50 protein-coding genes and 4 tRNA genes (1 of these 54 running past the window's edge) are annotated in these 57,671 nt (G+C 35.7%); 27 read left to right on the top strand and 27 right to left on the bottom strand.

The window, feature by feature from the left end:
• Both DRF65_RS00265 and DRF65_RS00260 read left to right on the top strand, forming a co-directional pair.
• Window positions 1-406 carry the 3' portion of a hypothetical protein gene (locus DRF65_RS00265; RefSeq protein WP_115967898.1) on the top strand. The gene continues 107 nt to the left of window position 1, outside the view, so 406 of the gene's 513 nt are visible here — the last part of the coding sequence; its start codon lies off the left edge, out of view; its stop codon occupies window positions 404-406.
• A 320-nt stretch (window positions 407-726) separates the two neighbouring features.
• Window positions 727-2,127: a hypothetical protein gene (locus DRF65_RS00260; RefSeq protein ID WP_115967896.1), complete on the top strand. Its 1,401-nt coding sequence runs from the start codon at window positions 727-729 to the stop codon at window positions 2,125-2,127.
• A gap of 228 nt (window positions 2,128-2,355) precedes the next feature.
• On the opposite strand, the gene DRF65_RS29210 is transcribed toward DRF65_RS00260, so the two are convergent.
• The 10 genes from DRF65_RS29210 to DRF65_RS00210 all read right to left on the bottom strand — a co-directional run bounded on the left by DRF65_RS29210 (window position 2,356) and on the right by DRF65_RS00210 (window position 7,841).
• Entirely contained in the window at window positions 2,356-2,496 is a 141-nt protein-coding gene (locus DRF65_RS29210; RefSeq protein WP_394337809.1) for a T9SS type A sorting domain-containing protein, read from the bottom strand.
• Window positions 2,457-3,122 carry a hypothetical protein gene (locus tag DRF65_RS00250; RefSeq protein WP_115967894.1) on the bottom strand — a complete coding sequence of 222 codons (666 nt, stop codon included), beginning with the start codon at window positions 3,120-3,122 and terminating at the stop codon, window positions 2,457-2,459. The genes DRF65_RS29210 and DRF65_RS00250 overlap by 40 nt, the downstream gene beginning before the upstream one ends.
• Before the next feature lie 169 nt (window positions 3,123-3,291).
• Window positions 3,292-4,062 carry a T9SS type A sorting domain-containing protein gene (locus DRF65_RS00245; protein ID WP_115967892.1) on the bottom strand — a complete coding sequence of 257 codons (771 nt, stop codon included), beginning with the start codon at window positions 4,060-4,062 and terminating at the stop codon, window positions 3,292-3,294.
• Between the two features lie 760 nt (window positions 4,063-4,822).
• Window positions 4,823-4,897 (bottom strand) — tRNA-Glu (locus DRF65_RS00240).
• A 66-nt stretch (window positions 4,898-4,963) separates the two neighbouring features.
• Window positions 4,964-5,035, bottom strand: a tRNA-Glu gene (locus tag DRF65_RS00235).
• 78 nt (window positions 5,036-5,113) lie between these two features.
• Window positions 5,114-5,185 (bottom strand) — tRNA-Glu (locus DRF65_RS00230).
• Between the two features lie 11 nt (window positions 5,186-5,196).
• Window positions 5,197-5,451 carry a 30S ribosomal protein S20 gene (gene rpsT / locus DRF65_RS00225; RefSeq protein WP_002983073.1) on the bottom strand — a complete coding sequence of 85 codons (255 nt, stop codon included), beginning with the start codon at window positions 5,449-5,451 and terminating at the stop codon, window positions 5,197-5,199.
• Window positions 5,452-5,517: 66 nt separating this feature from the next.
• The gene (locus DRF65_RS00220) at window positions 5,518-5,838 is read right to left on the bottom strand and encodes a hypothetical protein (RefSeq protein WP_115967890.1); all 321 of its coding nucleotides are present in this window, start codon (window positions 5,836-5,838) and stop codon (window positions 5,518-5,520) included.
• A 586-nt stretch (window positions 5,839-6,424) separates the two neighbouring features.
• Window positions 6,425-6,496, bottom strand: a tRNA-Glu gene (locus DRF65_RS00215).
• A 58-nt stretch (window positions 6,497-6,554) separates the two neighbouring features.
• Window positions 6,555-7,841 carry an N-acetylmuramoyl-L-alanine amidase family protein gene (locus DRF65_RS00210; protein ID WP_115967888.1) on the bottom strand — a complete coding sequence of 429 codons (1,287 nt, stop codon included), beginning with the start codon at window positions 7,839-7,841 and terminating at the stop codon, window positions 6,555-6,557.
• Window positions 7,842-7,894: 53 nt separating this feature from the next.
• Between DRF65_RS00210 and DRF65_RS00205 the strand changes: the two genes are divergently transcribed.
• The 3 genes from DRF65_RS00205 to DRF65_RS00195 all read left to right on the top strand — a co-directional run bounded on the left by DRF65_RS00205 (window position 7,895) and on the right by DRF65_RS00195 (window position 11,454).
• Window positions 7,895-10,486, top strand: coding sequence for a putative LPS assembly protein LptD (locus tag DRF65_RS00205; RefSeq protein ID WP_115967886.1), 2,592 nt, complete (start codon window positions 7,895-7,897; stop codon window positions 10,484-10,486).
• A 129-nt stretch (window positions 10,487-10,615) separates the two neighbouring features.
• The gene (locus DRF65_RS00200) at window positions 10,616-10,996 is read left to right on the top strand and encodes a RidA family protein (RefSeq protein WP_062700765.1); all 381 of its coding nucleotides are present in this window, start codon (window positions 10,616-10,618) and stop codon (window positions 10,994-10,996) included.
• On the top strand, window positions 10,996-11,454 hold the full coding sequence (locus DRF65_RS00195; protein ID WP_115967884.1) for a hypothetical protein: 459 nt from the start codon (window positions 10,996-10,998) through the stop codon (window positions 11,452-11,454). The genes DRF65_RS00200 and DRF65_RS00195 overlap by 1 nt, the downstream gene beginning before the upstream one ends.
• A 70-nt stretch (window positions 11,455-11,524) precedes the next feature.
• Here the strand turns inward: DRF65_RS00195 and DRF65_RS00190 are convergent, their stop codons facing one another.
• The gene (locus DRF65_RS00190) at window positions 11,525-13,054 is read right to left on the bottom strand and encodes a trypsin-like peptidase domain-containing protein (protein ID WP_115968620.1); all 1,530 of its coding nucleotides are present in this window, start codon (window positions 13,052-13,054) and stop codon (window positions 11,525-11,527) included.
• Window positions 13,055-13,383: 329 nt separating this feature from the next.
• On the opposite strand from DRF65_RS00190, the gene trhO reads away from it, so the two are divergent.
• Complete coding sequence (gene trhO / locus DRF65_RS00185; RefSeq protein ID WP_115967882.1) at window positions 13,384-14,754, top strand: oxygen-dependent tRNA uridine(34) hydroxylase TrhO; 1,371 nt, start codon at window positions 13,384-13,386, stop codon at window positions 14,752-14,754.
• Between the two features lie 69 nt (window positions 14,755-14,823).
• Window positions 14,824-15,369: a 5-formyltetrahydrofolate cyclo-ligase gene (locus DRF65_RS00180; protein WP_262511430.1), complete on the top strand. Its 546-nt coding sequence runs from the start codon at window positions 14,824-14,826 to the stop codon at window positions 15,367-15,369.
• Here the strand turns inward: DRF65_RS00180 and DRF65_RS00175 are convergent.
• Window positions 15,318-15,896 carry a hypothetical protein gene (locus DRF65_RS00175; RefSeq protein WP_115967878.1) on the bottom strand — a complete coding sequence of 193 codons (579 nt, stop codon included), beginning with the start codon at window positions 15,894-15,896 and terminating at the stop codon, window positions 15,318-15,320. The two genes, DRF65_RS00180 and DRF65_RS00175, sit on opposite strands and share 52 nt — an antisense overlap.
• Complete coding sequence (locus DRF65_RS00170; RefSeq protein ID WP_115967876.1) at window positions 15,880-17,055, bottom strand: hypothetical protein; 1,176 nt, start codon at window positions 17,053-17,055, stop codon at window positions 15,880-15,882. The genes DRF65_RS00175 and DRF65_RS00170 overlap by 17 nt, the downstream gene beginning before the upstream one ends.
• Window positions 17,056-17,238: 183 nt before the next feature.
• Between DRF65_RS00170 and DRF65_RS00165 the strand changes: the two genes are divergently transcribed.
• Window positions 17,239-17,556: a hypothetical protein gene (locus DRF65_RS00165; protein WP_115967874.1), complete on the top strand. Its 318-nt coding sequence runs from the start codon at window positions 17,239-17,241 to the stop codon at window positions 17,554-17,556.
• 179 nt (window positions 17,557-17,735) lie between these two features.
• Here DRF65_RS00165 and DRF65_RS00160 read toward each other — a convergent pair whose 3' ends face one another.
• The 5 genes from DRF65_RS00160 to rmuC form a co-directional block, all read right to left on the bottom strand.
• The gene (locus DRF65_RS00160; RefSeq protein ID WP_115967872.1) at window positions 17,736-18,503 is read right to left on the bottom strand and encodes a TrmH family RNA methyltransferase; all 768 of its coding nucleotides are present in this window, start codon (window positions 18,501-18,503) and stop codon (window positions 17,736-17,738) included.
• A gap of 20 nt (window positions 18,504-18,523) precedes the next feature.
• Entirely contained in the window at window positions 18,524-19,315 is a 792-nt protein-coding gene (locus DRF65_RS00155; RefSeq protein ID WP_115967870.1) for a CPBP family intramembrane glutamic endopeptidase, read from the bottom strand.
• A 97-nt stretch (window positions 19,316-19,412) separates the two neighbouring features.
• Window positions 19,413-20,273: a LytTR family DNA-binding domain-containing protein gene (locus DRF65_RS00150; RefSeq protein ID WP_115967868.1), complete on the bottom strand. Its 861-nt coding sequence runs from the start codon at window positions 20,271-20,273 to the stop codon at window positions 19,413-19,415.
• A 32-nt stretch (window positions 20,274-20,305) separates the two neighbouring features.
• A complete protein-coding gene (locus DRF65_RS00145) occupies window positions 20,306-20,728 on the bottom strand; it encodes a hypothetical protein (protein WP_115967866.1) in 423 nt (140 codons plus the stop codon).
• A 13-nt stretch (window positions 20,729-20,741) separates the two neighbouring features.
• The gene (rmuC, locus tag DRF65_RS00140; protein ID WP_115968618.1) at window positions 20,742-22,229 is read right to left on the bottom strand and encodes a DNA recombination protein RmuC; all 1,488 of its coding nucleotides are present in this window, start codon (window positions 22,227-22,229) and stop codon (window positions 20,742-20,744) included.
• A gap of 179 nt (window positions 22,230-22,408) precedes the next feature.
• Here rmuC and DRF65_RS00135 point away from each other — a divergent pair, with 179 nt between their 5' ends.
• The 5 genes from DRF65_RS00135 (at window position 22,409) to DRF65_RS00115 (ending at window position 30,416) form a co-directional block, all read left to right on the top strand.
• On the top strand, window positions 22,409-23,083 hold the full coding sequence (locus tag DRF65_RS00135; protein WP_115968617.1) for a response regulator transcription factor: 675 nt from the start codon (window positions 22,409-22,411) through the stop codon (window positions 23,081-23,083).
• A gap of 1 nt (window position 23,084) precedes the next feature.
• Window positions 23,085-24,446: a HAMP domain-containing sensor histidine kinase gene (locus tag DRF65_RS00130; RefSeq protein ID WP_115967864.1), complete on the top strand. Its 1,362-nt coding sequence runs from the start codon at window positions 23,085-23,087 to the stop codon at window positions 24,444-24,446.
• Between the two features lie 439 nt (window positions 24,447-24,885).
• On the top strand, window positions 24,886-26,160 hold the full coding sequence (locus tag DRF65_RS00125) for a TolC family protein (RefSeq protein ID WP_115967862.1): 1,275 nt from the start codon (window positions 24,886-24,888) through the stop codon (window positions 26,158-26,160).
• Between the two features lie 48 nt (window positions 26,161-26,208).
• Entirely contained in the window at window positions 26,209-27,318 is a 1,110-nt protein-coding gene (locus tag DRF65_RS00120) for an efflux RND transporter periplasmic adaptor subunit (protein ID WP_228438418.1), read from the top strand.
• A complete protein-coding gene (locus DRF65_RS00115; RefSeq protein WP_115967860.1) occupies window positions 27,318-30,416 on the top strand; it encodes an efflux RND transporter permease subunit in 3,099 nt (1,032 codons plus the stop codon). The genes DRF65_RS00120 and DRF65_RS00115 overlap by 1 nt, the downstream gene beginning before the upstream one ends.
• A 68-nt stretch (window positions 30,417-30,484) precedes the next feature.
• On the opposite strand, the gene DRF65_RS00110 is transcribed toward DRF65_RS00115, so the two are convergent.
• Both DRF65_RS00110 and DRF65_RS00105 read right to left on the bottom strand, forming a co-directional pair.
• Complete coding sequence (locus DRF65_RS00110; RefSeq protein ID WP_115967858.1) at window positions 30,485-31,240, bottom strand: DUF5995 family protein; 756 nt, start codon at window positions 31,238-31,240, stop codon at window positions 30,485-30,487.
• A 129-nt stretch (window positions 31,241-31,369) separates the two neighbouring features.
• Window positions 31,370-31,606: a hypothetical protein gene (locus DRF65_RS00105; RefSeq protein WP_115967856.1), complete on the bottom strand. Its 237-nt coding sequence runs from the start codon at window positions 31,604-31,606 to the stop codon at window positions 31,370-31,372.
• Window positions 31,607-31,856: 250 nt separating this feature from the next.
• Here DRF65_RS00105 and DRF65_RS28340 point away from each other — a divergent pair, with 250 nt between their 5' ends.
• A complete protein-coding gene (locus tag DRF65_RS28340) occupies window positions 31,857-32,027 on the top strand; it encodes a bacteriocin-like protein (protein WP_165852149.1) in 171 nt (56 codons plus the stop codon).
• 35 nt (window positions 32,028-32,062) lie between these two features.
• Here the strand turns inward: DRF65_RS28340 and DRF65_RS00100 are convergent, their stop codons facing one another.
• From DRF65_RS00100 to DRF65_RS00085, 4 genes are all read right to left on the bottom strand, one after another.
• Complete coding sequence (locus tag DRF65_RS00100) at window positions 32,063-32,533, bottom strand: YciI family protein (RefSeq protein WP_115967854.1); 471 nt, start codon at window positions 32,531-32,533, stop codon at window positions 32,063-32,065.
• 97 nt (window positions 32,534-32,630) lie between these two features.
• Window positions 32,631-34,232: a GEVED domain-containing protein gene (locus tag DRF65_RS00095; RefSeq protein WP_115967852.1), complete on the bottom strand. Its 1,602-nt coding sequence runs from the start codon at window positions 34,230-34,232 to the stop codon at window positions 32,631-32,633.
• 274 nt (window positions 34,233-34,506) lie between these two features.
• On the bottom strand, window positions 34,507-35,685 hold the full coding sequence (gene pncB, locus DRF65_RS00090) for a nicotinate phosphoribosyltransferase (protein WP_115967850.1): 1,179 nt from the start codon (window positions 35,683-35,685) through the stop codon (window positions 34,507-34,509).
• 94 nt (window positions 35,686-35,779) lie between these two features.
• The gene (locus DRF65_RS00085; RefSeq protein WP_115967848.1) at window positions 35,780-36,256 is read right to left on the bottom strand and encodes a Dps family protein; all 477 of its coding nucleotides are present in this window, start codon (window positions 36,254-36,256) and stop codon (window positions 35,780-35,782) included.
• A 122-nt stretch (window positions 36,257-36,378) separates the two neighbouring features.
• Between DRF65_RS00085 and DRF65_RS00080 the strand changes: the two genes are divergently transcribed.
• From DRF65_RS00080 to DRF65_RS00020, 13 genes are all read left to right on the top strand, one after another.
• Complete coding sequence (locus tag DRF65_RS00080; protein ID WP_115967846.1) at window positions 36,379-37,965, top strand: hypothetical protein; 1,587 nt, start codon at window positions 36,379-36,381, stop codon at window positions 37,963-37,965.
• A gap of 62 nt (window positions 37,966-38,027) precedes the next feature.
• Complete coding sequence (locus DRF65_RS00075; RefSeq protein ID WP_115967844.1) at window positions 38,028-39,614, top strand: hypothetical protein; 1,587 nt, start codon at window positions 38,028-38,030, stop codon at window positions 39,612-39,614.
• Between the two features lie 377 nt (window positions 39,615-39,991).
• Complete coding sequence (locus tag DRF65_RS00070) at window positions 39,992-40,945, top strand: sulfatase-like hydrolase/transferase (RefSeq protein WP_115967842.1); 954 nt, start codon at window positions 39,992-39,994, stop codon at window positions 40,943-40,945.
• A 181-nt stretch (window positions 40,946-41,126) separates the two neighbouring features.
• Window positions 41,127-41,540 carry a 30S ribosomal protein S12 gene (gene rpsL, locus DRF65_RS00065; protein ID WP_002983146.1) on the top strand — a complete coding sequence of 138 codons (414 nt, stop codon included), beginning with the start codon at window positions 41,127-41,129 and terminating at the stop codon, window positions 41,538-41,540.
• 23 nt (window positions 41,541-41,563) lie between these two features.
• A complete protein-coding gene (rpsG, locus tag DRF65_RS00060; RefSeq protein ID WP_034677991.1) occupies window positions 41,564-42,040 on the top strand; it encodes a 30S ribosomal protein S7 in 477 nt (158 codons plus the stop codon).
• A gap of 6 nt (window positions 42,041-42,046) precedes the next feature.
• On the top strand, window positions 42,047-44,164 hold the full coding sequence (fusA, locus tag DRF65_RS00055; protein WP_115967840.1) for an elongation factor G: 2,118 nt from the start codon (window positions 42,047-42,049) through the stop codon (window positions 44,162-44,164).
• Between the two features lie 18 nt (window positions 44,165-44,182).
• Window positions 44,183-44,488 carry a 30S ribosomal protein S10 gene (gene rpsJ, locus DRF65_RS00050; RefSeq protein WP_002661363.1) on the top strand — a complete coding sequence of 102 codons (306 nt, stop codon included), beginning with the start codon at window positions 44,183-44,185 and terminating at the stop codon, window positions 44,486-44,488.
• Window positions 44,489-44,622: 134 nt separating this feature from the next.
• Window positions 44,623-45,450, top strand: coding sequence for a GLPGLI family protein (locus DRF65_RS00045; protein WP_115967838.1), 828 nt, complete (start codon window positions 44,623-44,625; stop codon window positions 45,448-45,450).
• A gap of 136 nt (window positions 45,451-45,586) precedes the next feature.
• Complete coding sequence (locus DRF65_RS00040) at window positions 45,587-47,851, top strand: TonB-dependent siderophore receptor (protein WP_115968614.1); 2,265 nt, start codon at window positions 45,587-45,589, stop codon at window positions 47,849-47,851.
• Window positions 47,852-47,868: 17 nt separating this feature from the next.
• Window positions 47,869-48,486 carry a hypothetical protein gene (locus tag DRF65_RS00035; protein WP_115967836.1) on the top strand — a complete coding sequence of 206 codons (618 nt, stop codon included), beginning with the start codon at window positions 47,869-47,871 and terminating at the stop codon, window positions 48,484-48,486.
• Between the two features lie 146 nt (window positions 48,487-48,632).
• Complete coding sequence (locus DRF65_RS00030) at window positions 48,633-49,829, top strand: PepSY-associated TM helix domain-containing protein (RefSeq protein WP_115967834.1); 1,197 nt, start codon at window positions 48,633-48,635, stop codon at window positions 49,827-49,829.
• Window positions 49,830-49,924: 95 nt separating this feature from the next.
• Window positions 49,925-50,419: a low affinity iron permease family protein gene (locus DRF65_RS00025; RefSeq protein ID WP_115967832.1), complete on the top strand. Its 495-nt coding sequence runs from the start codon at window positions 49,925-49,927 to the stop codon at window positions 50,417-50,419.
• A 157-nt stretch (window positions 50,420-50,576) separates the two neighbouring features.
• Window positions 50,577-52,832: a zinc-dependent metalloprotease gene (locus tag DRF65_RS00020; protein WP_115967830.1), complete on the top strand. Its 2,256-nt coding sequence runs from the start codon at window positions 50,577-50,579 to the stop codon at window positions 52,830-52,832.
• A gap of 52 nt (window positions 52,833-52,884) precedes the next feature.
• Here the strand turns inward: DRF65_RS00020 and DRF65_RS00015 are convergent, their stop codons facing one another.
• The 3 genes from DRF65_RS00015 to DRF65_RS00005 form a co-directional block, all read right to left on the bottom strand.
• A complete protein-coding gene (locus DRF65_RS00015) occupies window positions 52,885-55,620 on the bottom strand; it encodes a hypothetical protein (protein WP_115967828.1) in 2,736 nt (911 codons plus the stop codon).
• Window positions 55,621-55,733: 113 nt separating this feature from the next.
• Complete coding sequence (locus tag DRF65_RS00010; RefSeq protein ID WP_115967826.1) at window positions 55,734-56,705, bottom strand: hypothetical protein; 972 nt, start codon at window positions 56,703-56,705, stop codon at window positions 55,734-55,736.
• Between the two features lie 234 nt (window positions 56,706-56,939).
• Complete coding sequence (locus DRF65_RS00005) at window positions 56,940-57,506, bottom strand: hypothetical protein (protein WP_228438416.1); 567 nt, start codon at window positions 57,504-57,506, stop codon at window positions 56,940-56,942.
• Window positions 57,507-57,671: the final 165 nt, after the last annotated feature.

The raw sequence follows: 57,671 nt of genomic DNA, 5'->3' as shown, positions 1-57,671 counted from the left end.
GAATTATGATCCTGATGGAACATCAAATGATAACGGAAAGGCTACATTGAGGGTAGATGGAAGTTCAAACCACTCTTTAGATATTGGTACGCTTTCTAAGTCTCCTTTTGGTTCATACATTCAATCCCTTGATAAATCAAGTAACAAAGGACTTCCTCTTGTGCTGAACTCTAATGGAGGTAGTATAGGTATAGGGACAACAAGTCCCAGAGGTGCTTTAGATATCAATAGAGGAACTACAAATACCATGGGGTTGGTCTTACCTACGAATCAGAATTCCTCGAATATCATCAATCCACAGGGAGGATCTGTTGCAATAGGTACTATAATATATGATACCACTTCAGACTGTATAAAAGTATTTAAGTCTACAGGCTGGTCACAATGTCTGTGTACAACGCCTTAAAATTAATTGATTTATCAGATCAATTTAAAATAACAAAATTTTCTTTCATGGCAGAAAAGGATATTCATATTTTTTATATGAATCCATTATCAGTTATGTTGATCAATTTTGAGTTTTGAGCTTCCGTTTACTATTTAAATTGTTAGAGTCATCTTGACTTTCAATAAAAAACACAATGAATATTTGAAATAATTTCTGATCATTATTTTGATCAGAAATTATACAAAGAGTAAACATTTATAGTAATCCCTCTTAGGAAATTTTAAAATAAAAGGTTGAGATGACTTTATTTAGTACAACACAAATAGAACTTATTTATAATGAAAAAAATAATAATATTATATAGCTTATTCCTATCGTTTGCATCCTTTGGTCAGGTTGGAATTAAAACGAAAGATCCCAAAGCTATGCTTGATATTAAAGGGACAAATTATAATCCTGATGGAACTTCGAATGACGAAGGAAAGGGTACATTGAGAGTAGATGGTAATACCAATCACGCTTTAGATTTTGGTACTCTGTCTAATTCTCCTTATGGATCTTATATTCATTCCCGGGGTAAGATATCTAATGCAGGTCTTCCTCTGGTCCTCAATCCGACTGGCGGAACTGTAGGAATGGGTACTTCTAATCCTAGAGGTGCTTTAGATATCAATAGAGGAACAACCAATACCATGGGATTAGTTCTTCCTACCAATTCAGGTCCTCAGAACATTGTTAACCCAATGGGGGGGAATGTCGCTATAGGAACAACGATGTATGATTCCACGTTGGATTGTGTAAGAGTATTCAGATCTTCCGGATGGTCCAATTGTGTGTGTGAATGTAATTTCACATTAGTTTGTTCCAGTGGGGCTGTAACAGGAGTATATACTGAAGCAACTCAGAGTTCAGGTACAAAAATAATTAATTATACAGGTGGTAGCGGACAATCTTATGGTGCTATTTCTGTAGCTTCTGTTGGAGTAATAGGTCTTACTGCAACGGCTCCAGCAGGGACATTGGTAAATGGTAATGGAAGTGTAAATCTTAGTATTACAGGTGTCCCTATTACTTCTGGAACGGCAAGTTTTACAATAAATTTAAATGGAAAAACTTGTAATTTCACAATAAATGTCACTGCAAACAATAATTGGAATTCTATCTGTACCAGTAAAGAGTATGGATTTAATATCAGTACAAATCCCAACAGCCCTACAACTATTACTGTTCAAGGTGGTAAAACAGTAAAAGTGTATGCTAAAGTTACGCAAGGGAGTAGAGTTGCTGTTAGGGACCCTTATACAGCTTTTTCTGCAACGGCAACACAGGCTGGGATAACTATGCAACGAAACTATTACAGAATTGGTACTTTAGGAGATCTGGGAACCGGAGCTTATAGTAACGTTACATTAGTTTTTGACAAGCCAATTAACTTTGTTAGTACTAAAGCAACCTGGTTTAGATATGTAAACAATACTTCAAGAGATTCTCAATTAATTTCAACAGATACAGGAGGAAAACTTAAAATGGTAGGAATACAAGGCACGCCTGCTTTAAGAATAAGAACAGAAGGACAAACATTACTGGCGCAGGCTGTAACAGGAGTTACCGATTTTAGTGGGATTGCATTTACAATTTCAGCAGAAAATTATTTTAAGGAACTTACAGTAACTTATGAAACTAATTTCAATGATATTCTACAGGCATTCACTTTTTGTGATGCCCAAGTTTTAGATTGAGTTTAGTTTGGGTACTTTTGCGCTAAAGATCTGGTAATAAGGTTAGTTGTAATTGATAAATTGGAAGCCACCTATCTTAGCCGTAATTATAAAAACGTGTCAATACAAAATTGATGTATATTTATAAAATATGAAGTTTTGAACTCAAATTGATTTTTTAATTATTTACGAAAATAAATGAAGCCGTCTCATAACTGTAACGGCTTCATTTATATTCATTATTTGTTATTACTTAATCATAATTTTATTGGAATAAGTTTTTCCTTCTTTCGTTTTGATCGTCATAATATATATTCCTTGTGCTTGCTTTGTCTCAAATGTATTAGAATTCAGTTTCGTACGGAATACCTCTTTTCCTGAAGTATTGATAAGCGTAATCTCTGAACCTTTTGCCTGTAAATTTTTATCCAGAGTTCACTGTGAGCCATAAAGCTGATGAAAGGATCTCTGTACTGGTATCCATAGTATACTCTAAGTTCTCCACCCAGGCTCAGTAATCCTCCGTTTACATTGATCTTGATACGATCATAAGGCTTGTTCATGGTAAGTTCAATTTCCCCTTTGCTTGGATCTGCCGCCCCAAGCTTTAGAATATCATTGTTCAGATTTTGATAATCATTGTTAGAAACATCTCCGTTGAATGTCTCAATAGATACTCCACCTAGTACTTGTGCACTCAATGGTGTTCCATTGGAGCCAATGCCAATTACCAATTTATTGGTGTAAGCACTGTTAGGGAAAATCAGGGTCTGCTCAGTACGGGCCAATAAACCAATGGAAACCTGTATAACAGAATAATCTGTCTCGTTAGGTCCGATTGCATTCAGTGGATTTGTAACTCCACACCCTATACATACTCCATGTACCTGATTGGTTTGGCTGTTGGCATAGTATTTTACTATCTGGGCAAAAGATTTGCCACCTGTTAGAAATAATAAGGAAACAAAAATTGTAGCCTTTAAATTGCGTGAGCTCAATAATAAATTAGTTTTCATATATAAAAAATTTTGGATATTTAATTTTATGTAAATTTATAAATAAAATAATTATGTTATTTATTTTATTTATATAATGTGTTTTTTTTAGTTATAAGATAATATTTATTGGGTTGTGGGTAAAAAAAACCGGCAGCCTCTTTAAAGACTGCCGGTTTTGTTGTATTATTTATTTAATAACAATTTTTTTAGAATATGTTTTTCCTTCTTTAGTCTGAAGAGTCATAATGTAAACTCCGTCTGTCTGATTAGATTCAAATGTATTGCTTCTAAGCTTAGACCGGTAAACTTCTTTTCCTGAAGTGTTGGTTAATGCAACCTCAGAACCTTCCAGAGCCACATTTCCACTTAGAGTAATCTGTCCGTTTTCACTGTGGGCCAACAGGTGAATCAATGGATCCTGATAAGCATAATAAATTCTGAATCCACCACCAAGACTTAAAACTCCTCCGGTTAAGCCGATTCTTATTCCATCATAAGGCTTTTCCGGTTTGAACTCTACAGTCCCTCTGTTTGGGGTTGCTCCCAGTTTTAGAAGGCTGATGTCAATTGTTCTGCGATCGTCATTAGAAGTCCCTCCATTCATTGTTTCCAGAGTCACACCGCTTAATAACTGTACAGATAAAGGAATGTTGTCCGTTCCGATGCCTACAACAAGTCTTGTATCGGATCTGAGATCAGGAAAAATTAATGTCTGTTGGATTCCGCCTAATAATGCTGTTCCCAATACCATTGTAGAATAGTCATCTTCATTGCCTCCAATGGCATTGAGTGGATTGTCAACCCGGCATCCTAAGCAGGCTACTCCAAATACGCCAGAACTTTGAGCGTGAGCATAGATTCTGTTTTGGGCAGTTAAAAACTGAGTTGAAAATAAAAATAATGCTACAAAAGCAGCTTTACAAGAGAAATTGTCTCTAAGAGGTAAATTAAATTTCATGTTATTGATTTTTGGATGAATAGTTTTAGTCAAATTTAAGAAATTAAAGAAGAAGCTAAAAATTATATTTCCATTTTTGGTGATTTTTTTAATGAAATTTAATATTGTCCAAAATAAACATATTTATATTGCCAATTTTATATACAGTATAAAGACAGGTGTTTTTATTTAACGGATTTTATATTATTTACAGATTAAAGTAAGATTTTTGCCAGAAGGGTAGCGGGTATAATTCCTGAATCAGTTTCAAAAACCGGGGGGATAATGCTGTTGTATTTATGGAATTTAATTTGACGTGAAGTTTAGCGCCTTATCTCGTATTCTTAAGAAGGTAAAGAATAGAATTAATTCTTTCTAAGCGAATGTATATCCTACGAAACTTCTTTAGTGACAAAATTGCACTTCCTCCCTCTCTGAAATAAAACATTTGGATCATCTTTTTTTGTGATTATAAATAATCTGTTTCTTCAACAAAAAGTATAAATTTGTGCTAATCTCCAAGTTTTGCGCTTGATCTTACGTCATTTTTTCACTTCAGATTCACTAAAACTTTTGCTTAGCCTCCAATTTTTGCACCTGATCCGTGAAAAGCTTTACCGTAAAAGATAATTTTTTCTTTCGGTTACTAAGCTTTTGTTCTCCAATCTATCCTGAAGATATTGATGAACTTACTTTAGGCCTCCCTATAAGATTTTGTTTGTAGATAAATATAGTGAAGTAGTATAGAAACGAAAAAAAGGACTTTCCTAAAAAAGTCCTTTGGTAGCCCGTAGGGGAATCGAACCCCTCTTACCAGAATGAAAATCTGAGGTCCTAACCGATAGACGAACGGGCCCTCTATCTTCCATTACCGAAATAATGTGTTAGCTTTTTGTTTTTATAAGTGTCAACTCTTAGTTTGTAGCCCGTAGGGGAATCGAACCCCTCTTACCAGAATGAAAATCTGAGGTCCTAACCGATAGACGAACGGGCCGGTTAGATTTGTTTAAGTATTAGCTTTCCACTTTGTTTTTAAAAACCACTATAAACCAAGTGGTTTTTAAAAATTAAGTAGCCCGTAGGGGAATCGAACCCCTCTTACCAGAATGAAAATCTGAGGTCCTAACCGATAGACGAACGGGCCAGCTATACTTATTACGCTAATTTATTAACGTGCTTTGTCAATTTGCTTTTCAAGTTAGCCGCTTTGTTTTTGTGGATAATATTTTTCTTAGCTAATTTATCCAATAAAGCGATAACTTTTGGCAGTTGCTCTGTTGCAGCCGCTTTGTTTTCCTCATTTCTTAAGGCTTTCAATGCTGTTCTAGCAGTCTTGTGATAATATCTATTACGAAGTCTTCTAGTTTCGTTCTGTCTGATTCTCTTTAGTGCTGATTTATGATTTGCCATATCGTTCAAATGTGAGTGCAAAACTATAAACTTTTTTTGAAACTACCAAATTTATTTTTAAAAAAATTAATTTTCTTCTGAAAGGTATTTTCTAAGCTTATCTATTGCTTGTTCTATTTTTAAATTTTCTTGTTCTTTTTCAATTTTTTTGATCGTATTTCCCAACATGATCAAGCCATTGTTCCATTCTCCAGTGGTATTGGTGAAAGTAAGTCCGTCTATTGTTACTTCAAAAGCAACCCTTTCTCCAGTCCTGTAAAGTCTGAAACTGATTTTATCATCTTTGCCTGTAATCCCGTCTTCATTGATTTGTAAATCATAACTTTTTGGGTTAGAGTGGATTTTCTTAAAAAGCAATTTCGCTTCTTGTATTTTTAAATCCGGCATGATATAAAATTTGATAATCTGTAGTCTCCTACAGACTGTGGGTTATCAATACTATTTTTCATCAGTGTTACCATATTTGTCTTACCAATTATGGTTAAATTTATTAAAAAATTTTTGCAAATATAATGCTTTTGTGAGATATAACGTAAATAGAGGCGTTTTTTAGAAAAAAAGTTGTGAGATTTTTATCTGAATGATAATAAGGGTCAGTATATCAGTGTTCTATATTTTCAAGAATTCTTACTTGTTATTTTAAAGACTGATATAAAAATGCAAAATGAGGAAAATTAGTGAAAGCAAAATGACTGTTTTGTCTTAAATTCTTAAAATAGTTAAAAGCAAAATCAATTTTATTGATCTTTTTTAAGAGGGCTTGTGACAGGTTATTTTTTTATTACGTTGATATAAGATTCTTTTTCTAAACTGGAATGTTTATCCGGAGAAGAAAATATAAGACTGTTCTTAATGATCTAAAATTTTCACCTGTTTGTCATTTTTGAAACTGTCACAATACTTTAGATTAATAATGAATGGTGTTGGAATAAAAAAAGGAGAAATGATTATAATTATCATTTCTCCTCTTTTGTAGCCTATAGGGGAATCGAACCCCTGTTGCAAGAATGAAAATCTTGAGTCCTGACCACTAGACGAATAGGCCAGAATTTTGAGGTTGCAAAAGTAAAAAAAGCTTTTTAAACTTCAAAATTATTTTTCAATTATTTATAGACTTTCTGAATGACCGTATTCTTAATTCCTTTAGCTTCAACTTCTTTCTGTAATTTCACAGCATCCTCCAACGTATAAACTTTTCCATAGGTGTAATAGAAAACACCACTGTCTTTTTCTCTTTCTACATCTTTAAGATTCTGGAGAATATATGAATTTCCATTGAGTTTTTCACCGGTATAGACTTCCAGCGTATAATAGCCCATGCTGATTCGCTGGTTAGGCATGAATCCTACTGCAAATGCATTTCTGAATCCGGCATCTTTGGCTGTTTTAAGATTGATATCTTTTACAGAAGCCATGTTGGTCACTGCATAGTAGTATTTGTACTGTCCGTTTTCTTTGAGGGTAAGTATGTAGCTTAGTCCTTTCATAGCCGGATCATTCTCATTGTATTTTGTAGGAGAACTCATCAGTAATATTCTGAAATCATTCTTCAATGGAGTTTCTGCCGGTTTCTCAGGTTCCTGCTTTTTGGTGGTGAAAGACCCGCCGGATTTTCTGTCAACTGCCTTTTTGTAATCGATGATAGCATTATAAATACTTTCTGAGATTTCATCCTGTCCTTTTTCGGATGCAATATAATGGCTTTCTTCCGGATGGTTAATGAAACCTGTTTCTATCAATACAGAAGGCATGGCATTCATACGGAGAACGTGAAGGTTTTTCTGGAAAACTCCTCTTGAAGACCTCTTATCCTTATTTACAAAGTTATCCTCTACCAATCCACCTAAAAGAAGACTGGATTCAAGATATTTGCTTTGCTGAAGTTTTAACGCAATTAAAGATTCCGGAGACTCAGGATTATAAGATCCGAAGATCTGTTTATCTTTTTCATCCAGAAAGATTACATCATTTTCTCTTTTAGCCACCTCCAGGTTTTCATTGTTCTGGTTGGGTCCCTGTACATAAGTTTCCGTACCATAAGCTGTAGGTCTTGCAGAAGAATTACAGTGAATTGATACAAAAAGATCTGCTTTACTTCGGTTGGCAAGGTTGGTTCTGTCAGACAGAGAAGGGTATTCGTCAATCTTTCGGGTATAGATTACCTTGAAGTCTCTGTTTTTTTCAAGCATGGCACCTACCCTCAAAGTAATGGCGAGTGTAATGTCTTTTTCTGCGATTCTTCCTATGTCAGAATAGGTCCTGTTGGCTCCATGATCACTTCCTCCGTGTCCCGCATCAAGAACTATAGTAAACTTCTTTTGAGAGAAAAGAAAGTTACAGGTTAGGAGAAGGAGAAATGATAAAATTATTCTAAAATTTTGTTTGTGCATCTTACAGTTATAAAAATTATATTAATTTTGGGCCTTAATTATATAGAATAAAATTGGCCAAAACCGTCCTCAAAAATATATTACAAATTTTAATTATCCTAATTTTTAACAATTTTTTAGCACAGAAAAAACCTGAAAAATTGCCTAAAAATGTGGTTAATGATACTATTTCCAATTCCAAAAAGGATACCATAATCGCAAAAAAAGAATCTTTAGATGATGTACTTCATACAAAAGCCGATGATCAGCGAAGAGATATCCCTAAGAAAATGACATTCCTCAATAAGAATGCCCAGGTAAAGTATCAGGATATGCAGATTGATGCAGATTATATTTCCATTGATGATAACAAAAACCTGATCTATGCGAGAGGAAAACAGGATTCTTTAGGAAAGATTATAGAACCTGTAATCACTACGCAGGCTGGTAAAAAATACGAAACCAACGAATTCAGCTATAATACAAAAACCAGACAGGCTATTGCTTTCAATGCCAGAACAGAAGAAAGTGAAGGGGTAATTATAGCTCAGAAAACTAAAAAATACAATGATTCGGTGTACGCCATGAGAAAAGCGGATTACACAACCGATGAATATTTTGTAAAGAAAAAAGATACGGTAGCAGATTACTTTATGAGAGCTTCCAATATCAAACTTATAAAATCAAAAGAAAAGTCTCAAATCGTTACAGGACCTATTCAGATGTATATAGAACAGGTTCCTACGCCACTTATTATGCCTTTTGCGATCCTTCCTTTTTCAGCGAAACGAGCAGCAGGTATCTTGATCCCAAGTTTCGGGGAGCGGGAAGATGTAGGGTTTTTCCTGAACGGAATTGGGTATTATCAGCCGATCGGAGAACATTTTGATCTTAAAGTACTCGCAGATATTTATACCAAAGGAAGCTGGAACCTCCGGCCACAGATGAATTATCAGAAAAAATACCGTTACTCCGGAAGCTTTAATGCTGATGTAGGAACTATGATAAGAGGAATCAAAGGACTGGATGATTATACAAAAAACAGTACTTATCGTATCAGCTGGACGCATTCCCAGGATTCAAAAGCGAATCCTTTTCTTACATTCAGCGCCTCTGTGGATATTGTAAGTACGAAGTTTTATAATAACCCACTTAACAATAATTATATTTTCAACCAGAATGTATTGAATACCCAGCAGAATTCAACGGTAACACTTACCAAAAGATTTTTGAAACTTCCGGTAACCATTACAGGAACGGCTTCTTATTCACAGAACTTTGCAACAGGATTGGCTGATCTTCGTCTTCCGCAGATGAATGTAGCTGTAAATCAGTTTTATCTGTTCAAATCGAAAAGTGGGGTGAGACAGGGACTTCTTGAAAATATTACAGTAAATACAGGTTTTAACCTTACCAATTTTGTTAACACTCAGGAAAATGAGCTGTTCAAAAAAGAAATGTGGGATAAAATGCAGACGGGTCTAAAGAATAATATCGCACTGGCAACCAATACAACGCTGGCTAAATATTTTACATTCAGCTTAAGTGCTACTATTGACAACGCTTTAACTACAAAAACATTGAACAGATTTTATGATCCTGTAAAGAATGTGACTGTAGATGAAATGAACAAAAAACTAGGAGGATACTCTACGTTTTCTACCAGCGCCAGCCTTCAGACTACTTTATACGGTATGATGAAGTTTAAAAAAGGATCTGTTGTGGAAGCGGTAAGACACATGATGACTCCAAGTATGAGCTTTACTTATTCTCCTGATTTTTCAAGTCCTGGTTTTGGATATTATAAGAATTATTACAATGCGGTGGGAGCCATTACCCCTTACTCTATTTTTGAAAAAGGAATTATAGGAAGTCCTTCCAGTGGAGTTGTTGGAGCATTAGGATTTAGTTTGGGGAATAATATTGAGATGAAAGTGAAGTCTAAAAGCGATTCTACCGGAGTAAAGAAAATTAAGATTTTTGAATCTTTAAATCTTACAGGAAGCTATAACTTTGCTGCTAAAGACCACCCTTGGTCTATCTTCAGTATCAACGGGCAGTCTTCTTTCTTTAATAATAAGCTTACTGTGAACACAAGTCTTTCTCTTGATCCGTATAAAATTGAATTCCTTCCGGGACAGGATACGGGAATAAGAACGGAGCAGTTTGGAGGGTTCAGTGTACAGGGATTCAATATCCAGGTATCTTATCCTTTAAGCAGCGAGATCTTTGGAGAAAAAACAGATTATGCCAAAAAGTATAGTTCAAAAGGGGAAGTCCGAAATGAAAACTATTATTTTGATGACGACAATTATGCGCGATTCGATCAGGCATGGACTTTGAATATTAATGCTAACTATGCTTACTCAAAAGGGCTCAACAGATTGGGAAATAAAATTGCCTCTCTAGGGCTTGATGGAAGTGTAAAGCTTACGCCTTACTGGAATATTACCGGAAGTACACATTATGACTTAGTGACTAAAGAACTGGCCTATACCAGGATTGGTTTTTCAAGAGATCAGCGAAGTTTTACAATCAATTTTAACTGGGTACCATTCGGACAATATAAAGTGTATGACTTCTTTATCGGGATCAAAGCCAATATCTTAAGTGATGCATTGAAGTATAAAGACAGAAGTTTTACGCAGCCAAATTCACCTTTCTAATATCAGATTGGCATTTGACAATATAAATTTTATATTTGCAACCAAAATAAATCTAACGAAATGATCATGAAATTGTTTAACTTAATGGTTGGCAATGAAAGATGATTCATGAAAAATAAATATCCGTATATGAAACAAATAATCAATACAGTTAATGCACCTGCAGCTATCGGTCCTTATTCACAAGCTAATATGGCAAACGGAGTTTTATACATCTCCGGACAGATCCCTGTAGATCCTGCAACGGGTAAACTGGTAGAAGGAATTGAAAAAGAAACGCACCAGGTAATGAAAAATCTTGAGGCAATTCTTACAGAAGCTGGAATGACTTTTAAAAATGTTGTAAAAGCAACAATCTTCCTTAAGAGTATGGATGATTTTGCGGTAATGAATGATATTTATGCATCGTATTTGGATGCAGACAGTTATCCAGCGCGTGAAACTGTACAGGTTTCCTGTCTGCCTAAAAATGTGGATATTGAAATTTCTATGATTGCACATCAGGATTAATGAATTTTATTAGAAATACATTTGCGGTATTGGTAGGTCTTGCTATAGCTGGCCTTATTATTACTCTTGGTATAAGGGCTTTTCCGCAATGGGTTACTTTTGAGGCTTTTGCTCCGTTTGAACACTGGCAAAGATTTCTTTTCAGTATGAAAGACGATAAGGCCTTTTTTGGCTTTCTTTTGTTTGTTTCCGGACTGGGAACCACCATTGGTGGAGTAGCGACGGCAATCATCGTTAAATACGCTAAAGTGGCCTATGCTATTCTGATCGGTTTTATCATGCTTTTCATTGCCATGCTGGACGTGATCATATTTCCTTATCATCCTACGTTTTATAAGATTTCAATCTTCCTTACGTTTTTTCCGTTTTCCTGGATTGGCGGTAAGATTGTAGAAGTGATCTATGAACGGAACAAGAAGAAAAGGATCGCTGAGAAAATGAATAAATCAAGTAAATAATATAAAAAAACGCTGCAAATTTTTGCAGCGTTTTTCTTTGATATGAAAATAACTATTGTTCTGTTATTGATTAAGGCATTTTAAATCCTTTAGTGTAAATTCTTCCGTAGTCATCTACAAACTTCACCTGTACATTACCCTGATATTTATTCAGGATACTTTCGATATCTTTTTGTGAATTCACTGGCTTACCATTAATCTCGATGATGATATAATTGTCTACGATTCCAATCTTAGCCATTTCGCTTCCTTCAGATACGCTTTTAGCTACTACACCACTGTTCAGTCCGTATTCGGTTTTGAATCTTTCTGTAAGAGGCTCGAATTCGGCTCCGATTTTTTCCGTTACGCTAAGATCAGCTTTCGTTCTGGTAGAGGTTCCTCCTTTCTGGTCTCTCAACATTACGTTTGTTGTAGATTCTTTACCGTTTCTTGAATAGGTTACCTGAACTTTATCACCAGGACGCTTGCTTCCGATTGACATAGAAAGATCTGCAAAATCAGTGATGTCATAGCTGTCTATCTTCGTAATGATATCTCCTTTTTTCAGCCCTGCATCTTCTGCACCGCTGTTATCCCCAAATCCTGTTACATACACTCCTGCACCTGATTTTAAATTGGTTTTGAACTGTTTGTTATAGGCTGCAACTTGTTGGTCATTGGATAGGTCTAATGAAGAAACCCCTAAGAAACCTCTTTGTACAATACCGAATTTCTTGATATCCTCAACGATTTTTCTTGCCAGGTTAGCCGGAACTGCAAAACCATATCCCTGATAATAACCTGTTGTAGACTGGATGGCAGAGTTAATACCAATCAGCTCACCATTAGTATTCACCAAAGCACCACCAGAGTTACCCGGATTGATGGCAGCATCTGTCTGTATAAAGCTTTCAATTGGATTTGCTGCTTTTCCCTGGCTTCCTAAGATCCCGATTCCTCTTCCTTTGGCAGAAACAATACCTGCTGTTACCGTAGAATTCAGTCCCAGTGGATTTCCTACTGCAAGTACCCATTGTCCTACATCAATATTGTCTGAGTTGGCAAAATTTAAATAAGGAAGTCCTTTTTCTTCAATCTTTAATAGGGAAATATCTGTGTTGGGGTCGGTTCCCACTAAAGTAGCGATATATGATTTTTTATTGCTCAGTACAACTTCCAGTTTATTCGCACCTGCCACTACGTGGTTATTTGAAATGATGTAACCATCTGGAGAGATGATAACTCCGGAACCCATTCCTGAAGGCATATTGTCCGGTGCCTGTTGCTGCTTTTGCCTTTGCTGTCCTCTTCCTCCGAACGGATCTCCGAAGAAATAGTCGAACAGATCCTGCTCAGAAGCTCTGTTTGTTGTTCTGTTTTGATAATTTTTGATAGTAACTACAGCCGGAACAGTTGTTTTAGCTGCTTTTACAAAGTCATCGCCTACTGCACCCGTATTCATTCCTGCAAAGGTTGCGGTAGGGGCTGATGTTGTGAAAAATGATTGATCTCCATTGTTGGAACCATGTCCGAAATATTGTATAGCTCCAACGGTAGTAGCTCCGGAAACAACTCCTACTACTGCAAATGGTAATAGTTTTTTTAAAGTACTCTTCATTGTATATCTTTCTTGTTTATTAATTAATTTCTTTTTATGTTTTTGAGTAAACAAATTTAATGTTAAATAAGTAAGCAATTAGTATGCTATGTTTCAATTTTAACTAAAATTTAACGGCTATTATATCATTTTATACATTATGTCATAATTGTTAAGCCTATAGTTAACAAAAATTAAAAAAAACTTAAACAAAATATGACAAAATAGTACTCTATAAAATATAAGATAAAAGTGTTTTCTGTTCCCATTGCCCCAAGCTCTCGTCGATAAAATTAATTTAAAATGTTTATCTTTGCAAAAATATTTTTCTCACTTAAAACGTTTATAGCATGCAACTGTATAACACCTTAAGCGCAGAAGAAAGAGCTCAACTTATTGATGAAGCTGGTAAGGAACGTCTTACATTGTCTTTCTATGCGTACGCTAAAATTGAAGATCCCAAAAAATTTCGTGACGATTTATTCATAGCCTGGAATGCCCTTGATGCCCTTGGTCGTATTTATGTTGCCCATGAAGGAATTAATGCTCAGATGAGTGTTCCTGCGGATCAGTTTGAAGCTTTTCGCGATACGTTGGAAGTGTATGACTTTATGAGAGGTATCCGTTTGAATGTAGCGGTAGAGCAAGACAATCACTCTTTTTTAAAATTAACCATTAAGGTAAGACATAAAATTGTTGCTGATGGTCTGAATGATGATACCTTTGATGTTACCAACAAAGGAGTTCACTTAAAAGCACAGGAATTTAATAATATGCTTGATGATCCTAACACTATTGTCGTTGATTTTAGAAATCACTACGAAAGTGAAGTAGGACATTTTGAAGGCGCCATTACTCCTGATGTGGAAAACTTCAGAGAAAGCTTACCGATTATTAATGACCAGTTACAGGATTTTAAAGAAGATAAAAACCTGTTGATGTATTGTACAGGTGGAATTCGTTGCGAGAAAGCCAGTGCCTATTTCAAACATCAGGGGTTCAAAAATGTTTTCCAATTGGAAGGCGGGATCATTGAATATACCCGCCAGATAAAAGAAGAAGACATTGAAAGTAAATTCATTGGTAAGAATTTCGTATTCGATCACCGCTTAGGAGAACGAATTACAGATGATATTATAGCACAGTGCCACCAATGCGGAAAACCTTGTGACAATCATACCAATTGTGCCAATGATGCCTGTCACCTTTTATTTATCCAATGTGATGAATGTAAAACAGCAATGGAAAACTGCTGCTCTACAGAATGCCTGGATACCATTCATTTGCCTTGGGAAGAGCAGCTGAAACTAAGAAAAGGATTACAGGTTGGAAATAAAGTCTTCAGAAAAGGAAAATCTGATGCCTTGAAATTTAAAAACTCAGGAGATCTGCCTAAAGCACCTTTAGCAAAAGCAGAAACAAAAAATATCCGTCAGAAAATATCCGTTAAGAAGGTATTGGTTGGAAAAGCTGAGCATTACTTTTCAAAATCAAAAATCGGACAGTTTTTAATTGAAAGTAAAGAACTTTCAGTAGGCGATAAAGTTTTGATTTCCGGTCCTACGACAGGAGAACAGGAGCTTACAATCACTCAGATTTATGCCAACGGAGAACCTTGTGAAACGGCAAGACAGGGAGATCAGATTACTTTTGAAATTCCGTTCAGAGTTCGCTTATCTGATAAGCTGTATAAGGTTCTTGAACCTGCTGAAAAAGCATAATGAATACAAAAGCTGTTCAGTAAAAATAATTTAACTGTTATGTTGAAAGCTGAGCTTAGAAAAAAATATATGCAAAAAAGAAAAGCCTTGTCTCATGATGAGGCTTTCCTGTTATCCGAAAATATTTTTCAGAATTTCATAGATTACTTTACTCCTCATGCAGGGCAGAAGGTTCATGTTTTCGTTCCGATTGAGAAGTTTAATGAGATTGATACCCAAATCTTCATCAATTATTTTTTAGGGCAGAATATCCGTGTTTATGTGCCTAAAATTGTAGAAGATAAACTGATTAATATTGAGATCTTCGGAAATACTGCATTTGAAACAAATGCATGGGGGATTTCAGAACCGGTTTCCAATGAAGATTCCGGAGAACATAATTTTCATTATGTAATCACTCCGCTTTTATATTGTGATCGAAGAGGAAATAGAGTAGGGTACGGTAAAGGATTTTATGACACTCTTTTCCAAAATATATCTTCAGAGACAAAAAAAATCGGAGTCAATTATTTTGACCCCGATGATTCTATTGATGATGTCTGGGAAAATGATATCCCCCTGGACTATTTAGTTACTCCAACAGAAGTGCTGTCTTTTGTAAGTGGTTTGGAATAAAAATCTAAAAAGTAAAACTTAAATTCCTTTTTCAGTTTGGATGTGGATAGTAATATATACTGGGCATTCTTCTCAAAGCTTCCTAAAGACTTATTTTTCTCATCAAAATATTCTACATTGAATTTGGCATAGTCTAAAGTGTCTTTTTTATAGTATTCCTTGTAAACGTTCAGTGAATTTACCTTTGCTGCTTTCACCTTCATGCTATCTAATTCTTTAAACATTCTTTTGAAGGTTAAAGAATCAGGTTTATGGAAGTAACTTTCTATCTGTGAATAAATAAAACTGTCTACTTCAGTATTTCTGTTACCACTGGCATAAAGAGTAGAAAGATCAAGAAGTTCCTGAACTTTTTGCTTGGTAATAGAATTAATAGCCTGCATACTATCCATTTGTACAGCCGGATAACTTTTTGTGTTGTTACTGTTTCTTAGTTTATCCAGGTCACTGGCTTCTGTTTTTTTAGTACAGGTAACAAATAAAGTCAGAAGTATAATGAGGGGTAAAAAATTATTTATTCTTTTCATCTGTAGTCGCAATTTTGAATTTAATGGATACGATCTTACCGTTATCTTTTTTCATTTCTATTACATTCAGGTTTTTCAGAGATGTAGTAGGGGTTGTAACGAGGGTGATATACTTTTGTTTGTCTATTTTTTCAATACCATAAGTGTTATTGTCATACACCTGGTAGATAATAGCATTATTGCTGATCAGGTTTTCCAGCTGATTTCTTTTCTGTTTAATAAGGGCTACCTGCTCTTCTGAATTTCCTGTAATATCTTTTCTGGAGAAATAATAAGCAGCCATTTTGTAATCGTCCGGTTTAAGCTCAATTTTTTCTTCTTCAGGGGCATTTTCAAGATTCCTGTTTACATCCAGTGGCTCATAGAACGCAGCACTGATCTTCATTTTCAGGTTTTTATCTTTGGTTGAATAAGAAAAACATTCACCAGGTTTGATTTTATACATCAAGGGCGATTCATTTTCCTTGATAACCATTATATCCAGTGTGTTAATAACAGAAACTCCTCTATCCTTATCAATAAAACAATAAGTATAAGTTTTTGAAAAAAGTACATCTTTAAAACCCAGTAATCCGGTTATGGTAATTAAAACGGAAGTAATAAGTGCCCAGGCGTTCTTTTTTAAGAAATTTTTCTTAGCTGGAGTTGTTGAAATTTCAACTTCACTGGTGGAAATTTGTTTTTTGTTAACTTCTTGGTTATCAGTATTTGAATTTTGTAAATCAGAGTTTTCAGGGGTCTTTGTTTCAACTTTTTTAGGTTGAATTTCAGTTTTTGGAATATCAGGAGCTGTAGAAACTGTTTCTTCCAAATCATTCATATCTTCTTCATCAGGATTTTCAGTTTCCTGAAGTAATTCTCCTGCAAAAAGATGCAGTTTCTTGAATTCATACCATGAGTCGTAACCCGCATAAATACTCAATAAATTGAGCATGTCTATTCTGGGTAATTTAGTGACTGGTGAAGTTTTGAAATAGGTGTAAAATGATTTTTCACTGATGTTACCTTTTGCTTTTTTGCGCAGGTCTTCCTGGAAATATATGATATCTATACCCTTCCACTTGGATATGTCATCCTGTGAAGGGGTGTATTCTTTTAAATATTGACCTTGGACATCCTTTTTTAGCTGTTCAAAGTGTAATAGATCTAAATCTGTCAATTTTTTTTTAAATAATTAAATTGTTGATTATCAGTTATGTTTTTTTGTAAAACTATTTTACAAAGGTATTACAATTATTTTTCATAAACAAACTTTCTAACTGCTATACCTTTGTCTTGTTCAAATAACAGAACAGAAGAAAATTTTATAAAACAATATTAACAAAATTAAATTTAATTTATTATGAAAAAGTCATTATTCGTAGCTGCTATCGCTGCAATCTCTCTAGTTGCTTGTAAAAAAACTGACGCTACAGCTACTGAAGGTACAACTGATTCTGCTGCTGCTACTGTAGCTGATTCTGCTGCTACTGTAACTGATTCTGCTGCTAAAGTTGTTGATTCTGCTGCAACTACTGCTGTAGAAGCTACTAAAGATGCTGCTGCTGCTACTACTGCTGCTGGAGCTGAAGTTGCTAAAGGTGCTGCTGACGCTGCTAAAGGTGCTGCTGATGCTGCTAAAGGAGCTGCTGATGCTGCTAAAGATGCTGCTAAGAAATAATTCTAGCTTAAGCTTAAAAATAAAAGAACCGTTTCACCCAGTGAAACGGTTTTTTTATGCTTTATCCTCAACTCTTTCCTAACCTGTCATTGCGAACCGAAGGTGAAACAATCTCTATTATAGGAATATTACAGTAATATTGATTTGTAAGACAATCGTCAAACTACACTTACTATTATTTATCCTTTCTTTTGCTTCAAAGATTCATAGCAGGTGATTGCAACTGCATTACTCAGGTTCAGTGAATCTATACTGCCAGACATAGGAATCAGGGTGTTCTTTCCTTTTCCAATCCAGAAATCACTTAACCCTGAATGTTCTGTCCCGAATAATACAGCGGAACGTTGTGTGAAATCTCTCTTATAAAGATCTTCAGAAGTTTCATCCATCAATGTTGTATAAATATTGAAGCTGTTTTTCTGAAGGAATTCTAGGGTTTCCGCATTTTCCGCCTGATAAACCTCCATTCCGAAAAGGCAGCCTACGCTGGATCTGATAACATTCGGGTTATAAAAATCGGTTTTTCCATCAGCAACAATAAGGGCATCAATACCAAAGGCTTCACAGCTTCTTAAAATAGCTCCCAAATTACCAGGTTTTTCTACTCCTTCAACAATGATAACAGTAGAATTTTCTTTTGGAATATAAGAAGAAAGAGGCGTTTCTTTTGCAGTATAAACCCCGATGATTCCTTCTGAACTGCCTCTGTAAGCTATCTTTTCATAGACTTTATCACTTACATAATGAATTTTCCCTTCAGGAAGCTTTTCCTTAAAGATATTTTCACAGATGAAAAATTCTACAGGCTCAAAATCATATTGTATGGCTCTGGCATTTTCCTGCTGCCCTTCTACAACAAAAACCTTTGATTTTTTACGGAACCTGTTGTCAGTAAGTAGCTTAGTGACATTTTTTATTTTTTCGTTTTGAAAGCTTTCTATCAACATTTCGCAAAATTATGCAAAATTTATGATTGTACTTCTTTGCTTTTTATAAAAAGGCTTTTCCAGGTGATCTGAAATGTACTTTTACTCTTCTTTTTATGGTAGACAACCATTCCTATTATTAAAAATATAGATAAAAATTTATACAGATTTCCGAATAGGTTTCCGGAAACATTTTCTGAAACATTGAATATCTCCCAATACAGGTTCATGAGAAAATGAAGAAATATAGCAACCCATAGATTAAAATTCTGTTCAAAATATACCCATGTGAAAAATACCGAACCCAGAAATGTAATAGCAAATATTTCAATAAGTTCTGTCATATTTTGACTCTGATATAAATGAATTTGTGCAAATAATAGTGATCCCAACAGAATTGATGACAGAAATCCCAGCCTGGTAAATCTATATAATGTACCAATGAGAAAGGCTCTGAATATTATTTCTTCGAAGAATGCAGATGATAGGGTATTGATGAATAATGATTCATAATTTACTGTATCGGTTATTGTAAAGTGTATTATGTAACCAATTAACATAGGTAAGGTTCCTAAAAAAGCTAAAGAAAATCCTTTAATAGCAGATCTGTCCAGTGAAAACAAATTAATGATAGGCTTTTTTGGAAATAAAATTTTCAGGGTAATCATTAACGGGATCAGAGTAATGATGTAGGCCAAAACATGGGCTATAGCTTTGCTGTGCGAAAGGTCTTTTATGAAATACTGAATACTTTTAAAGTAAAAAAGATCAAAGAAATAATAGATTACAAATCCCAGGATAAAGATAAAAATGAAGCGGATGTTTTTACTCATGTTAATTATTTTGAGCAAAAATGTGGCTTTCCGGAATGCAGATCAATTTATTGTGATGAGCATCAAGAAATAGTGACCAATGACAAACTTCTATTTTTTAAGCTTCTGTAATTGAGGAATAATAACTGATATAAAGCTTCTGTAATTGAGGAATACTAACTGATATAAAGCTTCTTGATACAGGAATATTAAAATCAATTTCAGGAAGAATCAATTTGTAGCCCTGAGCATTCCCCTTTAGACTTTTTACTTTTTCTAGATTAACAATATAAGAACGATGACATCTTTTGATTGTCTGGGTTTGTACCTGCATTAGAATACCGGAAAGACTTATTCTGAGTAACAGTTTTTTTACAGTATTGTTGTCCAAATAATATAGTGTACAATAGTTTTCCATAGACTGAATACATAAGAAATCATCTTCAGCAACTCTCAGCTCTGTAGTATTGATTGAAATTGTAAGAACAGCTTTTGTTGAATTTACCGGATTGCTTATGGAGTCAATATCTTCGGAGATATTCTCGCGGGAATTTTTTAAATAAATATATCTTGATAAAATATAAATGGAAGATGTAGGAATTCCAATGGCCATAGAATAAAGGAACATATAGCCATAATTTTCGAAACTAAGGGGTACGTGACTTATAAATAATGAATTATAAAAATAAGAAAAGACTGATCCCAGAAATAAAATGGCCAATATTTTTAATAGTTCTGATACAAGATTCCACTCATCGAACCGGGAGACGCAAAGACTTGAGATAAAAAATGCTGCTCCGAAAATAAGAGTATAAGGAAAAAGAATAAGGTATTTATAAGGATGATGAAAGTTTTCTGTACCAAAAGGTTGAAAGATAATCAGGAAAAGATAAACTACCACTCCTGCTGTAAGAGAGGAAAGCAGTATCTCCTTTACAGAGTGTGATTTAGGATATGAATAAGGCGTAAAAGAAAGCATGTCTTTAGTTTTTCAAAATTTCAGTTTATCAGTTATGTGGGATTTTGATCTTTATTTTTTTTAGAAGTAACGATAAGAATAATACAGCCTGACAATAAAGTAAAACAGCTTGCTATCCAAAGAAAATATCCCGGGCCATACCCTGTTATGGGGAATTGATGTCCCGCTTCATTCACCGTAATTTCACCAACGGATAGATAACAAAACGTAAGGCCAAAGGCAATAAGGCTAAGTGCTGCAGCTATTTTTACTTGTTTTAAGAGCAGGAAAAAAGCTCCGATAAAAAGCAAAGGATTAGCCATCCATGCTATTCCACCACCCTCCATTTCTGCCCAGCCTAAAAGAGCACAGGCCAACCCGCTCATTTCATGACCTTTTGCATACACTGCAGTGAAAGGAAGTGAAGCTATGTAGAGAGCAAGACATATTAATAAGATAAGATTTGATTTTTTCATGGTATTCCTGTTTTTATTCTATCAAATTACTGTTGTCAATAAGACTTTGAGGAAGGTCTTTTTTATTTTTAATTCCCAATGATTTCAATTTTTGAGTTTGGATCACGAGGTTGTCATTTCCTGTATATAGTTGTTTGTAAGCATCATTGTAAACATTCTTGGCAAGGTCAAGGTTTCGGCCTACTTTTTCAAGATTATCTACAAACCCTACAAATTTATCATATAATCTGGCTCCTCTATCAGCAATTTCAAGGGCATTTTTGTTCTGATATTCACGTTTCCAGAGATCTGCGATCAGTTTTAAAGAGGTGATCAGGTTACTTGGATTCAACAATAAAATTCTTCTGTCATAAGCATAGTTCCAAAGGTTTTGGTCAGCCTGCATCGCGGCAATATATGCGGGTTCACTAGGAATAAACATCATCACAAAATCCAAAGATTTTCCATAATCATCATAAGCTTTCTGGCTAAGCTGTGTAATATGGTTTTTGATGGAACCTAAATGCTGATTAAGTTTCATCAAATAGACATCCTGATCAGTTTCATCCACTAATTCTGTAAATGCAGTAAGAGAAACTTTAGAATCAATAATAACATTTCTTTCATCCGGATATTTTACAACAGCATCAGGACGCATTTTTTTACCGGAAAATTCTGAGAAGAGGGCTTTGTTGTCTTCATCACGAAGCTCATGTTCAAGGAAATATTCTCTTCCTTTTACCAACCCTGATTTTTCAAGGATACTTTCAAGTATCATTTCACCCCAATTTCCCTGGGTTTTACTTTCTCCTTTGAGGGCCCGGGTTAATTTTTTGGCATCCTCTGAGATCTGCTGGTTCAGTTCTGCAAGTTCTTTTACCTTTTCGGCCAGAGAGAAACGTTCTTTGTTTTCCTTTTCATAGGCTTCATTCACCCTGTTTTTTAAATCTGTAATTTTTTCCTGGAAAGGTTCAAGGATGTTTTTTAAGTTATTCTGATTTAAAGTGGTGAACTTCTCTGTTTTTTCTTCTAAAATCTTATTGGCCAGATTTTCAAACTGCAGTTTGGATTCTTCCTGTATTTTGGTGATCTCTTCTTTTTGGGTATTCAGGGATTTCTGGAGACTTTCGTTCTGGGCAGAAAGCTCAGCGTTTTTAGCAAAAAAATCCTGTTTTTCAGCAATAAGGGTTTCTATATGAAAATCCTGTTTTAAGGACATTTGTTTCTGCTCCTGAAATTGGCTGTTGAGTGAAGAATGCTGTGCAGAGAGCCTGGCAAATTCATTTTTAAGATCATTCAGAAGATCCTGCTGCTGTATATTGAGTTCCTTTTCTTTACTGAGGTTCTGATTCAGTTCCAGGACCTTTGTGTTTGAATTTTCAAGGTCAGATTTGTTTTTAATATGTGAAAAATTGAGTTCATCGTAAGAGGTTCTTGAAACCGTAGACGATTTCAAGGCAAAATATAAAATAATGGCTCCAAGGACTCCGCCAACAATACATCCAATGATTAAATAAGTCATCTCCATTCTTCAAAATTAGGAAAAAAGGCTGGAAGTTGATGCTGAATAATAAATTTCCGAAAGGAGTTTCAGTTCCTTATTAACCATTCCCCAATCTCTGGAGAAATCCCCGCATCCTTTGTTCTGACTTCCTTTCTTCAATCAGAATTCCTATATTTATGGGAAATTTCAGAAATATTATGAATATCTTATTGGTAGAAGACGATCAGAGAATTAGCAGCTTTCTGCTGAAAGGACTTTCGGAAGCCGGTTATAATATGACGCTTGCAGATTCAGGGGAAAAGGCCAGAGAAATTCTTCATACCTATGATTTTGATATTATATTAATGGATATTATGCTTCCGGGACTGGATGGAATGCAGCTCACACAAATCATAAGGTTTAAGGGAAATTATACTCCAATTTTAGTTTTAAGTGCATTGAACAGTCCGGATGATAAAATTAAAATGCTGGATCTGGGAGCTGATGATTATTTATCCAAACCATTTCATTTTGAAGAATTGATTTCAAGGATCAAAGCATTGACAAGAAGAAATAAGTTAAGCTATCAGAAAGAAGATCATTACCTGTCATGTGGTAATATTGTCATTGATACAGATCTTCACAAGGTAACCCAGAATGATAAGGAAATCGAATTTTCTCCTACAGAATACAAACTTTTTACTTTCCTTATGGAGAATAAAAACAAAGTGTTGAGTAGAACTCAGATTTTGCATAACGTCTGGGGGATCGATTTTGACAGTTCAACGAACGTAGTAGATGTTTACATTTCGTATGTCCGAAACAAGATTGATGAATCGGAACAGAAAATTATTCATACTGTCAAAGGAACGGGATATTTAATTAAAGATTAAAATGACACTCAGGAACAGGTTTACCCTTATTTCCAGCCTTTCATTCGGCATTGTTTCTATCATCACATCTGCGGTGATATTTTTTGCGTATTATGACAGTACGAAGATTTTTTATTTTGAAAAGCTTAGGAATACAGCCCTGATTTCTGCCATTTATTATCTTGAAAAAGATGAATTGCCCAAAGACAGACATGCCCAGATTAAACAGGAATATAAACATCTTATTCAGAATAATCAGGTAGCGGTTTATAACCAAAATAATGAGGTGACGTTCGGACAAAACCTGAATGATGAAAATATTAAGCCCATTCATTTACAGGCTGCAAGAAATAATAAAGGAACCCAGTTTATGTCTGGTAACCAGTTCTATTATGGTATTTTTTATCCGGATAATCAGGGAGACTTCGTTGTTTTTGTAAAATTTCCAAATGATTCATTTCAATCACAGATCTGGAGGCTTTCTATTATCATGCTTTCTGTATTGATTATTGGTCTGCTTGCTATTTATTTTTTAAGCTGGTATCTGTCAAAAGTTGTGTATAAACCTATTTCTAATGTGGTGGAACGTATTAATAAAGTAGATTATAATAATATTTCTACGGCTATTACCTCCACAAATACCAATGATGAGATTGAAGATCTGATTAAATCGTATAATAAATTATTAGGTCGTATTTCTGAAAATGTGCTGTTGCAGCAGAATTTTATCAACTATGTTTCTCATGAGTTTAAAACACCTTTAGCCGCTATTTCCGGAAACCTGGAAGTATTTGCTCAGAAAGACCGTACTCCGGAAGAGTATAAAAAAGTAGCCAAAGAATCTCTGGATAACGTGTATGAGATTGAAAATATTCTTAATAATCTTCTTCTGATGTCAGGGATGACCAAGTTGGAATCTTCCCACAAGCAGGTAAGAATAGATGAACTGATCTGGAAGATATATGCAAAACTGGAACCCCGGGCGAAAGAGAATCATTCTAATATTAAAATACAGCTTCAGGTGGCAAAGCCTGCTTTACTGGAATTTCCGGGAAATGAAACCCTTCTTTATCTGGCTTTATATAATATTGTGGAAAATGCAATTAAGTATTCTTATAGCCATCCTGTAGAGATTATCTTATCAGAAAAGAATAATCAACTGAATATTGAGGTGAAAGATCAGGGAAAAGGAATTCCTGCGGATGATCTGGCTAAGATTACAGAAACGTTCTACAGAGGAAAGAATGTGGAGGGAGTTAAAGGAAGTGGTATTGGGTTGTCATTATCAAGAAGTATTTTTGACCACCATCATATTATAATGAATATTGATTCTACAGTAGATGTGGGTACAACTGTCCTGCTTGTATTTCCTGCTAATTTCTAGAATTGTAAGACTCTTTTTTAGGTTTTGGCTAAAGCCAATCGAATCCTTATTTATATGTAAACGGACTTTGGTCCGTTTCTGTTGATCTTAATCTTATGTAGGTTTTCCAGATGTTTTAGGATTTTAAAATAGATGATTTTCAAAAGCTTATGTATACTTTTTATGCAATATGTTTTATCTTAAATCACTGAAGTGTTTAAATCTTTTGCAACTTTTGTGGCCAGCTATTTTCTTAAAAAGCTAATTAAATTCTATTTCCCACAGATCTCACGAATATTTGTATTTAAAATCTACTTAATCTGCATGATCTGCGAGAGATTTAAAATAAATCCCAACCTATTCTAATCAAACTCTAATGTTGGCCTAATTGAATTTTAATTTCATTCGAAATTGGCTCTAATATTAGGAGAATAGCTTTGTGGTCTTAAAATAAGAGACCTTGAAGAAGATTTTTTTTACCCTTTTTTATATTCATTGTTTCAGTTTCTTTTCAGCACAGATGTCAGATACCCTGAAGATCAGCAGAAAGGAGGCTGAAACAATCTTTCTTGCCAATAACCTTGATCTTATTGCTCAGAAACTGGAAATATCTCAGGCAGAAGCCAGAGCGCTCCAGGCGAAATACTGGCCAAATCCTAAATTAAGCATCAGTGAAGTGAATCTCTGGCGGACTTATGATATTGAAGAGCAGCCAGCCCTAATTGGAAACTGGGGAAAGAATAGCCAGATCTCAGCAGAAATAGAACAGGTGATTCAGACCGCAGGGAAGCGAAGAAAAAATATTGAACTTCAAAAAATAGAAGTGGAAGGCGAAAAGTATGAACTGCAGGAAGTCTTGCGTGAACTGAAAAAGACCTTAAGGAATTCGATTACTGAAATTCAGTACAATCAGGAGCAACAAAAAATGTATCAGGGGCAAATAGCTTCTATCGAAAAATTAACAAAATCCTACAACAATCAGTTAACTCTGGGGAATATCAGTAAGGCAGAATATATCCGTCTGAAGGCTCAGGAAATTGAATTCAAGAAAAAACTTGTTTCATTGAAGCAGGAAATTGAAGAACAGCAGGCGGAGCTAAAATCCCTACTGATGATTCCATCCAGTTCTTATCTGGTGATTTCAGATTCATTCGCAATGCCGGAAAAGCAACTTTCAGAAATCGAGTTAACACAATGGCTTGAAAAAGCAAAGGAAAATCGTCCTGATATCCTGATCTCCAAGAATAAGGAGAAACATGCTGCTAAAAGTCTTGAGATTCAGAATGCCATGAAAACTCCAGATGTAGCCGTTTCAATAGGATATGACCGTGGTGGAAATATTATGAAAGACTTTATTGGGCTGGGAGTTTCAGTTGACCTTCCCATCTTCGACAGAAATAAAGGAAATATCCAGGAAGCCAGACTGGAAATTGAAAAAAGTAAAAATGAGACCCGTAAAAATCTGCTGAAGTCGGAGAATGAAATAGTCTCTGTTTTCAGAAACTATATCCGTACCCAACAAGTTTCTGAAGAGATTGATGACACTTACGAATCTACGCTGGATGGTTTATTGGTAAGCCATGAAAAGAACTTCAGACTGAGAAACATCAGTATGCTGGAGTATATGGATTTTCTGGATACCTATATCGGCAATAAAATGATTATTCTGGATACTAAAAAAGAGCTTAACCAATATTATGAAAACCTGCAATATGTTGTAGGACAGGATTTGTAAGTGCCCATTAAGAATGACCTTAAAAAATATGAACATCTACTTATGAGAATGAATACTACTAAATATATCGCGATAATTTATCTGTCTGGTCTGGTTGTGCTTACAGGTTGTAAAGACCAGAAGCAGACTGATGAAGTGGAAAAGAATTATTGTATCAGCAAAGAACTTAAAAAAGATATTAAACTGGCTAAAGCTGAAATGCTTCCGATTGAAGAAAGTATTACCCTTACCGGAGAAGTGGAAAGCAATTCCGATAAAACAGTTCCCTTTGTAAGCCTTGTAGACGGAATAGTTACCGATACTTATTTTTCTCTTGGAGATTATGTAAAAAAAGGACAGGCTCTGGCCAGTGTAAAAAGTACGGCTGTCAATGAAATGCAGGATGATACCCAAACATTACAGGCTCAGCTTGCCGTAGCTAAAAGAAAATTATCCTCTGTAGAAGCGATGTATAAAGATGATATTGCTTCTCAGAAAGATCTTCAGGAAGCAAGAGCAGAGGTTACGATTCTTCAATCTAATATTTCAAAAACTCAAAAGAATATGCAGCTGTATTCTGCAGGTGGAAGTACCATTCAGATTAAAGCACCTGCAGACGGATATGTGATTTCCAAGAATATTTCGAAAGGAATGCCTGTAACTGCCGGTGGTGACCAGCTTTTTACCATTTCCAATCTGGATAAGGTTTGGGTAATGGCGAATGTGTATGCAACCAATATGAGGCATGTATACGTAGATCAGCCTGTAGTTGTAAAAACGTTGGCCTATCCGGATGATAGCTTTTCAGGAAAGATCAACAATATTTCCCAGGTTTTTAATGAAAATGAAAGAGTGCTGAAAGCTAAGATCATTATGGATAATAACGGAATGAAACTAAGGCCCGGAATGTCTGCAGATGTTGTACTGCCTGTAAATTCACAAAATAAATCAGCCTTGGCGATTCCTGCAAAGGCGTTGGTCTTTGACAATAATCAGAGTTATGTAGTAGTGTACAAAAAAGACTGTGAACTTGAAATAAGACCTGTAACAGAGATCGCTTCAAACAGTCAATATATATATGTAGAAGGAAATCTGAAGCAAGGTGAAAATGTAATAGCTTCCAATGGATTGTTGATTTATGAGAACCTGAAAAACCAATTAAATAATTCTAAGAAGTAATGCGAAAATTTGTACAGAACATAGTTTCCTTCTCTTTGAAAAATTCACTGATTGTTCTTTTAGGAACTTTCATGTTGTTGCTTGGAGGAATCTATTCCTATATACACACTCCTATTGAGGCATTTCCGGATGTTACCAATACCAGAGTGAGGGTAATTACCCAATGGCCGGGAAGAAGTGCTGAGGAAATAGAAAAGTTTGTCACACTGCCAATCTCAAAAGAGATGAATGCCATTCCGAATAAAACTTCGGTACGGTCTATTTCTTTATTCGGGTTATCGGTAGTTACGGTGATTTTTGATGATCATGTCAACGACTTTTATGCACAGCAATATGCCTCCAATAAATTAGGAAATGTAAATCTCCCTTCAGGGGCAGAATACAGTATTGAGCCTCCATCAGGAGCTACCGGTGAAATATACCGATATATTATTAAAAGTAGATTACCAATAAAAGAAGTAACCGCTATCCAGGATTGGGTGGTTGAAAGAGAGCTGCTGGCTGTTCCCGGAGTGGCTGATGTGGTAAGCTTTGGAGGTGAAGAAAAAACATATGAAATAAAAATTAATCCTACAGAATTACACAATTATGACCTTTCCCCCCTGGATGTGTATGAAGCAGTTTCGAAGAGTAATATCAATGTAGGTGGAGATGTTGTAGCAAAAGGAGATCAGGCTTATGTGGTGCGGGGGATTGGTCTTTTAGAGAAGAAGGAGGATATTGAAAATATTCAGATTGAAGTAAAAGGTTCTACCCCTATTCTGGTAAAACACGTTGCAGAAGTAAAAGTGTCGGCAAAACCAAGATTGGGACAGGTAGGATACAACAAAGAGAATGATGTAGTAGAAGGAATTGTTATTATGCTTCGTGGAGAAAATCCAAGTGAAGTAATTGCAAGGCTTAAGGATAGAATAGAACAGTTAAATGGCGGTGAATTACCGGGAGATGTTCAGATTGTTCCGATCATTGACCGTACAGAATTAGTCAATACAACCGTTCATACGGTTTCCAAAAACCTGATTGAAGGAGTTATTCTGGTTTCCATTATTGTATTCATCTTCCTTTATAACTGGCGGACAACATTTATTGTGGCCTCAGTCATTCCGCTGGCTTTTCTTTTTGCCATTATTATGCTGAAAATTCAGGGACTTCCGGCCAACCTGATTTCTATGGGTGCTTTGGACTTTGGGCTATTACTGGAAGGGACACTCGTCATCGTTGAACATGTATTTGTTGCCCTTGAATTGAAAGCCAAGAAGATTGGATTAAAGAGATTTAATAAAATTTCCAAACTGGGAATCATCAAGAAAAGTGCAGGAAGTGTGGCAAGCTATATTTTCTTTGCATTATTAATCCTGATTGTAGCCTTGATGCCGATCTTCTCTTTCCAGAAAGTGGAAGGAAAAATGTTCTCTCCTTTGGCATTTACACTGGGGTATGCTCTGTTGGGGTCATTGATTCTGAGTTTAACCTATGTTCCGGCAATGTGTAAGCTTTTATTAACCAAAAATATTGAAGAAAAAGAAAACTTTATTTCAAGATTCTTCAGGGTGAATATTTATAGAATTTATGAATTTAGTATTCGTCATAAAAAAGCATTTATGGTCGGTTTTGTTGCTTTACTTACGCTTTGTGGATGGAGGTTTTCAAACTACGGTTCAGAATTTTTACCTAAGTTGAATGAAGGAGCCATTTATGTACGTGCCACACTTCCGAACAGTGTGAATCTGGATGAATCTGTACGTCTGACCAAAGAAATGAAAGAGATTCTCATGAAGTATGATGAAGTGAAATTTGTAATGACCCAAACGGGCCGTCCGAATGACGGAACAGACCCTACAGGATTCTTTAATATCGAATTTAATATCCAGCTGAAGCCTGAAAATGAATGGAAGAAAAAGATATCAAAGGATAAACTTCTGGATGAAATGAGGACTTCCCTTGAAAGATATCCGGGAATCAATTTTGGATTCAGCCAGCCTATTCAGGATAATGTGGAAGAATATGTAGCAGGAGTAAAAGCACCATTGGTGATTAAGATATTCGGGAATGATCTGTTCGAACTTGAAAATTATGCCAATCAGGTAGCCAATTCCATCAGAACAGTTCCGGGAATTTCAGATGTGAATGTCTTTAAAAATATAGGACTTCCGGAACTCAGAATACAGCTTCACGATTCTAAAATGGCAAAATACGGAGTTTCCACAGCAGATGCTCAGGCTGTAATTGAAATGACCATCGGTGGGCAGGCAGCGACCAAGTTCTATGAAGAAGAAAGAATGTTTGATGTAATGCTGAGATTTGAAAAAGATTATCGTGACACTCCTGAAAAAATGGAAAATATTCTGATTCCGACCCAGGATAATAAGAAAGTGCCATTGAAAGAAATTGCAACTATTGATTATCATACCGGGCCCTCATTTATTTACCGTGAAGGAAACAGCAGATACATTGGAGTAGGATTCAATATTGAAGGGCGCGATTTGGGAAGTACCATTAAGGAAGCGAAAGAAAAAGTAGATAAAGATGTAAAACTTCCGAAAAGCCATAAAATGACATGGGCCGGTGAATTTGAAAGCAAAGAAAGAGCTGCTAAGCAATTGACAATGGTAGTTCCTATTTCATTGGTACTTATTCTGATGTTGCTGTATTTTAATTTCGGAAATGTAAAAGATACGCTGATCTCTTCCATTACATTGGCCTTTGCATTCATTGGCGGATTTTTATCCCTGTGGTTTACGGGAACCATCTTTGGAATCTCGGCCGGGATCGGGTTTATTATTCTTTTTGGAGTAGCTACTATTGACGGCATTGTTCTGATTGGAGTAATGAAAGAGAATCTGCAGAACAGAATGTCTCTCAAAGAATCCATTTCAGAAGGAGTGAAAAGCAGAATACGTCCGGTAGTGATGATTGCTCTGATGGGATCTATGGGACTTCTTCCGGCAGCCATGTCTAACGGAATGGGTTCCGAAATTCAAAAACCTTTAGCCATTATGATTGTAGGCGGATTAATTATCTGTATGCTGCTTTCATTTACCATATTACCTATTGTGTTCCACTATGCTTATCGTAAAAAGCATAAGGAAGCAATGTAGTTTCTTTTTTATTTGTTCATTATTTGGCCGGGATCCGTGAGGAAGATCCCGGCCTTTTTATTTTGAGCTTAAGCGGTTTTCGTAGATTCCAGAATTTCAATATTCTTTACTACATCATTACTTTCACATTTTTTCAGTTCTTGGAGTAGGGCAGGAGTGAGGATCTTAGGATTTAAGATTTGGGTGGCAACTTTTGCCGCGGCATAATCTACAATGCTGATGACTGATTCCTTTAAGAAATTAGGGGTGTTTGAAGAAATAACAGCGGTGGCCCATGATGTATCTCTGGCTCTGGATATTGCAAAATCCAGAACGGCATTATCTTTTCCATTAGAAAGTTGATCAATAAGCTGTACCGGGTAGCATATTATGTTGAGAGCATCCTGAACTTTCTGATTAATGGAGGCAATAACGGTATTGATATTCTCAAAATCCTTTTTTAAGGGATTGATTTTCCGGTAGGGCATAATAGAAGCTGCAGAAATTCCCAGATCCAGATTGATATGGGCATTCATTCCCAAAAAAATATGCTGTAGTATCAGAAGATCTTTATTTTTGGTGGCTTCAAAAGCTATATACCAGGCATTGGTACATTTTTTAGCATTGCTGTAGTTTTTCCATGCTTCAAGATAGCGCTGAGCAAAAGCTAAATCAAGTAGTGTCATTCTGGGATTGTCCTCAAATTTCTTTTGTTGAATCCCTTTTAGAACCTGTGCTGTCATGATACGGTAAGTACAGGCGAAATATCCCGCAGGACTTTTATTTTCCTTACACCAGATGATAATTTCATCAAGTTTTTTCAGGACTTCCTCAATGGTTTTCATGATAGGTTTGTTTATTTAAAGATAATAAAAACCTGTGATCAGTGATGTATGGCTTTGGAAACTTGTAGAATGATCTTTTTAATATTTAAAAAGTGAGCCGGAAGCTCACTTTATTTCTTATTGATCAGGTTATGGGGTGATTGTAATCGGATCCGGGAAAGGTTCCAGAACTAATGGTTTACATCTTGCAGCGGGTTCACATCTTCCACCCATGCATATAAAATTAGTCATAGTGGTTGAGCCGTCAGGACATCTGATCATACCTTCACCAGGGCATCCTCCGGGACATTCCGGTAAATGTAAATATCCGCCGAATACATCTTTCAGTTCTGTTCTCGAAAGTTTTGAGAGATTCATTTTTTTCATGGAATTAATTTTTTATTTTGATGATAATTATAAAACGCTTACAACCAGTTTGGTATGTTCGTTTTGCTATATGCTAAAATAATCAAATTTATTCATTTAAAAAAGAGATATTATTGTGTATTTGTTTGATAATTATTTGGAAAGCAGTTGATTAAAAAATAAATTGTATATTTATTTCCAGTTAATGAGAAATAAAAAGAGGAATCCGAAAATCTTGAAGAGTAGGAAATTAAAACTAAATTAAATAACTATGAAAAATTTAAAAAACTTAGACAGAAATGAGTTGAAAACTGTTTTAGGAGGGGCTGCAGCTGTATGTCTTGTGCCTGTGGATGGAGGATTCTGCCCGGCAAATTATACTTTCTGTAGTAATCCTTATTGTTGCTATCCACCACGAAGACCATATATCTGTATGGACTAATAAAAAAAATCCCTCACTGAGGGATTTTTTTATTTCTATGGATTTTCTTTTGAAATTTCATCATGATGCTTCAAATATAAAGGTAAGGCAGCAGAGCCATACCAAGGAAAGACTTCGTAGCTGAATACTCCAGCCTGAACTGCGGGATCTGTTTTTACCCATTGTTCAGCTTCTTCCTTAGATTTTGTATTGAAAATAAACATACCACGATAGTTTTCCTTATTCTTTTCAAGAAAAGGTCCAGCTACCACAATTTTCCCTTCGTTGGCAAGTCTGCCAATGTTTTCCATATGGCCTTTCATTAAAGAACCCATTTTGGTTTTATCTTCAATTTTTGCAGTACCGGTTGTCAGCATAACAATAGTATAGGGCTTCATGCCATATTGATCTGCTCCCAATGAAGTGGCAAGCTCCTGATTGAACTTCGGTTTTTCATTTTTCTTTTCCTGTGCGAAAGAAAATGTGAATATAGTGAAAGAGAGTATGAATAGTATTTTTGAGATCATAATATTTTTTTATAAATATAGTAAAACCTCATATGTTTAAGATAAAAAATAAAAGCGACAGTAAAACTGCCGCTTTCAATGTATTTAAAGGAATATATTACTTCTTAATTGCCTTAAGTACTTTATTGTTTCCATCTTCCATTTGAAGGGTGATCAGATAAAGACCTGCACCCAGATCAGAAAGATTAATTTCATTGCTGGCTTTAAGCGTTTTTAGCTGTCTGCCGGAAATATCTGTTACTGTGATAGATTTTACTCCTTTTATATCAGAAATTTTTAGAACATCCTTAAATGGATTAGGATAAACAGAGATATCTGCAGTTTTATTCATCCCTACTTCAGATGTTCCAAGTGTGGTAGCCTGTACATTAATTGTGTAATCTTCTACCTGTCCTTGGCTCACGTCAGCACAAGGGTCAGATAATTCTGCTCTTACAGAAGTAACTGAGGCGTTAAACTGGTATTTTACTCTCATACGGGTATTACCCAATGCTGCTGTAGCAGGTACTGCAATGTTTTTATTAACTGTAATGGTAGCACCACTTGCTGCTGCACCGCCTGCAAAATCAGAAGTTACAAAATATGCTTCTCCCGCGTCAGCAAAGCTTCCGTTCTGATTCCAATCTATAAATACTGTAAATCCAAAGCGGTTATTGATTCCTACACCTGCTCCTCCAAGAGAAAGCGGATAGGATGTACCTCGGGTAACCGTGGCTACTTTATTGGTGAAATTCTCATGGGCAACTGATAATGTAGAGTTGTTGGTCATATCACTAATCTGAACCTTTGAGATTGGATAAACACCAAGTTTAGCCGTTAGAGGACCACAATAAGGGATAAACGGATTAGCTCCTGTTGTAAAAGAAATTTCCTGACATCCTGAAGCATCTCCTAAAGCATTAGTTGGTGTAACTGAAGCATAAAGAGTCGTGTTTTGAGGGAAAGCACTGGAAGCTGCAGGGGAGAAAGATGTAGTAGTTGAAGTCCCGGAATATACATTTGAAGCTCCTGAGGTAGTTCCCACTTTTATTTTATACATTTCTGCTCCTGCTACAGCATTCCACATAATTTGTGGGCGAACAGGAACATTGGTTGCGCCATTTACTGGGCTGCTTATGGTAGCACACGTTGGTATTGCTGTTACTTCTTGTTTGATGCTTACATTATCTAGAAAGATATAAGAAGAGTAACCGCTGCCTAGAGTTCCTACTGTTCTTATTCTTAGTTTGAAATTTCCATTTACATTGGCGCTTTCAGGAATGGTTCCGGTAAATACTGCGCAGGATGTTTCGTTTATTTCACTAAGAGTAATGGTGCTTCCAATAGGTGTATAATTAGTACCACCATCTGTAGAGTAAGATACATTCATAGTACCTCCTATATCATTTACATCGCTATTGGCAAGCATGGAATATGAAAATTTAATGTCAATCTTCTTACCGTTGGCGGTGATAGTTGCAGGTTTGGTGTACGTTAAATCCAGAGTTCTGTTTGCATCAGAAGTACCAGCTAATATTCCTCCTATAAATCCAGAGCCATTACAGGCTGCAGAACCCGTATAGGTACCTGTTTGTCCTGTAACTCCACCAGTGGCTTCAAATCCAGGATAGGTTGCGTTTTCAAAACTCTCCGTTACTAAAATTTGTGCACTGCCCATGATAGATAATGCGGTAAAACTCAAGAATAGTAATTTTTTCATAAAATAAAGTTTTTGTTTCGCCGAAAGTAACGATATTTTATTAAATTGACAAGAGAATAGTATTTTTTACGTTTTATACGAGGCTTATTGTTATTTTTATTGTGGTATTTTAGGATTTTGTGGTGTTTGTTTTGAAGATGGGTATTATGAAAATGCAGGTGATTAAATGTCTACCTGCACTATTCATCACAATTATAGAAGGTTTTTTATACTCAGTATGTAAGAAAAAGCAGACGATAATTATTAAAATTTTTCAGTCATTTTAATAGTATAATTAATCTTTTATTCTTAAAAATTCTTTAGCCAGTTCAATCATCTTTGGATCACCTGTATATTTTCCATGCTCGTCAGAAAGTTTTACTGTTGGGATCCACTCTTTATTAGGAGACTGTACTCCAATCAGCTTCATCACGATATTCATCGGTTTCAGGCCTACATCATTGGTGAGATTTGTTCCTATTCCAAAAGAGATTCCTATTTTTCCTCTGCAATAATTGGTAATTTCTTCTACCTTTTCAAGATTTAAAGCATCAGAGAAAATGATATATTTAAACATGGGATTAATGCCGTTATTTTGATAATGGGCAATGGTTTTATCTGCAAACTCAAGAGCATCACCACTGTCATGGCGTACACCATCAAAAAGTTTTGCGAATTTTTTATCAAACTGCTGGAAGAAAACATCAGTAGTGTAGGTGTCGGAAAGTGCTACTCCAAGATCACCTCTGTATACATCTACCCAATGCTCCAAAGCCAGCTCATTAGCCATCTTGAAACCATATTCTGCAGCGTGGAACATGAACCATTCGTGAGCATGAGTTCCGATAGGTTTTACCCCATATTTCATCGCAAAATGTACATTTGAACTTCCGATGAATGTAGACTCCTTCTTCTGTGTTAAAGCTTCCATTACCAGATTTTGTACCTTATATGAATGCCTTCTTCTGGTCCCGAATTCAGCAAAGGTAACGCCAAGCCTGCCCAGAGCATCTGCTTTTTCAACGGTTTTGTTCATAACCTCTTCATTAGAATCCCTCTCCATATGATTCATTTCATAGTGTAGCTCACTGATTAACGCTAATAGAGGAACTTCCCAAAGAATTGTTCTGTACCAAAGCCCTTCAACAATTACTGAAAGATCGCCACCTTCCTGATGGATCTTCACTTCAGACGGATCATAGTGATAGCCTTCCAGGAAATCCAGATAAGGAAGATCAATATAAGGACATGTTCTGGCCATGAATTTCTTTTCATCTTTAGTAAGCTTAAGTTCAGCCATCTTGTTGACCGCTTCCTTTAATGCTGCATCAAAACCTTCCGGAAAATGATGCTTACCTCTGTTGATAAATTCATATTTTACGATAGAATTAGGGAATAATTTTACCACTGCATTCTGCATGGTTATTTTATAGAAATCATTATCCAGGATGGAGTTCAGTCTTACGTCGTTCATAATATGTGTAATTTTAACGCAAATATAAAAATTAAAAATAAAAATCGCCTAAATGTAAGGCGATTTTTTTGAAATATTTTGATGATCTTATCCGTTATTTCCCTAAATAAGAATTGTACATCCAAACTTCTTTCTCCTGTTCAGTGATATAGTCGCTCATTTGAGAGTTAGTTCCTTCATCACCAGCTTCATCTGTAATGTCTAAAAGTTCTCTCTGAAGATCGATCACTACTTTGAATGAAGCCAGAATCTGTTCAACACTTTTAGTTCCATCCGTAACTTCTTTACTTTCTTTAATAGTTGCTACTTTTAAATAGTCAGAGTAGTTGTGTGCCGGAGTTGCTCCCAGTGTAAGGATTCTTTCTGCAATTTCATCGATTTTTAAAACCAGACTATTGTAAAGTTCTTCAAACTTTGGGTGAAGAGTAAAAAACTGATCTCCTTTGATGTTCCAGTGAGAACCTCTGGTGTTCTGATAAAATACAGAATAGTTGGCTAAAAGTATATTTAGTTTTTCTGCTATTTTCTTGCAGTCGGCTTCTTTAAGCCCTATAATACTGGCATTTTTCATAAGTTTATTTTTTTGTATATCTCAAAGTTACGAAATATCGTGCCGAATAGCTTTGTATATTAATAGATGATAACTATAAGAAAATTTTTAAAAATAGTTTGGAAGTATTAATATTGCAAACGATGAAAAGTTTCTTAATAACAACGGTACTGTTTCTGGGAGTAGGTATGGTTTATCTCTTTCTGATGATGTCCGGAACTGAAAATTATTTTACCTATATACTGGATGATGCTTATATTCATCTGGCAATTGCCAAAAATTTCGCATTTCATGGGGTATGGGGGGTGACTCAGTACTCCTTTTCATCTACTTCATCCTCGCCGGTTTTTACTGTTATTTTAAGTAGTCTCATATATGTTTTCGGAGATCATGAACTTCTCCCTTTATTATTTAATACAGTAACTGCTTTTTTTATAATCTTTTTTCTGAATAAATATTTCTCAGACTATTTTAATGAGGCCAGATCAGTTATAGCAGCCGTTTTTTTTACAGTGCTTTTTACTTCCGTTCCAATGCTTGTTTTTTCAGGGATGGAACATGTGCTGCAGGCAATGGTTATTGTAGTGAATGTTCTCTGTTTCGAAAGATGGAAAGAATCAGAATATAAAGATAATTACTGTTCCGGTTGGTTTTACAGTAGTCTTGCTTTACTTGGGCTGATAAGATTCGACAGCATGTTTTACTTTCTGGCTCTTGCATTGGTATTCATATTACTGAGAAGGTTTACATATGCTGCGGGAGTATTGATCTGCGGTTTTATTCCTATTTTGATTTTTGGATATTTTACTCACCAGGAAACGGGGTATTTTTTTCCTAATTCAGTAATCATAAAAGGGAGTAGATTTGATCTTTCCGGTAACTATTTTATGCAGGTCGCAGGTTTACTGTATCATAAGATTCTGGATAACCGCAATTTTTATTTTGCAGGTACATTACCATTATTAATTTCTGCAGTGCTGATTGCAAAGGATATTAAAAAAGGATTGGGTTTTCAACAAATACTTAGCAGGAACCTTCTTCTGATAGTATGGTGTATTACTTTATTTTTACATGGAGCCTTCAGCAAGTTTACAAAGCTGTACAGATATGAAGTCTATATTTTAACAGGCTTTGCTATGGCTGTCATTCCGAAGCTGAAATCTGTTTATGAGCACAAGAGCTATTTATTAAAAGAAAACAAGGGTATTTCAGTATTGATTTTCCTTTCGTTTGTATTATTGATGGTAAAGGTAGGGTTCACAAGTTACCTTACAGTAGTAGGAAGCAGAAATGTCTATGAACAGCAAATACAGTCAGCAAGATTTTTAAAGAAATATTATCCCGATGCTAAAGTAGTGGCTAATGATATTGGGGCAATATGTTATTTTACAGATATTCATTTGCTGGATTTTGAAGGATTGGGATCCAAGGAAGTGGTACCATTCAGAATGAGACCAGTAGGAATAGATGATCAATTTGAAAGGTTTCTGAAGTCTTATACTATTCAAAATGGTTACCAGCTTGCCATAGCATACGAAGAATGGCTGCAGGGACATACCCCTGAAAACTGGAAAAAAGTGGCTGTGTTGACAGTCAGTGGAAGTAATGCATTATTGGGAGAAGATCACTTATATATTTATTCTATCGACCCCCGTATTCATAATACTTTGAGAGAACAGGTGAAAAATTTTAACTGGAATAAAAATATAACCGTTAAGATCATAGATTAAGTCCGGACCCTATTAAATATTTAATTTTTTTAAATAGGGAGGAAGTGTTAATATTGCAAACGATGAAAAGCTTCTTAATTACAGCGGCAATATTTCTGGGAGTATGTATGGGATATTTCTTTCTTATGTTGTCCGGGACTGAAAATTACTTTACCTATATCCTGGATGATGCTTATATCCATTTGGCAATGGCCAAAAACTTTGCTCTTCACAGGGTATGGGGTATTACTGAGTATTCATTTTCTTCTTCTTCTTCTTCACCGGTATTTACATTTATCCTAAGTATTTTGATCTTCTTTTTGGGAAATCATGAGCTCATTCCTTTGATATTTAATGTCGTATGTGCTGTTTTTATGTTGTTTTTTCTGAATAAATATTACGCATATTACTTTAGTCAAAGCAAAACTGTTGTTATTGCCGGTTTATTTACCCTGATATTTACCTCTGTCCCTTTGCTTATTTTTTCAGGAATGGAACATGTATTACAGATCATGATGGTTACCGTCAATATTTTATATTTTGAAAAGTGGCGACAATCCGGATATAAAAACAGATATGATTCTGCATGCGTTTATTTCACATTGGCATTGCTTGGGCTGATCCGCTTTGAAAGTATGTTTTATTTTACAGCACTTTCTTTTGTTCTTCTTTTATTAAGAAGGTATAAAGAGATGGCGGGAGTGATTGTTTTTGGTTTTGTTCCTGTTTTGATTTTTAGTTATTTTACTTATCAGGAGACAGGGTATTTTTTTCCTAACTCGGTTATTATCAAAGGACTTAGGTTTGATCTTTCGAAAGATTATATTGAACAGCTGGTTAATATCTTTCTGTTTAAGTTTGTTGAAAACCCTTACTTTTATAATGCGTCTTTATGTCCATTACTCATTTCTGTATTTTTTATTATTAAAGATGCTAAAAAGAAATTAGGCTTTCAGGAAGTGCTTGCCCGTAATTTTTTTCTTGTAGTCTGGTGTGTTGCATTGTGTATACATGGAACATTCAGTCAGTTTACCAACTTTTACCGGTATGAGGCATATTTGCTTACAGGATTTGCCATGGCGATAGTACCAAAGCTGAAAATTTATTTTAAAGAGAGGCAGTTTCTTGTAAAGAAAAACAGGACAATAGCTGCTTTGATTGTTTTTTCAATGGGAGCGCTTATTTTAAAAATAGGATTAGTAAGTTTTCTAATCGTAACAGGAAGTAAAAACATTTACGAGCAACAAATACAGTCTGCAAGATTTCTGAAAAAATATTACAATCAATCTAAAGTAATGGCTAACGATATTGGGGCTGTCAGCTATTTTACAGATATACATTTGTTCGATTTCGTAGGATTGGGGTCAAAAGAGATCGTTCCTTTAAGAATGAAGAAAAGAAAGGTAGATGCTGAGGTAGAATGTTTTCTGACTAAATATTCTGCTGAAAATAATTATACCCTTGCTGTCGCCTATGATGAATGGATGGATGGCCATACTCCAAAAAACTGGAGGAAGGCGGCTGTTTTAACGATCAGTGGCAGGAATGCTGTATTGGGAAGAGACCATGTGTATATTTATTCAATAGATCCGGCTATTCATGATGCTTTGAAAGCACACGTACGAAGTTTTACCTGGAATAAGGGTATAAAGGTTGAGGTGTTGGACTGATTTTCTGTATAGTTTGGATATATTAATATTGTAATGATGAAAAGCTTTTTAATAACAGTTGCTATTTTTTTCGGGATGTGCCTTGCTTATATTCTGATAATGCTGTACTGGGTTTTAAGCGCCTGTTCATTTATTCTATAGATCCGGAAACCAGAAATAGATTGATAGAGAATATTAAAGACTTTCACTGGAACAAAGATGTAACCGTTACCATGATAAAATAAATATCAATTAGCATTTTCCCTTTAAAGTATTGATATTTCCCTTTTCATTGATTTATGTATTAAATTCTTAAGAAATAGATAACAATTTGTTCATCAATAGGGAGGCTGTGTTTTCTAGCTTTGCACACGAAATCCACAAATAATATAAAAGCTATGAAAAAAATCTTCATGTATTTCGCTATGTCCTTATCTATGTTTTCATGTAGTAACAATGACAATGAAGCACAGGCAAAGGTAGAACTTAAGGATAAATACCAAACTAAAAATGTAGTTCTTTTGGTTGTTGACGGGCCTCGTATTTCTGAAACCTGGGAATCTGCCGGTAAAGAGAATATTCCGAACAGAGTAAGTCTTCTGAGCCAGGGGATATTTATCAGTAATTTTAGAAACAACGGAACCACCAACACCAATCCCGGACATAGTGCAATGTGTTCAGGAGTCTATGAAAATATCGTCAATGATGGAACTGAATTACCAGGCTACCCGTCTGTGATGCAACAATGGCTAAAGTTTACAGGAGCAGATAAAACCAAAGCTTGGGTAATTGCATCCAAAGATAAGCTGGAAGTTTTAAACGATTGTAAACAAGCAGACTGGAAAGGAAAATATCAGCCAAGTGTAGATTGTGGGATAAGCGGAAACGGATCTGGCTATAGAGCTGATGCCGTTACAATGACCAATACGAAGGAGGTCATGAAAAAGTATAGTCCTAATATCATTGTGATCAACCTTAAGGATGTAGATTCATACGGACATGATAATAAGTACAACGAATATATTCAGGCTATAAAAACAACAGATGCTTCTATTAAAGAGATTTGGGATTATATTCAGTCTCTGCCTGCTTATAGGGATAAAACAACCTTAATTGTTTCCAATGATCATGGAAGACATTTGGATAGTAAAGGTGGGTTCAAAAACCATGGAGATGATTGCGAAGGATGCAGACATATTGAGTTCTTTGCTATGGGACCTGATTTTAAAAAGAATACAACCATTAGTACAGGAAACTATGAGCAAATTGATATTGCAAGTACAATGGCTGAACTTTTGGGGGTGCCTAAACAATATATGAAAGGAAAAGTAATAAAGGATGCCTTTAAATAAGATTTTGATTTTTTGATGCTGGCCTCCATTGCTTAAAATGATTCAATAACATAAAAGTAATGGGGGATTCAGGCAGTTATGAAAACAGATAAAGAAAATTGATGAAGAAATAAAATGTCATAACTGCTTGTCAATTAAAAAAATATTATTATTTTTGCACCCTAAAATAAAAAGCAATTAAATGCCTACTATTCAACAATTAGTAAGAAAAGGAAGAGCCACGCTTGCCAAGAAGAGCAAATCGGCTGCCCTTGATTCTTGTCCACAAAGACGTGGTGTATGTACGAGAGTATATACTACTACACCTAAGAAACCTAACTCTGCACTTAGAAAAGTAGCAAGGGTAAGACTTTCAAACGGTAAAGAAGTTAACGCCTATATCCCGGGCGAAGGACATAATCTTCAAGAGCACTCGATAGTATTGGTTAGAGGCGGAAGGGTGAAAGACCTACCGGGAGTACGTTACCACATCGTAAGAGGTGCATTAGACACAGCTGGTGTAAATGGAAGAACTCAGAGAAGATCTAAGTACGGAGCTAAGAGACCTAAACCAGGACAAGCTGCTGCAGCTCCTGCAAAAGGAAAGAAAAAATAATCATTAAATAAGGTACAGAAGCAATGAGAAAGACAAAAGCGAAAAAAAGACCGTTGTTACCAGATCCGAAGTTTAATGATCAATTGGTAACGAGATTCGTAAACAACTTAATGCTAGACGGTAAGAAGTCTATCGCATTCAAAATTTTCTATGATGCATTAGATATCGTAGAAACTAAAAAAGGAGAAACTGAGAAAACAGCCCTTGAAATCTGGAAAGATGCATTAACAAACGTTATGCCTCACGTAGAAGTACGTTCTAGAAGAGTAGGTGGAGCTAACTTCCAGATTCCTATGCCAATCAGAGCTGATAGAAAAATTTCTATGGCAATGAAATGGTTAATTAGCTACTCTAAAAAGAGAAATGATAAGTCTATGGCTTTGAAATTAGCTAATGAGGTTGTAGCTGCTTCAAGAGAAGAAGGTGCAGCTTTCAAAAAGAAATCTGATACTCACAAAATGGCGGAAGCTAACAAAGCTTTCTCACACTTTAAATTCTAATCTGAAATGGGTAGAGATCTTAAATTTACAAGAAATATTGGTATTGCTGCTCACATTGATGCAGGTAAGACTACCACTACTGAAAGAATCTTATTCTATACAGGAGTAAACCACAAAATTGGAGAAGTTCACGATGGTGCTTCTACAATGGACTGGATGGAGCAGGAAGCAGAAAGAGGTATTACTATTACTTCTGCTGCAACTACTTGTTCTTGGAACTTTCCAACAGACCAGGGAAAGCCTCTTGCAGATACTAAGCCTTACCACTTCAACATCATTGATACACCGGGACACGTTGACTTCACAGTAGAAGTAAACAGATCTTTAAGAGTATTAGATGGATTGGTATTCTTATTCTCAGCAGTAGATGGAGTAGAGCCTCAGTCTGAAACAAACTGGAGACTTGCTGACAACTACAAAGTTGCTAGAATGGGATTCGTAAACAAAATGGACAGACAAGGTGCTGACTTCCTTAACGTGGTAAACCAGGTTAAGAGCATGTTAGGATCAAACGCAGTTCCAATCGTTTTACCAATCGGTGCTGAAGAAGATTTCAAAGGAGTTGTAGACTTAATTAAAAACAGAGCGATCATCTGGGATGAAGCAGGACAAGGAGCTACTTTCGAAGTAGTGCCAATTCCTGAAGACATGAAAGATGAGGTTCTTGAATATAGAGAGAAACTAGTAGAAGCTGTTGCTGACTACGATGATACTTTGATGGAGAAATTCTTCGAAGATCCAGATTCAATCTCTGAAGATGAAATCAACGAAGCTCTTAGAAAAGCTACTATCGATTTATCTATTATCCCAATGACTTGTGGTTCTTCATTCAAGAATAAAGGAGTACAATTTATGTTGGATGCAGTATGTAAATACTTGCCTTCTCCATTGGATAAAGATGATATCAAAGGTACTGACCCAAGAACTGACGCTGAAATCACAAGAAAACCATCTGTAGATGAGCCTTTCTCTGCATTAGCATTTAAGATTGCTACTGACCCGTTCGTGGGAAGATTAGCATTCTTCAGAGCATACTCTGGAAGACTAGATGCAGGTTCTTATATCTTGAACACTCGTTCAGGAGATAAAGAAAGAATCTCTAGAATCTATCAGATGCACGCTAACAAGCAAAACCCAGTAGAATATATTGAAGCTGGTGATATTGGTGCTGCGGTAGGTTTCAAATCTATCAAAACCGGTGATACAATGTGTGACGAGAAAAACCCAATCGTTCTTGAATCGATGGTTTTCCCTGATCCGGTAATTGGTATCGCTGTTGAGCCTAAAACTAAAGCTGACCAGGATAAAATGGGTAACGCTCTAGCTAAATTGGCTGAAGAAGATCCTACGTTTACTGTTAGAACTGACGAAGCTTCTGGACAAACGATTATCTCTGGTATGGGTGAGCTTCACTTAGATATCATTGTAGACCGTATGAGAAGAGAGTTCAAGGTTGAAGTAAACCAAGGACAACCTCAGGTAGAGTACAAAGAAAACTTAACAAGAGTTGCTCAGCACAGAGAAGTTTACAAAAAACAATCTGGTGGTAAGGGTAAATTTGCTGACATTGTATTTGAACTAGGACCTGCTGACGAAGGTAAAATTGGTTTAGAATTCATCAATGAGATCAAAGGTGGTAACGTTCCTAGAGAATTTGTTCCTGCAATTGAAAAAGGCTTTAAAGCTGCAATGAAAAACGGTCCTTTGGCTGGTTTCGAAGTTGAAGGTATTAAAGTTGTTCTTAAAGACGGATCTTTCCACGCGGTGGATTCTGATGCGCTTTCATTTGAAATGGCAGCTAAATTAGGATTTAAAGAAGCGGGACGTGCTGCTAAACCAGTAATCATGGAGCCTATTATGAAACTGGAAGTTGTAACTCCGGAAGAATATATGGGTAACATCATTGGTGACCTTAACAAAAGAAGAGGTACAATCAGTGGTCAGGAAGAGAAAAATGGAGCTGTTGTAATCAAAGGTTCTGTTCCACTTTCTGAAATGTTTGGATATGTAACAACTCTAAGAACACTTTCATCAGGAAGAGCTACTTCTTCTATGGAATTAGAGAAGTACCAAGCTACTCCACAAAACGTTGCTGAAGATATCATAGCTAAAGCAAAAGGTTAATTTTTTAAAGTACAAGAAATGTCACAAAGAATCAGAATAAAATTAAAATCTTACGATTACAACTTGGTAGACAAGTCTGCTGAGAAAATCGTAAAAACGGTAAAGGCTACTGGTGCTGTTGTAAATGGTCCTATTCCATTACCAACGAATAAGAGAATCTTCACAGTGTTGAGATCTCCGCACGTAAACAAGAAAGCAAGAGAGCAGTTCCAATTATCAGCTCACAAGAGACTAATGGATATCTACTCTTCTTCTTCTAAAACTGTTGATGCTCTAATGAAATTAGAACTTCCTTCAGGTGTAGACGTTGAAATTAAAGTGTGATAACTGCATACTTTGCAATGATTATAGAAACCGTTCCTTTTTAGGAACGGTTTTTCTGTTTCAATTTTAAAAAGACTGTCATTATCTCTAGATTGAATCAAACATTATCAATATTTTTGACTCAAACTTATACCATGAAAAAACTAATACTTCTGTTATTCCCTTTATTATTGAGTGCACAGACTCATCGTTTCGTATATCTGCTTCAATATAAAAAAGATTCATTGGTACAGGATTTTACCAAAGCCAATATGGTACTTGATATCAATCCTGATGATATCAAATTCTACCCTTATGCCTATGCAAAAAATGACTCTTTAAATATGATCAGAGGACAGAAAAGTGCCAGATGGGATGATGATCTTCCCGCTGTCATCAGAAAAAAGAACTCTTCTGAAAATACCTCACTCATTCTGATGAATGATTTTTATTCTTTAAAATCAAATGATAAAATCAACTGGAAATTATCAGATGAAACTAAAGTTGACGGGCAGTATACATTACAGAAAGCAACTACAGATTTCGGGGGCAGACAATGGATTGCATGGTTCTGCAAAGACATCAATTTAAGCGAAGGACCTTACAAGTTTCGTGGACTTCCCGGACTGATCTTTGAAATAGAAGACAGTAAAAAGAACTACATCTTTAAACTGGCAAAAAGCATGAAGTTTTCCAACACTTATGAAACCCCGTTTCTGGAGAGCTTTTTGGGAAAGAAACCTCTTCCTGTAACCGATAAGATGATTGTAAAAAAACAATTAGAACTGTACAACGATCCGTTACATGATGTCGCAGAATCGTTTAAATCCAATACTAATCCCGAGAATACTTTCTGGGTTTCCGGAGTACAGGTTAAAAGCATAGATCAGCTCAAAGGAATGTCTGATGAACGAAGAAAAACCATCCGAAGAGAAAATAATCCTATTGAAATTGATAAGGCCGCAAAATATCCTTTATACTAGAGAAAAAATTAATAATATTTTTCACCCCTCCCTTTCAAGGAGGGGTTTTTGTTCAAATATTTAAAAAGTGAGATATATCAGACTTGATAATTTATTTAGAATTAATAAAAATAATAAATTTGTAAAAAATTATCAGATGAATAAAGTAGTATCCTTTTCTCTACTATTATTGGGTGGGGTTCTTGCCAATGCACAGAAGACAAATGATTCAATCAAGCACAAAAAAATTGAAGAAGTAGAATTGTTTGGTGAAAGAAAAAAACAACCACAAGGGTTGGATGCAATCACCAGATTGCCATTGAAAACAAGAGACCAGATCCAGAGTATTTCTGTGATCTCCCATAAAGCAATTGAAGAATTAGGAGCACTTACTGTTACCGATGTAGCTAAGAATGTACCCGGAGTAACTTTATTTTCCAGCTATGGCGGAGGAAGTGAGAGTATGTCTATCAGAGGATATCGTGGGGTTCCGGTACTGAAGAATGGTGTTCAGATGGATTCAGATTTCCGAACAGCAGGGATGATGACAGACATGCAGGGAGTGGAAAGTATCCAGGTAATTAAAGGTTCAGCGGCAGTAAGCCAAGGTGTAGGAAATGGTTTAGGGTCTGCAGGTGGAGTAATCAATGTGGTAACTAAAAGACCTCAGTTTATTGATCAAACTAATGTAGGTTTCCGTTACGGAAGTTGGGACTTTTACAGACCTACTGTAGACTTCCAAAGAGTTTTGGATCCTCAAGGGAAAGTGGCTGTAAGATTTAACGGTGCCTATCAGAACAATAATTCTTTCAGAAGCCATGTTTCAGGAGAAAGAATATATGTGAATCCTTCAGTAGCATTCCGACCGGATGATAAAACATTAATTAATGTGGAGATGGATTATCTTCATGATAAACGAACTCCGGACAGAGGAACTGTAAACCTTGCACCTGGAACTACAGAAGCATTATACCATATGCCAAAAGGAAAGTTCTTAGGATATTCTTCCGATTATATGAAGACGGAAACCTATAACTTTGCGACAACTGTGGTACGTCAGCTTACCAGCAAACTAAAGGTAAGAGGAGCTTTCATCAACTCAGTGAGCAATTCAGATAATTTAGGTTCATCCGTTTCTACAATAGGGAATGATCCTAAAACAATTAACTATAATCTAAGACAACGTACAATAAGCAGATCAGGATCAGAAGACCTTAACAAGGTATTACAGTTTGATTTCATTGGAGAAGACATTAAAACAGGTTTTATCAAGCATACCTTCCAGGTAGGATTTGACTGGAGAGAAACAGAAACATCTACTACAGGATATGATGTTTATAAAAATTCTATTGCGCCGGGTAATTTACTTTCTTCACCTAGAAAAGTAAATGGAAACTCTATTCCATCTGTTGTGATCGATCAGTTTGATGTTGTTAACGGAACTATTCCAAACGAACTTCCATTTGATCTGGCGTTTGATAAACTAGAAAGATCTGTACCTAATTTAAGCCCTACAATTGGTATTATGGCTCAGAACGTAATGTCAATCGGAAAATATGTAAAAGCTCATTTAGGATTAAGATACAGCAGACTGAATGGTACAAACAATGCAGATAAAGATGCATGGAATCCATCTTTCGGATTAATTCTTTCTCCGGTTGAAAATATTAATGTATTCGGATCTTATACAACAACCACTTCTTTAAGATCTGCAAATAATGCTCTTCAGTCCGGAGGATTGATGGGACCTTCTACAACTAAACAATGGGAAGCTGGATTCAAATCGGATTGGTTCAACGAGCGTCTAAGATTTAATTTTACCTGGTTTGATATCAATACAAATAATTTATCAAATAATGTTTTGGATAGTAACTACAGACCTGTTTCTGATCCGGTAAGAGGAAATCTTTTTGTGATGGCCGGGGACTTGAGAAGAAAAGGAGTAGAGGTAGAGTTGATCGGAAGACTTTTACCTAACCTTCAGGTAATGTCAGGGTGGGCTTATCTTGATGCTCAATATCAGAACAGTCCGTCATACATGAATGGCTCCAGACCAATGAACGCACCAAAACATACAGCTAATGCATGGTTGAATTATAAATTTAATACAACTATATTAGAAGGATTAGATGTTGGAGCAGGAGTTTACTATGTAGGAAGCCGTCCTGTAGATGAATGGAGCCAAAAAACATATACTGCAGGTCATATCAACAGTGTAAGACCTGGAGATAAGCCTTTCGATATGCCGGAATATACTACCGTAGATGCTCAGGCTGGGTATACCCTTAAAAATGGTGTAGGAGTAAGAGTATTCTTCAATAATATCTTCAATACGGTAGGATACAGTTCTTATTTCAGAGGGGGATACATTGATCAGATTCAGCCAAGAAACTTTGCTGTACAGGTAAACTATAAATTCTAATCAACAAATCAATAGTTATGAAAAGTTTAAAGACAGTATTCTTAGCACTTGTTCTTGGTGCAGCTGCAATATCATGTTCAGGTGATAAAAAGAAGGGAGTGGATTACAGCCAGTTTAAAACGGAAGTACAGCTTACTCCAGACCAGGAAAAAAGCTTTGATGAGATCACTGCAAAATACCAGCAGTTGCAGGAGCAGAACTTTCAGGCTGCAAAAGCTCAGGGCGGGAATATGGACCGTGTAGCATTGGGGATCAAAGGAGAAGAACTGAGAAACCAACAGGCTATTGAAATGGCTAAAGTTTTGGATGGCCCACAAATGGAAAGATTCAACAAATTTGTTGATGAAAATGCCAGAAAAAGACCAAGATATGATAATGCTTTACTGGAAAGAATAAAAGCAGAAGCTCAGCTTTCGGAAGATGAGTTCAAAGTAGTGAATGCAGCAAACGATGCTTTTGAAAAAGCATTCAGCGATGCACACGATGTATATCATGGGAATAATGATCTTGCTAAAGAATACTGGGAGAAATTTGATACGCAGAGAAAGGCTGCGATTCAAAAAGTATTAACTCCGGAACATTATACAAAGTTCGAGGAGATTGTAAAAGAAATCCAGTTCAAAGGAAGAAAATAAACAATATTAATACCGGTTTAGAAAGGAGGATATACTAAAGATTCCTTTCTCAAATTTGTATTGACTTTTAATTTATTCATATCAAATTAATTTTATAAACATTAAGACGGTTTCAACTGTCTTAATGTTTTTGCTATAATACCAAAATGAAAACACTGTTTAAAAGCCTTTACAGGAAAAGACGCAAGAATGAATCTCTCATTAAATATGTAATGTGGATTATTCACCTTTGGCTGGGACTTTTATCATGTGTCATCATTTTTATAGTTTGCCTTAGTGGCTGTCTTTATGCTTTCAAAAATCAGATCATTGATTTTACAAACAGAGACAAAGTATATATCAGTGAAACCTCCACCCAGGTTAAGAATCCGGATCTGATCCAGGCAGAATTACTGAAACAGAATAAAGAACTCACCTCACTGTTGATTCCTGATGATAAAGGACGCAGTTATGTTATTGGTTATCGTGAAAATCAATTAGACAAGAGTACTTATTATAACCAATATACCGGAACAATTCTTGGTCAGCCTGAAGTGGGATCCGGTCGCTTTTTTGAAATCGTTCTGGATATTCACAGAAATCTGATGATGGGAAATGCTGGTCGTCAGATCCTGGGAGCCGGCGTATTGATATTTTGTGTATTATTGATCTCAGGGGTGATCCTTTGGCTGCCTAAAAAGCTAAAGTTTCTGAAACAGGGTTTAACCGTTATGTTCAGGGCAAAATTCCAGCGAGTGAATTATGATCTTCATAACACCCTTGGCTTTTATACCTTTCTGATATTATTCTTTATTGCAGTTACCGGATTGTATGTAACCTATCCTTGGGTGAAGAATGGTCTGATTGTAAGCTTAGGAGGATCTTCTATTGATAATATTTCAAAAGATACAGGGAATGGTGATGACGCATTTGGCGGACTGTTGGAAGATATGCTCCAGAAACAGGATGAAAAGAAAAATCTTAAAGACTCCGAATCTGCTTCCATTGATGAAATTTTACAGCTGGCAGATCAGTATCTTCCTTATACTGCAGTTACCAGTATAGAGCTGCCTAATAAAGATAATCCGAGATACGTTGTCATTAAAACCAATACCCAAAATTTCCTTGGGATGATGCTTCCGGATGAAGTTACTTTTGATAAAACCGGAAATTTTAAAACCAAAGAATTGTTTTCAGATAAGCCCTTAAATAAACAATTCACATCATTGGCCAAGCCATTGCATACAGGAGAAATTATGGGACTGCCAAGTATTATTCTTTACTTTATCGTTTCGTTTATCGGTTGCTCATTGCCTGTTACAGGATTCCTGATCTGGTGGCATAGGTTTAGAAAAATAAAGTAAAATATCCCTTAATTCAAATTTACATACCTCATTTTCACTATTATCTTCGTCTGTTCGGGTTAATTTTATACATTTAATATAAAATAATCTGAACTATGGATCATAAGAATAACAATCTCTTTGAAAAATTTTCAAACTGGGCTGTGAAATTTACAGGAAGTCAGTACGCTTTTATTGGTGCCATGCTTATCGTTATAGTTTGGGCTATTTCTGGACCCTTTTTTGATTATTCCGAAACCTGGCAGTTAGTTATCAATACAGGAACTACAATCATTACTTTTCTCATGGTTTTCCTCATTCAAAAAGCCCAGAATAAAGATTCAAAAGCAATACAGATCAAGCTGAATGAAATCATTGCAGCCCATGAAAAAGCCAGCAACAGAATTGTAGATATTGAAGATCTTACAGAGGCTGAATTGGATCAGCTTCATCATTATTATGAAAACCTGGCTCAGTTTGCTAAAGAAGATACAGATATCCATACTTCCCATTCCATAGATGCCGCACAGAGGAATCAGGATTACAAATATGAATTCTTCAAAAGGAAACATGAAGAATGGATGCAGAAGCAGGAGCGAAAAAACGAATAGACTTTTTATTAAAAAAAATCTTTGAAATTCAATTATTATAGTATTTTATTAACGTTGAATTATTGTAATTTATATTTTTGTGTTTAATTTTAATTTTTTGTTTGTTTTTTAGTGTTTTTTTTAACAAATATTTAAATTTGTTGTACAAATATTATATATGAAAGCAAAATTATTTTGTTTGCCGGTATTATTTTTAACAATATCAGCAAATGCACAATGGAGCAGAGGGCTTCCAGAACAAAAAATCACAAAGAAAAGTGATCATTCGGTTTACTATAAACTCGATACAGATCAGCTCAGAACTCAGCTGCTGAGAGCTCCTAAAATAGGTGAGGGTGCTCCTATTACAATCAGTATTCCTACTCTTGACGGAAAAATTGAAAAATTTACAGTAAACAGTTTTCCAGTAATGGATGAGACTTTAGCGAATAAGTATCAGCTGGGGTCGTATGTTGGGATCGGAACTGATGATCCTTCCAAATACATCAGATTTAGTATCGCTCCCAATGATTTTCAATCTATGATTATTGGTGCTGATGGTAAATATGAATTTATAGAGCCGGCAACTGCTGACAAATCTTATTACTCTGTACACGGAAAAACAAATAAGAGCGGTCATGCATTTGTATGTAATACCAAAGAGGATAAAGAAGCTGTTGCCAGAATACAGAAGCTGATAAATTCCGGAACGGCAGCAAAATCAAATAACAAAACTTTTCATACCCTTAGACTGGCAATGTCTGTGACAGGAGAATATACGGCCTTCTTTGGAGGCGTAGCAGGTGCTCTTACACAAATCAATGCTACTTTGTCAAGAGTAAATGGGGTGTTTGAAAAAGAATTTAATGTACATGTCAATGCAATTAATGCCCCAGGTCTTATATTTTTGGATGCTGCTAATGACCCTTACAGTACTTCCAACCTTATGTGTAAGTGGAATTATGAGCTGATGAATACATTGCATGGAGGAGCTTATGGTGTTACGGATGAAGATTTTGATATCGGACATTTATTTGGTGCAACAGGCGGTGGCGGGAGTGCCGGATGTATTGGTTGTATAGGAAGTAATGATATATCTACAGATAATGATCCTGATTGTGGAAACTCTCCTTCTCCAGGTAATTATAAAGGGAGCGGATATACTTCTCCTGGAATTGATTTTTATGCTAGTGGTACATGGAACCAAAACAGTACAGCTCAATTACCACCAAGTGGAGACGCTTTTGATATTGATTTTGTAGCTCATGAGCTGGGACACCAGTTGGGAGATTCCCATACATATAGTTTCAATGAGAACTTTTTGAATCAGGAAGTTGAGCCAGGCTCAGGATCTACAATTATGGGATATGCCGGAATTACCGGCACAAGTACAGATGTTCAAAGGCATTCTGATGTTTATTTTCATAGTGTGAGTATTGATCAGGTGCAGACAAACCTTGTAACAGTAACTGCTGATGTAGAAACACCGATTGTTAATAATCCTCCTGTTGTAACTGCAATGAATACAACCTATACCATTCCAAAATCTACTGCGTTTGTATTAACTGCATCTGCAACAGATCCTGATGGAGATGCTTTAACATATTGCTGGGAGCAGATAAATCCAAGTAAACTGGCTAATGGAGTGACAAAAACAAATATCGGAAATACAACTTCAGGGGCTAATTTTAGATCTTGGCCGCCAGCATCAAGTCCTACAAGATACTTTCCTAAGCTTGAAACAGTGCTGGGTGGAGCAGTAAAAAAAACTGCTGATTTTGAAGCAGCAAGCACAATAGCAAGAACTACCAATTTCCGTGTAACGGTAAGAGACAATAAACCCGGAGGGCAGGCGCAATCTGCCTCTGCAAATCAAATCGTTGTTGTAGGATCTGCTGCTGCGTTTACAGTAAACACAGCCTCTCTTACCCCTAATACTAATTCTACCATTACATGGACGGTATCCGGAACCACAGCTTCTCCATACAATGTTGCCAATGTTAAGATTGATTATACAGAAGATAACGGTGCAACATGGAATGACCTGGCGGCATCAGTCCCAAATAATGGTTCAGCAAGCGTTTTCATCCCTGCTTCTTTAGCAGGAAAGGAAATTCATGTGAGAGTATCTGCTATTGGAAATGTATTTTACGCAGTGAAGAAGGCTACTGTATTAGCTACATTAGCTGTTTCTGAAACCAGAAAGAATGTTAAAACTGTTCATATTTATCCAAACCCTGTTGAGGATATATTGAATGTAATGAACGTTTCTCCAGGCGCTACTTACGAAATCTTTAATACTCCCGGACAATTAATCTCAAAAGGAACAATAGGCGAGGGGAGCATTAATGTGAGCACTTTGGTAAAAGGAGTTTATTTCATTACAATTAATGGTAAGGATATAAATACTAAAACCAAGTTTGTCAAAAAATAATATAATAAAATAAAAAACCTCTGATGATTCAGAGGTTTTTTTATAAATGATTTTATCTCATGAAATAGCTGAAATAACTGCAGCTTCCCATCAGACTTTTGGTGGTCTCAGTATCTGAGTACTGTGTCTTAAGCTGGGCAAAATACGTTCTGTATTTTTGATTCTTAAGATTGTCCATTTCCTTTTGACGGGTGTCTTCTTTTTCAGACCATTTAGGGTCAGAATAATCAAAATCTTTTGGAGCTTTTGCCTCATACTGATAATATTTACCCTGTTCGGCACTTGCCATCTGGAAGAGAATTCTAGCCTTTTCCTCTTTATTGTTGGAAAGGGTTAGAGCCTTTTGGTAATAGTTGATTGCCAGATCAAAATTATCAGGTTCAATATAAGAAGTATCAAGGAAGTTCTTATAGTAATATTTGTAAGGATTGCCCTTGTCATTATTCCAGAAATAATATTTTCCACCGTTGCTGTTATCAATATCCATCACAAATAAGTGTCGGTAATATCCTAAAATGGAAGTATTATAGAGTAGGTTTCCAATAAGTTGATTCGCTCTTGCTGCCTTTTCATCTTTACCATTCCCTATTTTCTTAAGCTGGATCAGCGCATCGGTTAATTCCAGTTTATTCATATTATTTTTGATAAAAGAAAAATCAGTATAGCCTTCCGATTTCATGGATTCCGCATCGTTGCTTTGATAGCTTTCCCAAACATTGTGTCCAAAAACAAGACCTGGAATATTATTAAAGCCATTGTATTCAGTAGGAGTATACTGTTTTTGCGTTATGGTTTGGCCGTCTTTCTCTGTCCAGTCATAATTTTCCCTTGGAACTCCGCCAAATTTCTTAGCCTTTTCATAATATGATTTAGCCTTTTCAAAATCAGCAAGTCTCATAGCTCTGTCACCATAGATTGTGTTGAAGAATGCTTCAATATTTCCTACACTATCCATATTTTTAGCGATGATCTGTTGCTCAAATTGGGTTTTGTTAGGTTTTCTATAGAAATCTTCCACACTTTTTACCAGGCTGGAGTTCGGGTTGTACTGAAGATCGGAAAGTTTATTGTTCATCAGGAATGATTTGCCATCTTCTCCCTGAAGGAAATAACGGTTGGCCATCACATCCTTCAAAAAATCAGCTGTAGAAGGTACCGTTCCATAATAATCACTATTGACATTAGCGGTGTCTTTTTTTACTTCTTTTTCCACAAAATATTCAGCATAATCCTTCATCAGATGATCTTCAAAAGCCGCATCAACTTTCGGTTGGGAAACAATATCATTCAGAACTTTCATCCTTTTTATTTCCTCAATATATTCAGGATTGGTTGTCTTGATGTCATTCAGGATTTCAGTACTTTCTTTATAGTCTTTCTTTAAAAACTTAAGGTAGGCATCAGCAATCTGCCAATATTCATCTTTAGATTTTTCTTTCGTTTTTGAAGTGAACTTTTCAAGGTCATTAAGATAATCTTTAGTATTATCATCATATCCGCTATATCCAGTTGTATAGAAAGGAATTCTGTTAGGGTTGTTCACTAATTCATCATCGCTCTGGTCAGTTTTACTTCCATTTCCGGAAGCATCAGCTTTAGAACCTCCGAAAAGATTTTTGAAGAACCTTACGATTTTCTGCCAGAAGGACACTTTTTCTTCCTTTACCTCTTTTACCTCTTTGGTTATTACTTTATCTGTAGTTGGATCGTTTGAATTATGATTTTCAGTATTTCCTCTGTAAACGGATATTCTGCCATACGCATCCGAAGTATAATAATAGGTCGGAAGGTAGCTTCTTTCCAGCTCGTTGATGCTTCTTACTGCCATTACCTTTAAGATTTCAGAATCCGGATTAATGTCAAACATCTTTTCCATAATAGGAATAGGATTGTTGAAATCTTCGTATCCTAGAAGGAAATAAGCCATGTTCTTTTCCTCATTCGTATTGGCTCTTTTCATAATATTGCTGAAAGAGGCCGTGTCCGAAAGCTTCATAGAAATGAACGCAGATTCCTTACGGTCTTTACTGTTCATAAATACCTGGAAGAAATTCCAGTTGGCATCACCATTCATTTCCAATCCTCTTTGAGCGCCTGCAAGCTGATCTAATGCCATATAATAGACTGTACCCTTTAATTTGATAGGCTCAATATAACTTTTGAAAGCCTGTAGCGCAGAGTCATAGTTTCTGGTATAGTGATTTAAACGGACCAGTTGATATCCGTACCGTTGTTTGATCTCAGGATTTCTGGCTGCATTATACAAAGAAGTGAGAGCAGAAATTGTTTTATTATAATCAAGAGAGGTGGCATTCTTTCTGCTGTCATCCCTGCCATAGTAAAACGAGTTCTCACTTTCAATATAATTGATGCTCATGTACGGCTCCAGATATTTAGCCTCAATTAAATAATCAATTCCTTCCTTATATTTCTGGTAAAATCCTGTTCCCAGTTTCTGTAAAAGTGGGTTGGCAGGAGTTCCGCTTTTAAGAGCATTAAGATCATTCATGCTTAATTTATATACCAGATTCTGAGTTTCGGTGTAATTAAGCTGATTGTTAAAATACTTTTTCCATGTTTCAATATTATCATCAGGAATCATAGACGGATTATACTCACCAAAGAATCTTGAGGAATAGGTATGAAGGAAAGGAAGGTAAGACTTATCCTTAATAATGCTCTGTGTAAAAAGATTGAAGTATTCATAATCCGGATCCGACCACGCACAGGCGTTGGAATTTGTATAGAAAAGAGATACAACCGCAAGTGAAAGAATATACTTTTTCATAGGGTTTGTGTGGTGTTTTTTTAGTTTTTATAGAGTTGTTTTGTAATCAAAGTGCTGGCAGAAAATAACACAAGTTGCTGAATGTCTATTCTCTGTCCTAATCTATAGTAGATTTAAAATTTTCGATCTAGCACAAATTTACTATCTAATTGATAATAAATTATATTAAACTGCTGTATTTTTTTCTGAAGAAAAAGAATCACATCAGTTAATTGTTCCTCCGATATTTCTTCCACTTTTATTTTGAAACCTTTATTCAGGTAACTCCCAAAGTAGAAGCCGTCTTTTAATACTTCAGCTTCATGGTCAGAGATCTTTTTAAAATTAGGGTTGTTGAGATCTTTTTTAGACAACGCATTAATAAGTTTATGCTTGCCCAGATGATTCGTAATGATTCCCCATGAATAAATAGGAAGGGCTACTTCAATTTTTTTAATAGGATAGTCTTCCAGTTTCGAAAGATAGCTTTTCAGGATGCTGACATCCAGGATAGAATTTTTGTCCGATTTATCCAAAGGAGATGAAGTGGAGTAGCACATCAGATAGACCTTATCCACTGGGGGAATTCCTGTTTGCTTTTTATCTTTAACCTGATGAAGACGTAACGTACAGGTAATTTTCTTTCCGGAAATACGTTTAAGTTCTTTTAAAAATTTAAAATAATCATCCCGTGTCCCGGCAGTCCAGTCACAGTCGATCTGAATTTCATTGTTGATGTTTAAATGATATTCTTCAGCTTTTTTCTGAATCAAATGATGAATACTCTCTGCAAGGAATCTGACTTCCTCCTGAGAAATTCCCAGCAAAGTTTGATTGGTGATAAAAACAGTAGGTACAATTTGCTTATCCGTCTGAAAACTTTGGTCTTTAGTAATAACAGCAACAGGCTGGAACTTTCCTCCTGCTTTATCAATATCAAAAAATCTTGTGTATACATAAGGAACAGTGGCCTGATCCAAAACTTTCTTCTCTTCCTGATCCAGCTTCAGATTTGTTTTCCAGTAATAAAATGTGTAAGGATGGTTCTCTTTTTGACTGCATGAAACAATGAAAAGTAAAACCCATAAAATGTTTAGTATTTTCATACTTTGGTGTGCGTAATTGATTTTTCAAAAGTAAAGATATTTATACAAACTATTCATCGCGAAATCCCGGGATTTTTTATTCCTGACAAATTCCATAATTTCAAACGTTTCTTGCTGAAAAAGCAAACAATTAGTATAATCATTCACCTCCATCGGAAGGGTGTCAAAAACTCAAAGAATTTTCCCTCACAACAAACAAAAACCACCCCAAAGGAGTGGCTATGTTTAATCTTGTTACTTATAGAATTCACTTTCACAAGTACAAGTCTCTTTATCTATACTTTCTCTGGCGGAGCAACAACCTTCAAGATTTTGAATATTACCTTTTTCATCCGTAAGGTAGATCTTATCTTTATCAAATTTCACAAAGAAGGTTTCGTTGTATTCCTTGAAGTGTACCTTCATTACTTTGTTAGCTGCATATTTTCCAGCATTTACTTCTTCTGTAGTTTCCTTTCCGTTAGCCTGATTTACCTGAACGTACCCAAAGAGTACATCACCGTTCTTTTTCACATCTAAATAATAGTGAGGAGTACCGGTACCGCTATATCCTTCCAGAATATCAAAGCTTCTGTGTCCGGTAAAAGGAACCTTTACCTGTGCCAGAGTGAACATGCTAATGCATAAGATTACTAAACTGAAAATCTTTTTCATATTATTTTTCTTCAAATTTAAAAAATATCTGCCGAATCTGTAAACCGTAAAATCCCGGTAATTAAGAAAGCGATTATCATTAATATTCTCCAGTCTCCTTTCTTCTTTACCTCTCATTCGTATAACCATTCCTCTCCAGTAGCTCATCTTGTAGTGGTTTTATAATTCTGCACCTTTTTTCAGGTAATAAAAACGCTGCATTGTTTGTGCTATTTTTTTAATCCCTGGAAAAGGGTAATTTTTTGTTGGACTAAAAGCAGCCAGTGATTTGCTTAGCTCTATGACAAAATCCTTGATTATTACAATCTTTTT

The sequence above is a fragment of the Chryseobacterium pennae genome, from assembly GCF_003385515.1.
Taxonomy (GTDB): Bacteria; Bacteroidota; Bacteroidia; order Flavobacteriales; family Weeksellaceae; genus Chryseobacterium; species Chryseobacterium pennae.
Note: the sequence above shows the minus strand (reverse complement) of the source record. Positions and strands in the feature narration are given on the sequence as shown.

Bases quoted from the DNA above. Each gene is read 5' to 3' on its own strand.
- DRF65_RS00260 (WP_115967896.1), top strand. From the start codon at position 727: ATGAAAAAAATAATAATATTATATAGCTTATTCCTATCGTTTGCATCC.
- DRF65_RS00250 (WP_115967894.1), bottom strand. From the start codon at position 3,122: ATGAAAACTAATTTATTATTGAGCTCACGCAATTTAAAGGCTACAATT.
- DRF65_RS00245 (WP_115967892.1), bottom strand. From the start codon at position 4,062: ATGAAATTTAATTTACCTCTTAGAGACAATTTCTCTTGTAAAGCTGCT.
- rpsT (WP_002983073.1), bottom strand. From the start codon at position 5,451: ATGGCAAATCATAAATCAGCACTAAAGAGAATCAGACAGAACGAAACT.
- DRF65_RS00220 (WP_115967890.1), bottom strand. From the start codon at position 5,838: ATGCCGGATTTAAAAATACAAGAAGCGAAATTGCTTTTTAAGAAAATC.
- DRF65_RS00210 (WP_115967888.1), bottom strand. From the start codon at position 7,841: ATGCACAAACAAAATTTTAGAATAATTTTATCATTTCTCCTTCTCCTA.
- DRF65_RS00200 (WP_062700765.1), top strand. From the start codon at position 10,616: ATGAAACAAATAATCAATACAGTTAATGCACCTGCAGCTATCGGTCCT.
- DRF65_RS00195 (WP_115967884.1), top strand. From the start codon at position 10,996: ATGAATTTTATTAGAAATACATTTGCGGTATTGGTAGGTCTTGCTATA.
- DRF65_RS00190 (WP_115968620.1), bottom strand. From the start codon at position 13,054: ATGAAGAGTACTTTAAAAAAACTATTACCATTTGCAGTAGTAGGAGTT.
- trhO (WP_115967882.1), top strand. From the start codon at position 13,384: ATGCAACTGTATAACACCTTAAGCGCAGAAGAAAGAGCTCAACTTATT.
- DRF65_RS00180 (WP_262511430.1), top strand. From the start codon at position 14,824: ATGCAAAAAAGAAAAGCCTTGTCTCATGATGAGGCTTTCCTGTTATCC.
- DRF65_RS00175 (WP_115967878.1), bottom strand. From the start codon at position 15,896: ATGAAAAGAATAAATAATTTTTTACCCCTCATTATACTTCTGACTTTA.
- DRF65_RS00165 (WP_115967874.1), top strand. From the start codon at position 17,239: ATGAAAAAGTCATTATTCGTAGCTGCTATCGCTGCAATCTCTCTAGTT.
- DRF65_RS00160 (WP_115967872.1), bottom strand. From the start codon at position 18,503: ATGTTGATAGAAAGCTTTCAAAACGAAAAAATAAAAAATGTCACTAAG.
- DRF65_RS00155 (WP_115967870.1), bottom strand. From the start codon at position 19,315: ATGAGTAAAAACATCCGCTTCATTTTTATCTTTATCCTGGGATTTGTA.
- DRF65_RS00150 (WP_115967868.1), bottom strand. From the start codon at position 20,273: ATGCTTTCTTTTACGCCTTATTCATATCCTAAATCACACTCTGTAAAG.
- DRF65_RS00145 (WP_115967866.1), bottom strand. From the start codon at position 20,728: ATGAAAAAATCAAATCTTATCTTATTAATATGTCTTGCTCTCTACATA.
- rmuC (WP_115968618.1), bottom strand. From the start codon at position 22,229: ATGACTTATTTAATCATTGGATGTATTGTTGGCGGAGTCCTTGGAGCC.
- DRF65_RS00135 (WP_115968617.1), top strand. From the start codon at position 22,409: ATGAATATCTTATTGGTAGAAGACGATCAGAGAATTAGCAGCTTTCTG.
- DRF65_RS00130 (WP_115967864.1), top strand. From the start codon at position 23,085: ATGACACTCAGGAACAGGTTTACCCTTATTTCCAGCCTTTCATTCGGC.
- DRF65_RS00120 (WP_228438418.1), top strand. From the start codon at position 26,209: ATGAATACTACTAAATATATCGCGATAATTTATCTGTCTGGTCTGGTT.
- DRF65_RS00115 (WP_115967860.1), top strand. From the start codon at position 27,318: ATGCGAAAATTTGTACAGAACATAGTTTCCTTCTCTTTGAAAAATTCA.
- DRF65_RS00110 (WP_115967858.1), bottom strand. From the start codon at position 31,240: ATGAAAACCATTGAGGAAGTCCTGAAAAAACTTGATGAAATTATCATC.
- DRF65_RS00105 (WP_115967856.1), bottom strand. From the start codon at position 31,606: ATGAAAAAAATGAATCTCTCAAAACTTTCGAGAACAGAACTGAAAGAT.
- DRF65_RS28340 (WP_165852149.1), top strand. From the start codon at position 31,857: ATGAAAAATTTAAAAAACTTAGACAGAAATGAGTTGAAAACTGTTTTA.
- DRF65_RS00100 (WP_115967854.1), bottom strand. From the start codon at position 32,533: ATGATCTCAAAAATACTATTCATACTCTCTTTCACTATATTCACATTT.
- DRF65_RS00095 (WP_115967852.1), bottom strand. From the start codon at position 34,232: ATGAAAAAATTACTATTCTTGAGTTTTACCGCATTATCTATCATGGGC.
- pncB (WP_115967850.1), bottom strand. From the start codon at position 35,685: ATGAACGACGTAAGACTGAACTCCATCCTGGATAATGATTTCTATAAA.
- DRF65_RS00085 (WP_115967848.1), bottom strand. From the start codon at position 36,256: ATGAAAAATGCCAGTATTATAGGGCTTAAAGAAGCCGACTGCAAGAAA.
- DRF65_RS00080 (WP_115967846.1), top strand. From the start codon at position 36,379: ATGAAAAGTTTCTTAATAACAACGGTACTGTTTCTGGGAGTAGGTATG.
- DRF65_RS00075 (WP_115967844.1), top strand. From the start codon at position 38,028: ATGAAAAGCTTCTTAATTACAGCGGCAATATTTCTGGGAGTATGTATG.
- DRF65_RS00070 (WP_115967842.1), top strand. From the start codon at position 39,992: ATGAAAAAAATCTTCATGTATTTCGCTATGTCCTTATCTATGTTTTCA.
- rpsL (WP_002983146.1), top strand. From the start codon at position 41,127: ATGCCTACTATTCAACAATTAGTAAGAAAAGGAAGAGCCACGCTTGCC.
- rpsG (WP_034677991.1), top strand. From the start codon at position 41,564: ATGAGAAAGACAAAAGCGAAAAAAAGACCGTTGTTACCAGATCCGAAG.
- fusA (WP_115967840.1), top strand. From the start codon at position 42,047: ATGGGTAGAGATCTTAAATTTACAAGAAATATTGGTATTGCTGCTCAC.
- rpsJ (WP_002661363.1), top strand. From the start codon at position 44,183: ATGTCACAAAGAATCAGAATAAAATTAAAATCTTACGATTACAACTTG.
- DRF65_RS00045 (WP_115967838.1), top strand. From the start codon at position 44,623: ATGAAAAAACTAATACTTCTGTTATTCCCTTTATTATTGAGTGCACAG.
- DRF65_RS00040 (WP_115968614.1), top strand. From the start codon at position 45,587: ATGAATAAAGTAGTATCCTTTTCTCTACTATTATTGGGTGGGGTTCTT.
- DRF65_RS00035 (WP_115967836.1), top strand. From the start codon at position 47,869: ATGAAAAGTTTAAAGACAGTATTCTTAGCACTTGTTCTTGGTGCAGCT.
- DRF65_RS00030 (WP_115967834.1), top strand. From the start codon at position 48,633: ATGAAAACACTGTTTAAAAGCCTTTACAGGAAAAGACGCAAGAATGAA.
- DRF65_RS00025 (WP_115967832.1), top strand. From the start codon at position 49,925: ATGGATCATAAGAATAACAATCTCTTTGAAAAATTTTCAAACTGGGCT.
- DRF65_RS00020 (WP_115967830.1), top strand. From the start codon at position 50,577: ATGAAAGCAAAATTATTTTGTTTGCCGGTATTATTTTTAACAATATCA.
- DRF65_RS00015 (WP_115967828.1), bottom strand. From the start codon at position 55,620: ATGAAAAAGTATATTCTTTCACTTGCGGTTGTATCTCTTTTCTATACA.
- DRF65_RS00010 (WP_115967826.1), bottom strand. From the start codon at position 56,705: ATGAAAATACTAAACATTTTATGGGTTTTACTTTTCATTGTTTCATGC.
- DRF65_RS00005 (WP_228438416.1), bottom strand. From the start codon at position 57,506: ATGAGCTACTGGAGAGGAATGGTTATACGAATGAGAGGTAAAGAAGAA.